Here is a 41,581-nt window from a genome sequence, read left to right as displayed (position 1 = left end):
ATGTACGTCACCGGCGGTGTCCTGCTGCCGTTCTTCTCCTTCATGACGTTCCTCATCGCCGTCCCGACCGGTGTGAAGTTCTTCAACTGGATCGGCACCATGTGGCGCGGAAGCCTCTCGTTCGAGACGCCGATGCTCTGGGCGACCGGCTTCCTGATCACGTTCGTCTTCGGCGGGCTCACCGGTGTGCTGCTGGCCTCGCCGCCCCTCGACTTCCACCTCTCCGACTCGTACTTCGTGGTCGCGCACTTCCACTACGTCGTCTTCGGGACGGTCGTGTTCGCGATGTTCTCCGGCTTCCACTTCTGGTGGCCCAAGTTCACCGGCAAGATGCTCGACGAGCGTCTCGGCAAGATCACCTTCTGGACGCTGTTCACCGGCTTCCACGGCACGTTCCTGGTCCAGCACTGGCTGGGCGCCGAGGGCATGCAGCGGCGGATCCCCGACTACCTGGCGGTGGAGGGTCTGACGACGCTCAACACGGTGTCGAGTGTCTTCTCGTTCCTGCTCGGCATGTCGATGCTGCCGTTCTTCTACAACGTGTGGAAGACGGCGAAGTACGGTGAGAAGGTCACGGCCGACGACCCGTGGGGCTACGGGCGTTCCCTGGAGTGGGCGACCTCCTGCCCACCGCCGCGGCACAACTTCGTCGCCCTGCCGAAGATACGCAGCGAGTCCCCGGCGTTCGACCTGCACCACGAAGCCGTCGCGGCGGCCGAGCGGGAGCTGACGCACCGATGACCGCCATGGAGGGGTTCCCCGTGGATCTGCGGGCGTTCCACAACGAGGTCGAGGGCCATCTCCTGGCCGCCGCAGCCCGCGAGGAGGCGCGTGCGGCCGCCGACCGCTTCGCCGCGGGGCTGGACCGGCTGCCGGAGGTGGAACGGGCGGAGGTGGCCCGGCGGTTCGCGGCGGAGCATCTCGTCCTCTCCCAGGCCTCGTGGCAGCGCACGGCCAGACGCGCCGAGGAACTACGGCGCGAGTACGAGGCGGTGTACCGCAGGCTCCGGGCGCGGCTGCTGGCCGGAGTGCTGCTGGCAGTCGCGCTGCTGGTGACGGTGGATCTCGGGGTGCTGTCGTCGGTCTAGCCGGTCAGGACCGGTGTGGGCGGTGGTCTTCCGCTCGGGCGGCAGCCGACCGGTCCGGGAACCGCGGCGCCGGCCCTCTCGGAGGCGACCCTGCGGGCAGCGCGGACTCGGATCACGCGCTCCCCGCCTCCGGCTTCCATCCCGGCGGCCACAGGATCCCCAGCAGCTGCCGGACCAGTTCGTCGACGGCCTCGTCGAGCGTGGCGTCGACCCAGCCGGCGCTCCAGTCGTGCAGCAGGCCGTTGACGCTGCCGATGAAGGCCGTCGCGGGGAGGCGGTAGTCGCGGGGGGCGGCCTCTCCCCGCGCGGCGGCCGCGTCGGCCTCGGCGCGGATGAGGTCCACCCAGCCGGCCCTGCGGGCGAGCCGCTGCTCCTCCAGGCGCGGGCTGACGCCGATGATCTCGACGAAGGTGATGCGGATCCGGCGCGGATCGGCGGTGACGTTCCCGGCGTAGGCGCGGAAGATGGCCGTGGCGCGCTCCACGAGGGGCAGGTCCGCCGCGCCCGCGGCCGCCTCCAGAACCGCGGTCTCGGCCCAGCCGTTGACCTGGAGGTGCAGTGCGGCGAGCACGTCCTCGAGGGTGCGGAACTCCTCGTAGAACTGCCGGGTGGACAGCCCGGCCGTCTCACTGAGGGCCGCGACGGTGGTGGAGCGGAAGCCGGGGGTGTCGCCGAACAGCTGGAGCGCGGCGTCGAGGAACCGCCGGCGGCGCTCGGCCTGCCGCTCCTCGGCTGTCTTGCCGCCGTAGCGGCCGGTCGGCGCTCTGAGTCTGCCCGGCACCGGCTCTCCCTTCCTCGCTCGAACACTGATTTTGTCGTGCACGCGGTCTTGTGGAGAAGGCAGCCCCTTCCTTACTTTGCAGTAAGTTGACTCTGAAAGCACGCGTGTTCACTTTCCACACGTCGCCCGCTTTGGCATGTCCCACTCACAATGCTCACCCCGCAGCGACCCCACAGCAGAGAGGGGAGCCGTCATGCCCGTCTTCCGACGCCGGCACCTGTGCTCCGTAGCCGCAGCCCTGGCCCTGACCGTCACCGCTCCCGCGACCGCCGCCACCGCGGCCGCTCCGGGCTCCTCCGCCGCGCTGCGCGAGGTGCTGTTCGTGGGCAACAACTGGGACGGCACCGCCGACGTCATCCGGTCCGGCGGTGACTTCGGGAAGATCGGGCGGATCAACGTCATTCCCGACAAGGACGAGCGGATGGCGGCGATCAACGCCGACCCGATCAAGTGGATCTACTTCATGGCGATCCGCAACAGCGTCGGCGAGGGCCACGACCAGTTCGTCGACGACATGTACTCGACGCCGGACGGGAGGTCGGTGGTGGTCTCCCGGCCGAGCTTCGCCGACGTCGTCTCGATCGACCTCGCCTCCGGGAAGCTCAACTGGCGTTTCCCGGTGTCCGGTTACCGCTCCGACCACATGGCGGTCTCCCCGGACGGCAAGCGGGTGGCGGTGTCGGCGTCGACCTCGAACACCGTGCATGTGCTGGACATCGTCTCCGGCAAGGAGCTGGGCAAGTTCGGCACCGGCGACAAGCCGCACGAGAACATCTTCACCCAGGACGGCAAGTTCATCTACAACATGGCGATCGGCGACGTGAACACGCAGACCGACGCCCCGTGGCTGGACTGGACGAAGGGCGACCGACGCATCACCGTCGTCGACGCCACGACGTTCGAGCAGGTCAAGGTCATCGACATGCGCCCGCAGCTGGACGCGCTCGGGCTCAAGGACTACTCGGACGCGGTCCGCCCGGCCGTCTTCTCGCCGGACGAGTCGAAGCTGTACTTCCAGGTCTCCTTCTTCAACGGCTTCTTCGAGTACGACATCGCCGGCGAGAAGATCACCCGGACCAAGACCCTGCCGAAGAACCCGGCGACCAGCGACGACCGCACGACCTTCGTCAACGACTCGCGCCACCACGGCATCTCGATGAGCCCGGACGGCAAGAAGCTGTGCGTGGCGGGCACGATGGACGACTACGCCACCGTCGTCGACCGCGCCACCCTCCAGGAGGGCCCGCTCGTCACCGCCGCCAAGCCCTACTGGGCCACGGTCAGCGGTGACGGCAAGTCCTGCGTGGTCTCCGAGAGCGGCACCGACCAGGTCACGGCCATCGACTTCGCCACCGGGAAGAAGGTCGTGTCCGTGCCGGTCGGTGACCACCCGCAGCGCGTCCGGCTCGGCCATGTCTCGGCCGACTGGACGAGCCCGTCGTCTAGGTGACCTCCCTCGCCGCCCACGCCGCCAGTTCGGAACGGGCCGTGGCGAGCAGATCCGCCGAGGGAGCCGTCGCCCCGTTGGTCACCAGCGCGTAGTGCAGGACGCCCGAGTCCGGCGCGGTGAGCAGCAGGCGGCGGCTTCCCGTGCCGCCGGGCTCCTGCGCCACGCCGACCGGGGTCGTCGAGGTGTAGGCCGGTGGGGCGTGGACCGTTCCCAGGTCGGAGACGACCGTGGTGGACGCGGTCGGGAAGCTCGCCGGCAGGTGCATCTCGGTGGGCGCCTGGCCGCCGTTCGAGCGCCACAGCAGCAGCCCGTACTGCCCGGACCCCACCAGCCGCTGTACGTTCGGCAGTGAGTCCGGCACCGGGTTCCAGGTCAGGGTGGTCGAGCCGTCCCGGGAGCGGTCCTCGTAGGTGAAGCCGACGGTCTCACCCGCCGTGGCGCTCGGGTAGAGACGGTCCAGGAGCCGGGCGTCCTGGCGCAGCACGGGCTTGCCCGTGTCGTCGAGACGTACGGCGGACAGGTCCTCGTCGTTCCAGGCGTCGCCGGCGGTGAGCACCTTGTCGGGGTTGCCGTTCATCAGCTCGCGGTGACGGCCGTTGTAGATGTCCCACTGCCACTGGGAGCCGGAGAGCACGGGCCCCGAGGCCGCCGGGTCGGACCACCAGTCGGCGCCCTTCAGCGTCGAGTCGAGTGCCTGGTACATCGCCTTGAGGACGGTCGGTGCCTTGTCGGAGACGTTGCCCGCGAGCGGGTGCCCGAACTCGCTGACCACGGCGGCCGTGCGCGCGGCGGCGGCCCGGTCGCGGACGGCGCGGAAGTCACCTGTGTACTGGCCGTCGGCCGCCTTGCCCCACATGAAGACGCCGGAGATGGCCTTCTGGTCGTAGAAGTGGGTGTTGAAGACGTAGCGCGGTCCGAGGGCGCCGGCGTCGAGCAGGCCGCCCTCCTGCTTCTGGAAGTCGAGGTTGGCGTTCCAGAAGAGGTTCGGCTCGACGAACGCGGGCTTGTCACGCCACCCGGCCGTGTCCATGCGGGCCCGGAACTTCTCGTAGAACGGCCAGAGCACGTCCTTCTCCCAGGCACGGCTGGTCTGCCCTGAGTCGTAGACGCCCGCGTGCGGTTCGTTGTAGGGGTCGAAGCCGGCGATGCCCTTGAACTGGTCCGCGCTCAGGTGCTGCTGCACGTACCGCATGGTCTTCTCGGCGGTGGCGAGGAAGGCGTCCTGCACGCCGTGCGCGTTGTGCCAGAAGTCGTACGAGGCACGCTTCACGGCCTCGTTCTGGGTGATGTTCTGCCCCCAGAAGAGGCAGATCCCGCAGGACTCGTCCGGGTAGTTCCCGGCGTCCACGGCCCACTTGGGGGCGCCGTCGCCGGTGTACCAGCTGTCGGTGTCGAAGAGGTGCCGGGAGTAGAGGTCCTGGTGGAAGTCGGGGTAGACCCGGATGCCGGCGTCGAGGAAGGCCTTCATCTGGTCGGTGGCGGCGGCCAGGTAGGCGGTGTCCACCTGGCCGCGTTCGGGCTCGGCGTAGGCCCAGGACAGCAGGAAGCGGACGGTGTTGCCGCCGCCGAGGGCGCGCAGCGCGGTCGCCGACTTACGGGCGTCGGCGACCGAGGCGAAGGGCAGGCCCTTGTTCTCCGCGAGCTTGGTCTCGCCGGAGACGTTGTAGCCGCGCAGCACGATCTCGCGGCCGTGGGCGTCGGTGAAGCGGCCGTCCCGCACGGTGACGGTGGGGTCGTCGAACCAGAGGGAGCCGGAAGGGGGCGCGGCGGTGGCCGGCGGTACGCCCGCCACCGACACGGAGCCGAAGAGGACAGCCAGGACGACCAGCAGACGCGCTCGGATAGTCGGCATGTCCACTACAGTCCGGCGATATCAGGACACCGTCAACACCTCTGACTCCAGAGTAAGTTCCCGCTCGCGCAACCCTCACACGTCAACCACCCACCCTCCGTGTCACGTTCAGCAAGTACTCCTTCCTGTTCAGCGGGTTGTGGTCGGTGCGCGGGCGCTCGGGGATCGTGCCGTGCGTGACCGGCGCGTAGTGGGCGAAGGAGCTCTCCAGCTCGCCCTCGCCCCGGGTGAGCCCCGGCAGAACCTGCTGGAGCGCGTGCACCCGGGCGGCCGGCACGGTGCCTTCGAGGACGCAGAGGTCGTCGCGGTTCCGCGTCGTCTCGGGTACGGCCGCGAGCCGGGCGAGCACCGGCAGCAGGGCGCCGAGGGTGTCGGCGGGCGCCTCGACGCGGAAGCGGTGCATCGGCTCGTGGACCCGCGTCCCGGCCCGCCGCAGCGCCTCGAGGAGCACCAGCGGGGTCACCCCGCGAAAGTCGGCGCCCGTGCTCGACATGCTCTTGTCGAAGCCCTGGTGGGCGTGGCTCTGGCGGGGCGAGTAGCCGCTGTGGGTCATGGTGACCACGCAGTCGGTGACCTGCCAGCCGTGCAGACCCTGGTCGAGGGTCTCGCGCACGGTGTCCTCGACGGCCTTGAAAAAGGCGTACGGCATCGAACCGAGCTCCACCTCCAGCCGGAAGCCGACGCCCGAGCCGACGGGTGCGGGCTCGACGCGCAGACCGACCGTCGCGAGGAACGGGTTGGGGTCCTTCTTGTTGAACTCCACGGCCTGCCCGGTGCCGACGAGCCGTTCGACGCACAGGGGCGTCGTCTCACGGAAGGTGACGTCCAGGCCGTACTCCTCGTCGAGGGTGGCCTGGATGACCTCCTTCTGCACTTCGCCGTACAGGGAGACGGAGGTCTCCTTGCGGCGTTCGTCACGGCGCAGGCCGATCAGCGGGTCCTGCTCGGCGAGCTGGGTGAGCGCCAGGTGGAGCGCTCCCCGGTCGACGTCCGGGCCGGGAACGACGACCGTCTCCAGCGTCGGCGGGGCGAAGAAGTGCTCGTACGCCGTACGGGGTTCGCCGATCGCGTCGCCGATGCGGATGTCACCGAGCCCGGTGAGGCGGGCGATCCGGCCGGCGGCGACGGACTCCTCGCGGATGTCCGTACCGTCGCCGAAGACGCTGATGCCGGTGATCCGGCCTTCGGCGCCATCCGTCCCGAAGGGGATCCGGTCGCGGGTGCGCAGGGTTCCGGAGAACATCCGGGCGTAGGCGACCTTCTCCCCCGCCGGGCCCCGGTCGACCTTGAACACGGTGGCGGAGAGCGGCCCGTCCGCGTCCCCGTCGGCCACCGGCAGCAGGGTCTCGATGCCGGACAGCAGCGCCTCCACTCCCGCGCCCGTGGCGGCGGAGCCGAAGTACACCGGGTGGACGAGCGCCTCCCGGGTCTGTGCGGCGAGGGAGCGGTGCAGCAGCTCGTCCGTGACCGTGTTCTCGACGTACGCCGACAGCAGCGCGTCGTCGTGCCCGGTCAGGACGTCGAGGGCGCCGGCCGGTCCGGGGCCGGGGACGAAACGGGCCGCGCGGGTGCCGAGGCCGGTGGCGGCCCCCATCGGGACGATCGCGGGCGTCAGCCGCGCCGAGATCTCCCGCAGCACCGCCTCGTGGCGTGCCCCGCTCCGGTCGATCTTGTTGACGAAGAGCAGCGTCGGGATGCGCAGCCGCTGGAGCGTCCGCATCAGCACCCGTGTCTGTGCCTGCACGCCCTCCACGGCGGAGATCACGAGGACGACGCCGTCCAGCACGCCGAGGACGCGCTCCACCTCGGCGATGAAGTCCGGGTGGCCGGGGGTGTCGATGAGGTTGACGGTCACGCCGTCGAGCGGGAACGAGACGACGGCGGACTTGATGGTGATGCCGCGCTGCCGTTCCAGGGCGAGGGTGTCCGTCCGGGTGTTCCCGTCGTCGACGCGGCCGATCTCGTCGATCACCCCGGCCGAATGGAGCAGCCGCTCGGTCAGGCTGGTCTTACCGGCGTCGACATGGGCGAGAATTCCAAGATTGAGCAGGTGCACGAAGCGTCATGTCCTTCGGAGAGAGGTCCGTTCCTGGCTGGGGGGACATGCACGCAGTGCGCATTCGGAACTCCTCGGGACTCGTCGACGTCGCTGTCCCGTGCAGTGCAGCAGACCGGCGCGGGGGGCCACAACGGAATTAACCGCCGCCGAGGTACCCGGCGGGGTGCCCGACGGAGAGGAGTGGCTCGTGCGTGACGTTCTGCCGGTGCTCGGCCACTGGTACGCGGCCGGGGTCCCGTTCGGCCTCGCCACGGTCGTCGCGGTCAGCCGCAGCGCGCCGCGCGACCCGGGCGCGGCGATGGCGGTGGGTCCGGACGAGGAGGTCGTGGGCAGCGTGTCCGGCGGTTGTGTCGAGGGCGCGGTGTTCGAGCTGGCGCAGGCCGTGGCCGCGGACGGCGAGGCCCGTCTCGAGACCTTCGGCTACAGCGACGACGACGCCTTCGCGGTGGGCCTGACCTGCGGCGGCGAGATCACGCTGCTCGTGCGTGCCGTCACACCCGAGCGCGAACCAGGCTTCGGCGCGGTCGCGGACTCGGTGGCGGCGGGCGAGCCGGTCGCCGTGGCGACCGTGACCGACGGACCGGCACCGCGCGGGGCCGCCCTCGCCGTGTGGCCGGACCGGACTCTCGGCACCCTCGGCACCGGTGGCCTGGACGCGGCCGTGACCGCCGACGCCCGCGGCGAACTCGCCCTCGGCGCGACCGGCATGCGGCACTACGGGCCCGAGGGCCAGCGCCGTGAGGACGCCGTCAGCGTGTTCCTGCAGTCCTTCGCGCCGCCGCCGCGGATGCTGGTGTTCGGCGCGATCGACTACGCCGCGGCCGTGGCCCGTATCGGCGGCTTCCTCGGCTACCGGGTCACCGTCTGCGACGCCCGCCCCGTCTTCGCCACGCCCCAACGCTTCCCCGAGGGCGTCGAGGTGGTCGCCCAGTGGCCACACCGCTATCTGCGCGAGACCGACACCGACGAGCGCACGGTGATCTGCGTTCTCACGCACGACCCGAAGTTCGACGTGCCGCTGCTGACGGAGGCACTGCGCCGCCCGGCCGCCTACATCGGGGCGATGGGCAGCCGCCGCACCCACGCCGAGCGGGCCGCACGGCTGGCCGAGGCCGGAATCACGGAACGCGAGCTGTCCCGGCTGCGGTCACCGGTCGGCCTCGACCTGGGCGCCCGTACACCCGAGGAGGTGGCGGTGTCCGTGGCCGCCGAGATCGTGGCGCTGCGCTGGGGCGGCACCGGAGCGCCGCTCACCGCGACGGAGGGGGCGGTACATCCGCACCGGTCCTCCTGACACAGTGATCACACCAGCGCACCAACGCACCAACGCACCAGTGAAGGGAATCCCATGATCTTCATCACCGCGAAGTTCCGCGTCCGCCCCGAGCACGCCGACCGCTGGCCCGAGATCGCCGCCGATTTCACCCGGGCGACGCGCGCGGAGCCCGGTTGCCTGTGGTTCGACTGGTCGCGCAGCGTGGACGAGCCGTCGGAGTACGTCCTCGTCGAGGCCTTCCGCGACGACGAGGCCGGAGCCGCGCACGTGCAGTCCGCGCACTTCAAGGCCGCGCAGCAGACGCTGCCTCCCCATCTGGCCGAGACGCCGCGCATCGTGAACGCGAACATCCCGCAGGACGACTGGTCGCTCCTCGGAGAGATGGCGGTGCCGGGACAGGGTTAGCCCGCTGCCCCCTGCCCCCGCGTGAGCCGTAAGTCGTAGCGGACCGGCTCTTGCCTCGGACGGCGGGCGCCCGTACGCTCACGGCCGTACCGACTGGGCGGTATGTAGCCGAGGAGAGTCGCCGCTGATGAGCATGATCAACCGCCAGATACGCCTGGCCGCACGTCCCGTGGGAGAGCCGCGCCCCACCGACTGGGAGCATGCCGAGGAACCGGCGGGGCAGCCTGGCGACGGGGAGTTCCTGGTACAGGTGCTCTGTCTGTCGATCGACCCGGCGATGCGCGGCTGGATGAACGCGGGCAGGTCCTACATCCGCCCGGTGGAGATCGGCGAGGTGATGCGCGCCGGCGCGGTGGGGAGGGTGGTCGCCTCCCGGCATTCCGGGTTCGCGGTCGGCGACCATGTGTCGGGCACGTTCGGAGTGCAGGAGTACTGCGTGTCGGACGGACGCGGCGTGACCAGGGTCGACCCCGCGGCCGCTCCCCTGCCGACCTATCTCGGCACGCTCGGCATGTCGGGGCTGACGGCCTACTTCGGCCTGATCGAGGTCGGGCGTCCCGAGCCCGGGCAGACCGTCGTGGTCTCCGGAGCGGCCGGGGCCGTCGGCAGCGTCGTCGGGCAGATCGCCAAGATCCTCGGGTGCCGGGTGATCGGCATCGCCGGCGGCGAGGCCAAGTGCCGAATGGTGGTGGACGAGTTCGGGTTCGACGCCGCGATCGACTACCAGAGCGAGGACGTCCGCAAGGCCCTGCGCGAACACGCCCCCGACGGCGTCGACGTGTACTTCGACAACGTCGGCGGCGATGTTCTGGACGCCGTGCTGCTGCGGCTGGCGCGCGGCGCCCGCGTCGTGGTCTGCGGCGCGATCTCCCAGTACAACAGCACCAAGCCGCAGGGCCCCGCCAACTACCTGTCGCTGCTGGTGAACCGCGCCTCCATGACGGGCATCGTGGTCTTCGACTACGCCGACCGGTACGCGGAGGGCATCGCGCAGATGGCCGCGTGGCGGGCGGAGGGCCGGCTGAAGTCCCTGGAGGACGTGGTGTCCGGCCCGGTCGCGGCGTTCCCCGAGACCCTGATGCGCCTGTTCCGTGGTGACAACCGCGGCAAGCTGGTGCTGAAGATCGCGGACTGACCGGGCCGGGAAGGGAGAGATCCGATGAAGGCACTGACCTATCACGGCCGTCACGACATCCGCTACGGGGACGTCCCCGACCCGGCCGTCACCAGCCCCGGCGACGCGCTGGTGCGGGTGACCGCGGCCGGCATCTGCGGCAGCGACCTGCACATCTACGGCGGCAACGCGTTCAGCCCCGAACTGGGCTACACACCGGGACACGAGTGCGTCGGCGTGGTCGTCGACACCGGCGGCCAGGTCACCCGCTTCAAGCCCGGCGACCGGGTGCTGGTGCCCGCCTCGGTCGGCTGTGCTCAGTGCGGGCAGTGTGCGGCCGGGTTCACCGCCCGCTGCGAACGCGCCACGTCGAGCACGGAGCTCTGCTACGGAGTCGGCCCGAAGCTTCCCGGCAGCCAGGCCCAGACCCTGGCCGTGCCCTGCGCCGACGTCAATCTGGTGCACCTGCCCGAGGACATCTCCGACGAGGCGGCCGTCGTCCTCACGGACAACGCCCCCACCGCCTGGTACGGCTGCCGCCGTGCCCGCATCCAGCCCGGTGAGACCGTCCTGGTCGTCGGCCTCGGCCCGGTCGGCCTCATGGCCGCCCAGTCCGCCTTCGCGATGGGCGCGGCCCGGGTGCTGGGCGTGGACCTGGTCGCGGAGCGCCGTGCCTTCGCCGCCGGCCTGGGCGTCGAGCCGGTCGAGGGTGACGATGTGCGGTCGGCCATCCGGGACATGACCGCCGGCCGCGGCCCGGACGCCGTGGTGGAGGCGGTGGGGTCCGATGCCACCATCCAACTCGCCGTCAAGGCCGTCCGGCAGGCAGGCCGGGTCAGTGTCATCGGGGTCAGCCAGAACAAGGCGTTCCCGTTCCACATGTACCTGGCGCAGGTCAAGGAACTCGAGTTCGCCATCGGGCTGTGCTCGGTGCACTACGAACTCCCTCCCCTGATCGCCCTCACCCGTGCCGGACGGCTCAAGCCCGAGGTCGTGGTCTCCCATCACTTCGCCCTCTCCGAAGGGCCGGCGGCGTACGAACTGTTCGCGGGCCGCTCCGACGGCGTCCGCAAGATCGTTCTCGACCCGACGGGCTGACCGCTTCCGGCCCTTCACTGCGAGGCGTTCAGCCGGTCTCCTAGGGTGAGTCCCTCGGAGACCGGAGGCCGCCATGTCACAGCGCGACGAAGCCGCCCGACCCAACCGCCCGCGGCTGACGCCGCTCCCCGAAGAGCAGTGGGACCCGCGGACCCGGGAACTGCTGGCGCTCGCTCCTCACGACCCTGAGGGCGGGATCCCGAACATCTTCCCCACGCTCGTGCGCCACCCCGATCTGTACGAGCAGTTCCTGCCGTTCGGCGGCCAGTTGCTCGGCAGTGGCCGACTGCCCGGAGAAGTGCGCGAGTTGCTGATCCTGCGCACGGCGTGGAACACCGGCGCGCGGTACGAGTGGGGGCGGCACCTCCCTCTCGCCAGGGCCGCGGGCGTCACGGACGCGGACATCCACCGCGTCGGCGAAGGACCGGAGGCACCCGGCTGGGCGGACCTCCAGAGGCACCTGATCCGCGCGGCGGACGAGCTGCACGGCGATGCCACGATGTCCGACGCGACCTGGGAGTGTCTGGCCGAGCACTTCGGCGACGCCGAACTGATCGAGATCGTCATGCTGGTGGGGCAGTACCAGATGGTGGCCTTCTTCCTGAACGCCACCGGTGTGGAACTGGAGCCCGGCTTCCCCGCCACCGGCTTCCCGGAGGGGGAGGGGGAGCGCGGGTGAGGGTCTCCCGGACCGACCGGACCGTCATCCGGCCGTGCGCAAGGTACGCCCTCGATGCCGTCGGCAACGGGCACGGCAGACCGGCTGGATTCCGGCGCCGGCCGACTGGCCTCGCAGGTCGGACACGTCTTCGTCACTGAGGCTGAGATCGTTCGCCGCGAGGTTCCCCTCCAGGTGTTCGAGAGAACCGGCACCCTGCCGCGACGGGCGCGATCGCCCGGGCCTCGGCGAGGCGGGCGGCGTCGACGTTGCTGACGCCCAAGTGCCGGATCAGCCCCTCACTCCGGAGGCCGCACCGACGAATCGGCGGCCGAACGGCTCGGCGTCCCACTGCGCGCCTACCGGCGGCGGGTGGCCGAGCTGACGGCCGAACTCGAGGCCGACTCCCGCTTCCAGGCCGGGCTCCCCGCAGGCGAGCCGGGGCCACCCCGCTGAACCCTGGGGATCGCGGCCCTTCAGCGGTCTGCCCGCCTGGGCATCCCGGAGCGCATGACCGGCCGTCACGTCAACCCCCGAAGAGCTCCCGCCGGCGACCACTTGGGCTCGGCCGGTCCGGCCTGGCCGGTGCGGCTTCGGGCCCGCTGGTCCATGCCTGTCCGGGCTGGGTCCGAGCACGTCGATGCCGGCTTCTCCCCCGCCGCCCGCAAGAGCTCCGGCGGTAGGCCTCTCTCCGCTCGTCAGGCCTGGTCGCCAGACGTGCGGCCGCCTCGGTCGGTCCGCTCGTCGGACCAGCGGCATGCCATCGCCGATACGCCCCCGATGGCGGCGGCATCCCCATTCGGCCATTTCCGAGTGCGGCGATGGACACGAGGCACTCTGAATGGAACGCTCCCTCCAGAGCGCGAGGCGATACCCGGAAGGTGCACCTCCGGACGCCCACATGGCCGTTCCCTCGACGAACCGCGCATCGCTCACCAGCACGGAGTGCTCACCAAGTCCTCGCAGAAGCCGAGTCCTGGTACGCCCGGATTGCCTCACCTAGAGGGGTTCCAGATGAAACGCACAGCCGTCACGGCCGCCATCACCGCCGCCCTCCTCGTCACCGCCGCGCCCCCCGTGATCGCCCATTCCGCCGCTCCCGTGGACTCCGGTCCCGCGGCGTACACCGTGGACACCACGTCCGACGCGGTCGACGCCGACGGGGCGGACGGCCGGTGTCTCACCGCCTCGGGCCGGTGCAGCCTGCGTGCCGCGGTGATGGCCGCCAACGCCCGGCCGGGCAGTACGATCACGCTGCCTCCCGGCCACTACCGGCTGACGATCCCGCCCGACCCGCGGCTGATCGTCGGCGACCACCCCGACCCCACCACGGGCGACCTCAACGTCGCCGCCCCTGTCACGATCAAGGGCGGCGGCGCACGGACCACCGTCATCGACGCCAACCGCCTGGACCGGGCCTTCCGCATGCAGGCGGACTCCCGGCTGTCCGATCTGACGATCACCGGCGGGGTGACCGCGCAACGCGAGCTCCCCATCACCGACACCGGTGGTGGCGCGATCGCCAACGGACATCACATGACACTGCGACGGGTCACCGTGACCGGGAACTCCGCCGGCTACGGCGGCGGAATCTTCAACGTCCCGGACTCCCACCTCGATCTGATCGACAGCACCGTCAGCGGGAACACCGCGGGGGAGGCCGGGGGCATCAGATTCGACGACACCGGTACCGTGACCAACTCGACGATCGCGGACAACCGGGTGACGAACCCCGGCGACCGCCCCGGCAGCCTCGCCGGATACGGCGGAGGCGTCGACATCCGGGGGACCGGAGCGGTGGAGATCCTCAACTCCACCATCACCGGGAACCGTTCGAGCGACGGCGGGGGCGGGATCAACATCGCCCCCGCCTACCTCGACAGCCTGCCCGCGCCGATCCCCGACATCGTCGATCTCCCCCTCGGGCGCCTGACACTGCGCAACTCCGTCATCGCGAACAACACGGTCGACGGGGCGCCCGCCGACTGCAAGAAGGCCTTCGCGACCATCACGTCGCAGGGCCGCAACCTCGACGGCGACGGCAGCTGCCGACTGACCGCAGCGGGTGACCTGCCCAGCCGCACGCCCCTGATCGGACCGCTGACGGACAACGGCGGCCCCACCGACACCATCGCGCTGCTCCCCGGCAGCCCCGCGCTGGACGCGGCCGAGGGCTGCCCGGCCACCGACCAGCGCGGCGTCGCGCGCCCCCAGGGCGCGGCCTGTGACATCGGCGCCTACGAGGCCGTGTCGTGATGCCGCGCCACAGCCTCTGCTGACGCCGGCGCTCGAGGCGGTCGGGCCGGACCGGAGCCACCACCGCGTTCGCGGCCGACCGCCGCAGCCCGTTCCGGCAGCCCGCTCCCGTCCCCCGCGCAGCGGTGCGACGACCTCACCGAGCCGGCCTGGTCGTGACGGCGCCGGAGGGACCGCCCTCACCCGAGACGCCCCGCACGGGAACGCCGTGGTGGGTGGCCAGCGCCAGCAGGGCCACGCGCAGCGGTTCGGTCTCCAGGACCGCGTCCGGCTCGAACCAACGGGCCACCGCGGTTCCGCTCGTCATTCTGAGGATGAAGCGCGCCAGCTCGTCCGCCACCTCGGGGCGGTCATGCAGTGTGAAGACACAACGGACGGAATCCCGGGCCCAGGTCACCAGCGCATCGCGGTAGTGACGCACCTCGGCCACGGCCGCCGCGCTGGCGTCCTTCTGCACCATGCCCAGCCCCAACAGCAGCTTCACCCCTCGCGGGTGGTGCCGGAAGGCGCCCGCCAGCTCCGTGAGAAACGTGTCCAGACGCTGCGTGACGTCGACGCCCGGTACCTCGACCGGGGGCAAGGCGGCCAGCAGCGCGGTCCTCGCACGCTCCAGCACGGCGACGTAGATCCCGTCCTTGCTGCCGAAGTGCCAGTAGATCGAACTCGCCGGCAGACCGCATGCGGTGGAGATCATCGAAATGGACGTGGCGGCGTAGCCGTGGCGCGACATCAGCTCACCGGCGGTGTCCAGGATCGCGTCGCGGGACCGCGCGCCGCGGTCCAGAGCCGGTGCCTCCGTCATGGGGGCGACTCTAGACGAGGAGCTGCGAGTCGTCGCCTGCCGGTTTACGGCCCCGGGCCGAGATCATCGGCGAGGTGGCGAGGTCCAGGCGTCCCGCCTCCACGGCGGCGAGATGTCCGTCGATCTCCTCGTCCGTGGCGAGGCCCGCCGCGACGAGCCGGCCCCTGACCTGCCGGACTGTGGCCGCCTCCAGGACGTCGCAGGCGGGCGAGGTGATCGGGAAGTAGGCGTCGGCCTCGACGTCCACGAGGCCCGCCGCGCGCAGCAGCCTCGGCAGTCGGCGCCCGTAGGAGAGGTCTGCACCGCGCTGCCGCAGCAGTTCCCGGAAGCCGGTGCGGAGCCGGTTGGCCCGCTGTTGCTCGGGACCGTGCTCGTCGGGGCAGATCAGCGGCTGCAGTGCGGGATCGGCGTCCTCGACCAGCAGCACTCCCCCGGGCCGCAGGGCCTGCACCATGGAACGCAGCGCGGCGTCGCGCTCGGTGACGTGGACCAGGACGAGACGGGCGTGGACCAGGTCGAAGGGACCGGGCGGAGGGTCGTCGCGGCCGACGTCGTGCCGGAGGACCTCGACCCCCTCGGTGGCCGCCGTACCGGTCCAGGACACGTCGATGTCGGTGGCGAGCACCCGTCCGGCCGGTCCGACGCGCTCGCGCAGCCATGCGGCCACGCTCGGCCCGCCGGCCCCGACCTCCCAGCACCGCCAGCCCTCGGTGATCCCGGCCGTCTCGAAGTGCCGGAACGTCGAGGCGTCGAAGAGGGCCGCCAGCGCGTCGAAGCGCGTGCCGGCCTCGGCCTGCCGGTTGTCCAGGAGGTACCCCTCGTCCTGACCCATGCGTCGATCATGCCACGGGCGCGGCGGGGCGGTTTCAGCGCGGTGTGCGGGGCGGCAGCCGGTGCAGTTCCACGTCCGTGAGCCGCCCGTCGGCGACCGTGGCGGTCATGTACGTGCAGTAGGGCTGGCGGCGGCGGTCCGTCGGGGAGCCGGGGTTCAGCAGGCGCAGGCCGGTGGATGCCGTGGTGTCCCAGGGGATGTGGCTGTGGCCGAAGACCAGCACGTCCAGGCCGGGGAAGCGGACGGCGCACCGCTGCTCCCGGCCCTGCTTGGCGCCCGTCTCGTGGATCACGCCGAAGCGCACCCCGCCCAGCTCCGCGTACGCCACCTCCGGCAACCGGGCGCGCAGCTCCGGCCCGTCGTTGTTTCCATAGACGGCGACGAGCCTGCGGCAGCGTGCCTCCAGCAGATCGAGGGTGCCGGTGTCGACCCAGTCCCCGGCGTGAAACACGACGTCGGCGTGCGGGAGTTCGGCGAGCAGCGGGGCGGGCAGTTCCCTGGCCCGCTTGGGCAGGTGGGTGTCCGACATGAGAAGCAGGCGCACGTCCTCAGCCTAGGTGCTGCCGGCCGCTGCGGCCTGCAACCCGTTTGACCGCGAACAGACAGACCCCGCAGCTCAGTTACCGCACCGGCGTGATGATCACGGCGAGACCTCGAAAGGTGAGACGACCTCGCCGACCGGGTTAGCATCGGGCGACACGCAGTACAACAGGACGTCTACGGCAAGCGACCCGAAGGGGCCCGGAAACCCGATGCCGGTCAAGGTCAGCGTCATCGTCCCCGTGTACAACCCGGGGATCTACATCGAGGACTGCATCTCCTCGCTGCAGCGGCAGTCGCTGCCTCCCGACGAGTTCGAGGTGATCTTCGTCGACGACGGCTCGACCGACGAGACCCCGGCACGGCTCGACGCGCTCGCGGCCGAGGACCCCCGGATGAAGGTCATCCACCAGGAGAACTCCGGCTGGTCGGGCAAGCCCCGCAACGTCGGCATCGAGGCCTCCCGGGGCGAGTTCGTGATGTTCGTCGACAACGACGACTACCTCGGCGACGAAGCCCTGGAGCGGATGTACGACTACGGCGTGGCCAACGGCGCCGATGTCGTCGTGGGCAAGATGGCCGGCAAGAACCGCGCGGTGCCGGTGGAGCTGTTCCGCCGCAACCACCCGCGTGCCACGGTCGCGAACGCCCCGCTCATCGACAGTCTCACCCCGCACAAGATGCTCCGCCGGGCCTTCCTGGACCGCATCGGCCTGCGCTTTCCCGAGGGCCGAAGGCGCCTGGAGGACCACGTCTTCATCGCCGAGGCGTTCCTGCGCGCGGAGAACGTCTCGGTGCTCAGCGACTACGTCTGCTACTACCACATCCGCCGGGACGACGGCTCCAACGCCGGCTTCGAACGCTTCGACCCCGTCGGCTACTTCAAGAACCTCCGCGAGGCCCTCGACGTCGTCGAGCGGTACACCGAACCCGGTCCGGTGCGCGACCGGCTGTTCCGGCGCTGGCTGCGCGTGGAGATGGTGGAGCGGCTGCGGTCGCGGCGCCTGCTGAACCTGCCGGACGACTACCGCAGGGAGCTGTTCGGGGAGATCCACGAGGTCGTGGTCGAGCGCTTCGGGCCCGGTGTCGCGGCCGGACTGCAGCCGACGCAGCAGGTCATCGCCGCGCTGACGGCGGCCGACCGCTACGACGACGTGGTGGCCTTCGCGGAGTGGGAGGCGGGCGTCGCCCCCGCGGCGGCCCCCGGGGACATCGAGTGGCGTGACGACCGGCTCCGTATCGGTTTCACGGCCGAGTACCTGTCCGGCGACGAGCCGATGCTGTTCCCCGCCGACGCCGAGGCCACGCCGCTCAGCGACGTGCCGAAGGACGTGACCGAGGCGGTGCGGTGGGTGGCCTCGGAGACCGCGGCGCGGTTCGGGCAGGCGACGGCCGATCTGCTGCTGCGCGAGCGCTCCAGCGCCGCACAGTACTTCCAGCCGGTGGAGTTCACGCGCGAGACCGTGCCGGCCGGGGACGGCGAGGAGGTCCGGCTGGTGCTGCGGGCGACCGCCACCGTCGACCCGGCCGCCCTGCCCCGCGACGGCGTATGGGACGCGCTCGTCCGCGTGAAGTCGGGCGGTTGGACCAAGGAGTGCCGGCTGGGCCCGGCGCCGCGCGAGGACCGGCCCGTGCCCCACGCGGGAGTCGTCGGCGACCGCCCGGTGCTGCCGTACTGGACCGAACCGCACGGCAACCTCTCCCTTGAGCTCGGCGCGCGCGGCAAGCGGCTCGGGCTGGGCCGTGTGCAGCTGGGCGACGTCACCGTCTCCGACGGGCGATTGCGTGTCGTGCTCCCCGTGTACGTCACGGGTGACAGGGAGGTACGACTGAGGTTCGTCTCCTCCAGCCGGATCCTGGAGACACCCGGCACCCTCTCCCCCGACGCGGACCGGCCCGCCTCGGTGCTGGCGGCGAACCTGCCCGCCGAGGACCTCCCGGGCGACGTCTGGCGGGTGGCCGTGTGCCTGAACCCCGGCGCCGAGGGGGCTCGCTTCGCCGGCCTGCCGTTCGCGCTGCGAGCCGGCGGCGGGAGCGTGCTGGTGACGCCGGCTCCGGGGCCCGGAGTCGCGCTGCGGCTGGCCCGGCGTGCGCGCCGCGTGCTCGGCGCCGCACGCCGGACGGTGAATTCCCGTATCAGGACCCGAGGACGGTGACGGTATGCGACCGCTGGGGATAGAGGGCGCCTGGGTCCTGGAAACCAAGATCTTCCCGGACAACCGCGGCAGCTTCCACGAGTGGTACCGCGGTGCGGAGTTCCGCGAGGCGACGGGGCACGACCTGTCCCTGGCCCAGGCCAACTGCTCGGTCTCGCGGCGGGGCGTGCTGCGGGGTGTGCACTTCGCCGACGTGCCGCCAGGCCAGGCCAAGTACGTCACGTGTGTACGCGGTGCCGTCCTGGACGTGGTGATCGACATCCGCGTGGGCTCCCCCACCTACGGCGCATGGGAGGCCGTACGGCTCGACGACGACACGCGCCACGCGATGTTTCTCGCGGAGGGCCTCGGCCACGCCTTCATGGCCCTCACGGACGACGCGACGGCGGTCTACCTGTGCTCGGAGGGCTACGCCCCGGGCCGCGAACACGGCATCCATCCGCTCGACCCGGCCCTGGGCATCGAATGGCCCGAGGGCATCACCCCGCTCCTGTCCCCCAAGGACGAGCAGGCCCCGACCCTGGCCGAGGCGGAGCGACGGGGGCTGCTGCCGTCGTACGAGGCCTGCCAGGCGTATTACGCGCGACTGAGGGGCGAACCGGGTACGCCGGCCGACGGCTGAGGCAGCCGGAGCACCGGCACACCGCAGGCCCGGACGCATGCGGCGTCCGGGCCTGTCGCATGCTCCGGGCCGGTGTTCACCGCGTCGGGGCCGGTGTCCCGTCAGGCCGGGAAGGTGATTCCCGTATCCGGGCCTGTGTCCCACCACCCGGGGAAGGCCGTCGGCGCCGGCCGCACCCGGGTGGTGGCCGGCGCCGTCGTCTCAGCGGCTGACGCCGACCTGCTGCAGGGCCTTGCGCAGGGGCTCCCAGCCGACGGAGCGGGGCAGGCCCCGGTTACGGGCCTGGGTGAGGGGGCGCCAGAAGCCCGCCTCCAGGAGGGTCTCGGGGCGGACCGCCCCGGCCCGTTCCAGGATCGCCTCGGGGACCTTCTGCGGGTCGGGGATCTTGTACTCGGCCATGATCTCGTCGTACTTGTCGTGCAGAACCCGGTTGTTCGGGTCGGCGCCGAAGACGACCAGCTGGCCGGTGGGTGCGGTGTCCACCTGCACGGTGACCAGGTCGGGACGGTAGCGCGCCAGAACCTCGGTGATCTTGAAGACGTCGCCGGTCCAGGCGTTGGTGTGCCGGTCCCGGGCCGCCTCGTCCACGCTGCGCGGCAGCATGTCGTCGAGGACGATCACACTGCCCCAGTCCGAGTACTTCTCGACGTTCATGAAGTCGCGCAGCGCGAACTCGAACAGGTGCATGCCGTCGATGAACGACAGGTCCAGCGTCGTGCGGCGCCAGTAGCCGATCGGGCTGCGGCCGCGGCGCAGGTTGCGCAGCGGGTGACGGCCGCCCTTGAGGTGCTGGAGCGGGTTCTCACGCGCGAAGAAGTCGTCGCTGGTGGCCTTCACCAGGTGGACGTCGCACCGCAGCTCCGAGACCACCTTGAAGGCGGGGTCGATCGCGATGCTGGGGACGCGGGACAGCGTCAGGCTGCGCCCGTCGTTGACGCCGATCTCCAGGTAGTTGCGATTGGCGCTGACCTTGTGCAGTTCCCGGAGGAACTCATGGCGTTTCACGAGGAAGACCTTCCTTGCGGATGCGGGGCAGTGCTTCGTGCAGGGCGGAGCGCCAGTCGCGTGGCAGGGGCAGGCCGATCTCCTGCCACCTCCGGTGCGCGAGGGCGCTGTACGCCGGGCGGGGCGCCGGCCGGGGGAAGGCCGCGCTGCTGGTGGGGCGCACCCGGTGCGGGTCGGCGCCGATGAGGGAGAACACCTCGCGGGCGAGGTCGTGCCAGGTGGCCTCGCCGGAGCTGGTCGCGTGGAAGATCCCGTGCGCGTCGGGGCCGAGCCGGGGGCCGAGCTCGGCGATCCGTGCGGCGACGTCCGCGCTCCAGGTGGGCTGCCCGCGCTGGTCGTCGACGACGTCGAGGGTGTCCCGGCGGGCCTCCAGTCCGATCATGGTCCGGACGAAGTTGGCGCCGTGGACGCCGTACAGCCACGCCGTGCGCACGATCGCGCTCGCGCCGGGGAGCTCTTCCAGGACCGCCCGTTCCCCGGCCAGCTTGGTGCGGCCGTAGGCGGTGCGCGGGCCGGTCGGGTGATCCTCCGGGTAGGGGGCGGTGCGGTCCTCGCCGGAGAAGACGTAGTCCGTGGAGACGTGGATCAGGCGGGCGCCGTGCGCGGCGCAGGAGCGGGCCAGCAGGCGCGGGCCGTCGCCGTTGATCTCCAGGGCGCGGGCCTCGTCGGTCTGCGCGTCGTCGACGGCCGTGTAGGCGGCGCAGTTCACGACCAGGTCGGGGCGGTGCTGCCGTACGGCTGAGCCGACGGCCGAGGGGTCGGTGATGTCCAGGGCGGCGCGGTCGAGGCCGACGACGCTCTCGCCGCGGTGCGTCAGTTCCTCGACGACGTCACGGCCGAGCATCCCGCCCGCGCCGGTGATCAGCCACCTCATGCCCGCTCCTGGGCGACGCGCTGCTTCAGGGGCTCCCACCAGGCGCGGTTGTCGCGATACCAGGCGACGGTCTCGGCGAGTCCGGTGGTGAAGTCGTGGCGGGGGCGGTAGCCGAGTTCGTCGCGGGCCTTGGTGCAGTCGACGGAGTAGCGCAGGTCGTGGCCCTTGCGGTCCTCGACGTGACGGACCCGGTCCCAGCCCGCTCCGCAGGCGTCCAGGAGCAGGCCGGTGAGCTCCTTGTTGGTGAGTTCGGTGCCGCCGCCGATGTTGTAGACCTCGCCGGGCCGGCCCTTCGTGCGGGCGAGGTCGACGCCCTGGCAGTGGTCGTCCACGTGCAGCCAGTCGCGAATGTTGCGGCCCTCGCCGTACAGCGGCACGGTGTGGCCGTCGAGGAGGTTGGTGACGAACAGCGGGATGACCTTCTCGGGGAACTGGTGCGGGCCGTAGTTGTTGGAGCAGCGCGTGACGCGCACGTCCAGGCCGTGGGTGCGGTGGTAGGCGAGCGCGAGCAGGTCGGAGGAGGCCTTGGAGGCGGAGTACGGCGAGTTGGGCCGGAGCGGGTGGTCCTCGGGCCAGGAGCCGGACTCGATGGAGCCGTAGACCTCGTCGGTGGAGACGTGCACGAAGGGGCCCACCCCGTGGCGCAGCGCGGCGTCCAGCAGGGTCTGGGTGCCGAGGACGTTGGTGCGGACGAAGTCGGCGGCGCCGCTGATGGAGCGGTCCACATGGGACTCGGCGGCGAAGTGCACGACCTGGTCCGCGCCGGCCGTCAGCTTGTCGACGAGTTCGGCGTCGCAGATGTCGCCCTGGACGAACTCCAGCCGGGGGTGGGTCAGTTCGAGGTTGTCGAGGGTGCCGGCGTAGGTGAGCTTGTCCAGCACGGTGATGCGCGGCGCGTCGGGTGCGTCCGAGGCGAGCAGGGCGCGGACGTAGCGGGAGCCGATGAACCCGGCGGCGCCGGTGACGAGGAGGTTCATGAAGTGATCTGCACCTTGCTGTGGTCTCCGAGGACGAGGCGGTGGGCGCTGGGGACGCTGGGGGCGGGGGTCACCTCGACGTGCCGGCCGATCAACGAGGACTCGATCCGGCCGACGCCCTGGATCGAGGAGTCCCGCAGCACGATCGAGAACTCCAGCTCGCTGTCGGTGATCCGGCAGTTCTCGGCGACGGAGGTGAAGGGACCGATGTAGGAGTTGCTGACGACGGTGCCCGAGCCGATGACGACCGGCCCGACGACACGGGAGCCCACGATCCGGGCGCCCTCCTCCAGGACGACGCGCCCGATGGTCTCCGAGCCGTCGTCCACGTCGCCGTCGATGCGGCGCTCCACGGCTTCGAGGACCGTGCGGTTCACCTCGAGCATGTCGCCGACGTTGCCGGTGTCCTTCCAGTAGCCCTTGATGACCGTGGAGCGCACGTCGGCGCGGGTGTCGATCAGGTGCTGGATGGCGTGGGTGATCTCCAGTTCGCCGCGCCAGGACGGTTCGACGGCGCGGACCGCCTCGTGGATGAGGGGCGTGAACATGTAGACGCCGACCAGCGCGAGATCGCTCTTGGGCTGGTCGGGTTTCTCCTCCAGGCCGATGACCTGCCCGGACGGGTCGAGTTCGGCGACTCCGAAGGCGCGCGGATCGGCGACGCGGGTGAGCAGGATCTGGGCGTCGGGCCGGTTCCCGCGGAACTCGTCGACGAGGCCGGTGATGCCGCCGACGATGAAGTTGTCGCCGAGGTACATCACGAAGTCGTCGTCACCGAGGTAGTCCCGGGCGATCAGCACCGCGTGCGCCAGCCCGAGGGGCCGCTCCTGGGGGATGTAGGTGACGTCCAGACCGAACTTCGACCCGTCCCCGACCGCTTCCTGGATCTCCGCGGCCGTCTCCCCGACGACCATGCCCACTTCGGTGATGCCGGCCTCGGCGATCGACTCCAACCCGTAGAACAGGACGGGCTTGTTGGCCACGGGCACGAGTTGTTTGGCCGACGTGTGCGTGATCGGCCTCAGTCTTGTTCCTGCGCCGCCGGACAGCACGAGAGCCTTCATTCGGTTCACCTTAGTCGTGAACCGGCGGATGTGAACATCACTTCTTTTGGTTACCGATGCGCGGAGTTACTCGGATCGTCACCGCGCGGTCCCGCGGAACGGGATCAGGGGATCAGTCCTCACCGCGGACGATGTTCCACTCCGGCCCGGAGCGCACCGTCCCGGGGGTGCCCCGGTCCCCGACGGCGGGGAGGCAGGTCCGCAGCGCGGCCTTTCCGCGCAGGCGGCGTGCCTTCGACCAGCCGGTCTCGTACTGACGGACGACGGGCTTCTCACTGGTGTCCATGGACTCCACGACTCATCATCTTCCTTCTTGTTCCGCTCTTGTTCGAGTGCCCGGCGAAAAACCGAACAAACCCGGCGCGGAACACCTGCACGGCTGCATCGAACTCCCTTTCGCCCACCCGGCGTTCGGCGCAAACAGAGGTCCCGGGCCCCATACGGGCCCGGGACCGTCCGACGAGATGCCCATTCAGGCATTGGGGCGCGCGGCGCTGATGTCGCCGAGCGCCGACTCGGGGTCGCGCTCCATGGCCATGTCTCCCAGGGAGACGATGCCGACGGGGTGCCCGTGGTCGACGACCGGGATGCGGCGCACGGAGTGCTCGCGCATCAGCTCCACCGCTTGGACCAGGTCCTCGTCGGGACCGACGGTGACCAGCTCGTCGCTGCACGCGCCGGCCACGCTGATCCGCTCCGGGTCGCCGCCCTTGCTGACCGACCGCACCACGAGGTCGCGGTCGGTGACCAGGCCCCGAAGATGGTCGCCGTCCGTCACCAGGACGGCCCCGAGGTCCTCGTCGCGCATGATGCGCGCCACCTCGGCAACGGAGGTCTGCGGCTCGACGGTGACCGGGTCGCCGGTCATGATGTCGCGGACATGCTGAGCCATGACGCTTCTCTTCCTTTTCCTTCGGCTCGGGGCGGTTTTCCGTCCTGCGTCACGCCGGGTACCCGTTCGCCGGGCGGCATCACCAGGTGCGGCCGGCCTCCAGCAGCCGGTCGCGGACGAGGGCGACGTGCGGGTTCTCCGAGGTGCCCGGCCGCCGGACCAGCCAACCGGTGTTGATCGGCGCGTCCTCGGGGGCGTCGAGGAGGACCAGGGCGCCGGACGCCAGTTCCCCGGCGCACAGGTAGCGCGGCAGCACGCTGAATCCGGCACCGGCCGTGACCAGGGCCAGGACGGCCCTCAGGTCCGGCACCGAGACGGCGGCGCGGCAGTTCAGGCGGCGGCCGAAGACGTGCCGCCAGTAGCGGCGCACGATGGGCAGGTCCTCGGCGTACGTGATCAGCGGGATGTCGTGCAACGCGGCGGGCCCGTCGGCGGCCCCGCGCTCCGCGGCACGGTCGGCCCAGACGGGTGCGGCGACCAGGACGAACTCCTCGTCCGTCAGCGGCACCGCGGACAGGGTGCGGCCGCGGGGCCGGGTGGTGGCGATCACCAGGTCGTGGCGGCCGGCGCGCAGTTCGTCGAGCAGGGGATCGGTCAGTCCCGTCGCCACGCGCAGCCGTACACCCTCGGTGACCAGCGGGGCGAGGGCGGGCAGGGCCCGCGTGGAGAGCAGCTCGGCGGGCCCGGCCAAGTGGACCGGCTCGGCGTGCGACTCCTCCCGGGGGCCGTGACCGGTGGCTGCCGCGAGGGCGTCGAGGGGGGCCGCGACCCGGGTGGCGAGTTCGTGGGCCACGGCGGTGGGGGCGACGCCGCGCGGCAGCCGTTCGAACAGCTCCCGGTGGGTCTGCCGCTCCAGCGAGCGGATCTGCGTGGTGACGGTCGGCTGGGACAGGCCCAGCAGCTGGGCCGCGGCCGTGAAGGAGCCGGACCGGTAGACGGCCAGGAAGGTGCGCAGCAGGTTGAGGTCGGGCTGTGCGGGGGTGCCGGTCGTGCCGAGCGGGTCGATGGGCCTCACGCAACCCGACCCTAGCGCGCTGCGCCATCGGAAAAGCTATGGCTGCCATTGGTTCGGACATTGGAAAACTTGGGGCCCGCGGGTCTACGGTCGTCACCGTCCGAGTCATCGATCATCGCCGCACTGCCCGACCGCGGCCCGTCTCTTGGAGATGCACCACCATGTCGAAGATCCTCTTCGTCGTCACCGGCGCCGACACCTGGACCCTGGCCGATGGCACCGGCCACCCCACCGGCTTCTGGGCCGAGGAGGCCGTCGCCCCGTACGAGGCGTTCCGGGCCGCCGGCCACGAGGTCGTCGTGGCCACGCCCGGCGGTGTCGAGCCCCCCGTCGACCGGGCGTCCCTGGCTCCCGAGGTCAACGGCGGGCAGGAGAACGCCGACCGGATCGCGAAGGCCCTGGAGTCCTTCACCGAGCTGCGGCATCCCGTGCGGCTCGAGGACGTCCGGTTGGAGGACTACGCGGCCGTCTTCTACCCCGGTGGCCACGGCCCGATGGAGGACCTCGCCGTGAACACCGACTCCGGCCGGCTGCTCGCCCGGGCCCTGGAGTCGGGCAGGCCGCTCGGTGTCGTCTGCCACGGGCCGGCCGCGCTGCTGGCCGCCGTCGGGGCCGACGGCCGCAACGTCTTCGCCGGTTACGAGGTCGCGGCGTTCACCAACGCCGAGGAGATCCAGGGCGGTCTCGCCGACCGTGCCGCCTGGCTGCTCCAGGACCGTCTCACCGAGGCCGGGGTGACCGTGCGGGCCGGTGAGCCGTGGGCCCCGCACGTGGTCACCGACCGGAATCTGGTCACGGGCCAGAACCCCGCGTCGTCGGCCCCGCTGGCGGAGGAGATGCTGAAGCGGCTGGGCTGAGCCGCCGCACCCCGCCCGGGCCGGAGGTGCTCAGCGCCCCAGCGGCAGCTCCGCCCACACCTGCTTGCCGCCGCTGACCGGCAGGGTGCCCCAGGTCGCGGCGAGAGCCTCGACGAGGAGGATGCCCCGGCCGCCGGTGGCCTCCCAGCCGATGCTGGTCGGTCTGACCGGTGAGCGGGGGGAGGCGTCGGCGACGGCGACGCGCAGACGGCTGCCGATGACGGTGAGGTCCATGCGGACCTTGCCGTCGGTGTGCACCAGGGCGTTGGTGACGAGTTCGGAGACGACGAGCAGGACGGCGTCGTACTCGGCGGTGACGCCCCAGGAACGCAGGGTGCGCCGGGCGAAGCGGCGGGCGTGCCCGACGGCCTGCGGCACCCGCCAGACCGTCCAGCTCTCCCGCAGCGGGCGCAGGGCCATGCCGTCGTAGCGCAACAGGAGCAGGGCGACGTCGTCGCTGCGCGGGGCATCGCCCAGCAGGGTGTCGGCGATCAGCCCCAGGTCGGCGGGTGCGGCGTCCGCCAGTCGCGCGGCGAGGTGGTCCATGCCTTCGTCGATGTCGGAGTCGGGCGTCTCCACGAGCCCGTCCGTGGCCAGGGTGATCAGGGTGCCGGGCGGGAGCCGCAGCGGGCTCATGGGGAAGTCGGCCCGGGTGACCACCCCGAGAGGCGGACCGCCCTCGGCCTCCGCGATCTCGGTCCGGCCGTCCGGGTAGCGCAGCACCGGCGGCAGATGCCCGGCCCGCACGCACCAGGCGGCGCCCTCCTCCAGGTCGACGTCGACGTAGCAGCAGGTGGCGAAGAGGTCGCTCTCCATGTCCGTCAGCAGTCGGTTGGCGTGCGCGACGACCACGTCCGGGGGGTGCCCCTCGACGGCGTAGGCGCGAAGGGCCGTGCGCATCTGGCCCATGAGGGTGGCGGCCCCGGCGCTGTGGCCCTGGACGTCGCCGATGACGAGGGCGACGTGGTGATCGGGCAGCGGGATGACGTCGTACCAGTCGCCGCCGAGTTCGAGCCCGGCCGTGCTGGGCAGGTAGCGGGCGACGGCCACCGCGCCCGGCAGCCGGGGCAGGCTGCGCGGCAGCAGCTGGCGCTGGAGCATGCCGACGAGTTCGTGCTCGGCGTCGAAGGCCCGGGCCCGGACGAGGGCCTGTCCGGCGAGGCCGGCGCAGGCGGTGAGCAGGGCGCGTTCGTCGGTGCCGAAGTCGTGCGGGGTGTCCCAGCCGATCAGACAGGCGCCGGCCATGCGGTTCCCGGCGGGCAGCGGCAGGACGGCGAGGCCGCCGGGGCCCACCTCGGCCAGGGCGCGTTCCAGGGGACTGCCGGCGGGCCAGATGCGGGCCCGGCCCGCGCGCAGTGCCGCGGCGAGCGTGGGCATCGCGCGCACGGGCGCGTCGGGCCACTCGGTGCGCCACTCCGACCGCCACAGCTCGGGCCAGGCCTCGGGTTCGGGCGGGTCGAGCACGGTGACGACGAGCCGCTCGCTCTCCAGCTCGGCGAGGGCGATCCGGTCGGCCCGCAGGGGCCCGCGCAGCGCGGCGACCACGGCCTTGCCCACGTCGCGGACGGTGACGGCGGTGGCCAGCGCGGCGGCCAGGCGCTGGACCCGGGCCACGTCGGTGACGTCGGAGCGCAGCGTGGAGACGTCGACGACCGTGCCCACGAGCCGTGCCGGGCGGCCCTCGCCGCCGGGCAGCAGGCGCCCCCGCAGCCGGAGCCACTTCGGGGGACCGGCGGGCTGGAGCACCCGGAACTCCAGCTCGCGGTCGCCGATCGACATGTGGTCCGCCTCCACCACGGACATCAGCGACGGCAGGTCATCGGGGACGGTCAGGCTGAGCAGTGTCTCGACCCGGCCGTCGAACTCCACCGGGTCCAGGCCGAACAGGTCCAGCAGGTCGTCGCCGACCCGGACGCGGCCGGTGTCCATGGCGAGTGTGAAAGCGCTCGGTGGCAGCTCGCCGGCCTCCGCGGGCGCGGCCGGGGCGGTGAAGGCGACCGCGTCGGAGACGAGCTCCAGGCACCTGAGGTCGTCGGCGGCGAACCCGTCGGGGCGCTCGCTCACCGCCAGCAGGCAGCCGCCGTCCCCCTGCACGGGCAGGGCCGTCAGGAAGAAGTCCGGGGAGGGCACGCGCCGTGCCTGGGCGTGCTCGGCGAGCTCCGCCGGGCCCAGCGACACCGGCCGTCCGCGGCGATGGGCCTCGGCGACGGGGGACCGCCCGCCGCGCGGGTAGCTGTCGCGCAGTCCGTACAGGGTCCGGGGCACTCCGGCCGACTCCATCAGGCACAGCAGCTCGCCGTCCTCGCTGGGCGCGTAGACGGCGGCGAGTGCCGCACCGGCGAACACCAGTGCCTGTTCGAGGACGCGGCGCAGCCGTTCGGGCGACTCCTGATCGATCGCGATCGCCCTGAGGGCACCTTCGGCACGCAGCGTTCGCGTTCCGCGCTCCTGGGCGCCCTGACTGACCACGTTGGCCATTACAGCGCTTATAGGACACCTGCGCAGCCCCTGTGGGCGTTCCGTGGAGGAGCGCCCGGCGAGCGCACTCGAAAGGAACCGAACATGTCTTTACGCATGCGTTCCGCACGGTGTTCTCGTGACAGGCGTGACTGTGCGTGCCCGTCTGGTGGCTGGAAAGCTCGGTGCTCGTCAGGAGGGGGACGCATGGACAAGCGGTACGAGGTGTACGCGCTGGCAGACCGGCACTTCTACGAGACGCCGGACCGGCTGGCGCGGGGCGCGCAAGGGACGGCCGCCCACCTCTACGAGACGGCCCGCCGGCCGCTGCCCGAGGGCTGGGAGTCGGCCCGGATCGGCGACTGGCAGACGATGACGCCGCTCGGCCCGGACGGCGAACCGCTGCAGGGCCCGGCCCAGGGGTGGAAGATCCACGCCTCGGCGACCCGGGCCAACGCGGAGGACGTCGCCCGGATCGTGTGGGACTACTGCGTCGAGCGGCGCGTCGCCTTCAAGTTCGTGCCGGGTCCGCACCTGCTCCACCTGCGCAACACCAAGTACGCGCCGCGCGACGGCAGCGGCAAGTTCGTCACGGTCTACCCGGCCGACGAGGAGCAGCTGCACCAGGTGCTGAGCGAGCTGGGCGCCCTGCTGGAGGGGTTCGAGGGGCCGTACATCCTGACCGATCTGCGCTGGGGCGAAGGTCCCCTGTACGTGCGCTACGGCGCCTTCGCACGGGCGTTCGTCGTGGACGAGCGGGGCTCGCTGGTGCCGGCGGTGCGCGACGGCGAGGGGCGGCTGGTGCCGGACCGGCGGTCGCCGTCCTTCCAGGTGCCCGAGTGGGTGACGCTGCCGGCATTCCTCAAGCCGCACCTCGACGCGCGCAACAACACGACGACGGGCGAGCTGCCCTATCGCATCGAGAAGGCACTGCACTTCTCCAACGGCGGCGGAGTGTACGCGGGCACCGATACCCGTGACGGGCGCAAGGTCGTCCTCAAGGAAGGCCGGCCGCACGCGGGTCTCGCCTCGGACGGCGCCGACGCGATCGCCCGGCTGGAGCGGGAGAAGCGGGCACTGGAGCAGGTGGCGGGCACGGGCGTGGTCCCGGAGGTGCGCGACTGGTTCGAGCTCGGCGGGCACCGCTTCCTGGTGATGGACTTCCTCGAAGGCCGCCCCCTCAACTCCTTCTTCGCCGAGCGGCACCCGCTGCTCACCCAGGACCCCGACGCGGAGGCCGTCGCCTCCTACACGGCGTGGGCGCTGCGCATCCACCGCAAGGTGGAGGAGGCCGTGGCGGCGGTGCACGCCCGGGGCATCGTCTTCAACGACCTGCACGTCTTCAACATCATGGTCGCCCCGGACGAGGAGACGGTGTCCCTCCTCGACTTCGAGGCCGCGGCCCCGGCCGAGGAGAACGGCCGTCAGGTCGTCGCCCACCCCGGGTTCTTCGCGCCGCCGGACCGCCGGGGCGCCGACATCGACCGCTACGCACTGGCCTGTCTGCGGCTGGCCCTGTTCCTGCCGGTGACCACGTTGTTCGTGGTCGACCGCGGCAAGGCGGCGCATCTGGCCGAGGTGATATCGCAGCAGTTCCCCGACGTACCGAAGGAGTTCCTCGACCAGGCGGTCGCCGAGATCACGCGGGAGGTGTCCGGCCGTACGGTGGCCGCTCCCTCCGCGCCGGTGGATCCGGGCGACTGGCCCTACAGCCGCGACTCGATGGTCAAGGCCATCCTCGCCTCGGCCACCCCGGAGCGCGACGACCGGCTCTTCCCCGGAGACGTCGCCCAGTTCTCCGACGGCGGCGGGCTCGGACTCGCGCACGGCGCCGCGGGGGTGCTGTTCGCACTGGACGCGGCCGGCGCCGAGCGGTACGAGGAGGGCGAGCGCTGGCTGCTGGACCGGACGGCACCGGCCCCGGTCGGTACCCCGCTCGGCCTGTACGACGGGCTCGCGGGCGTCGCCCTGGTCCTCGACCGGCTCGGGCACCGGCAACGGGCGCTGGACCTGGTCGAGGGCATCCTCGCCGAGCGGTGGCAGAACCTCTCCTCCGACCTGCACGGCGGACTGGCCGGGCTGGGCCTCGTCCTCGGGCAACTGGCCCGTACGACCGGCGAGGCGGAGCTGGGCGAGCGGGCCCACGAGGCCGCGCGGATCCTCGTCCAGCGGCTCACCGAGCCGGTCCCGGCGACGTCCCGGCCGCGCGCCGGACTGCTGCGCGGCGCGAGCGGTGCCGCCCTGCTCATGCTGCGGCAGTACGAGTGGACCGGCGAGGAGGCCTGGCTCGAGGCGGCGGCCGTGGCCCTGCGCAGGGACCTGGCGTCCTGCGTGACACGCGAGAACGGGTCGCTGGAGGTCGACGAGGGCTGGCGGACCCTGCCCTACCTCGGCGACGGCAGCGCGGGCCTCGGCATGGTCCTCGACGACCTCGTGGCCCACTCCCCCGCTCTCGCCGGGGAGTTCGAGGCGGCCCGTTCCGGTGTGCTCACCGCGGCCACCTCCCGCTTCTACGCGCAGCCCGGGCTCTTCCAGGGCCGCGCCGGAATGATCCTGCACCTCAGCCGCACGACGACGCCGGGCGCGACCGAGGACCGGCTGGCCGCGCAGATCGCCGGGCTCGGCTGGTTCGCGATGGCCTACCAGGGCCAGCTGGCCTTCCCCGGCCACCAGATGATGCGGCTCTCCATGGACCTCTCCACCGGAACGGCAGGGTGCCTGCTGGCGCTCGGCGCGGCCCTCGACCCGGCGACCGACGCCCACCTGCCGTTCCTCCCGCCGCCGAACAGGCGGCCCCACTGACGCGGTTCCGCGATCCCGCGGAGTCGTGACACCACCCCGTCCCCACGGATGACCACGGACGGACACCCAATGGAAGGACACACCATGGCACTTCTCGACCTGCAGACCATCGAGTCCGACGAGCGCATGACCGGCGGCGGCAACAGCACGGTGAGCCTGCTCTCCTGCATCAGCGCCGCGAGCGTTCTGCTCTGTCTCTGATCTACGGTCTGCCGGCTCCGGGCGGCTCTCTCCCTTCGGGGAGGGGCCGCCCGGGGTCCTTCCCGTTCCAGGAAAGGCCCGTATGACCTCGCGCGGCGACGACGACCCTGCGGCCGGACACGCGCGCACGCTGCTGCGCACGGCGACCCGGTACAGCGGGTCCCGCTGTGTGGCGCTGTGCCTGGTGAGCATCGCCGCGACGGGTGGCGAACTGCTGCTTCCGGCCGCACTCGGCCGGGCCCTCGATCTTCTGCTGGCGCAGGCCCCGGCGACCCGCTGGGTGCTCTGCTGTGCCGGCCTCGTCCTGCTGCTCGGGCTGCTCGACGCGGCCCAGACCGTCCTCACCGGCACCGTCGACGCCCGTACCACGGCGTGGCTGCGCCACCGGCTGACCGGGCACGTCCTGGGCGTGGGCCCGCGTGCCGCGGACCGCTTCGGCTCGGGTGACCTCGTCGCGCGCCTGGTGGGCAACGCCGCCGAGGCGGGCACCACTCCGGCGGCCCGCGCCGCGCTGCTGGCCGCGCTCGCCGGTCCCGCCGGCGGGGTCGTCGCGCTGGCGGTGATCGACTGGTGGCTCGCGGCGGTGTTCCTCGCCGGAGCCCCCGTGCTGGCCCTTCTCCTGCGCGCCGTCTCGCGGGACACCTCCGAGAGCGCGGCGCGCTATCAGCAGGCGCAGGGCCGGATCGCGGCCGCGCTGGCGGAGGCCGTCGAAGGGGTCCGCACCGTCCGGGCGGCGGGCACGGAGCGCCGGGAGACGGCCCGTGTGCTGCGGCCGCTGCCCGAGCTGTCCCGGGCCGGGCACCGCATGTGGCGGGTGCAGGGGCGGGCCGCGGCCCGGGCGGTCGCCGTGGCGCCACTGCTGCAACTCGCGGTCGTCGCCGTGGCCGGGGTCCTGGTCAGCCGGGACCGGCTCTCGGTGGGCGAGGTGCTCGCGGCATCCCGCTACGCGGTGCTCGCGACGGGCGTCGGTGTGCTGGTCGGCCGGCTCGCGGGCCTGGCCCGGGCCCGGGCCGCGGCCCGGCGCCTCGGCGAGGTCGAGACCGAAACCGCCACCGCGTACGGCGCCCGCAGGCTGCCCGATGGTCCCGGGCGGCTGGAGCTGCGCGGGGTGACGGCCCGGCGCGGCGGACGCACCGTGCTCGAGGGGGTGGACCTCGACGTGCCGGGCGGCACGACGCTGGCGGTGGTCGGCCGGTCCGGCTCCGGCAAGTCGCTGCTGGCCGCGCTCGCCGGACGGCTGGCCGACCCGGACGGCGGCGAGGTGCTCCTCGACGGTGTGCCGCTGCGCGAGCTGCCGCACGACGATCTGCGCGGCGCCGTCGGCTACGCCTTCGCCCGTCCCGCCCTGCTCGGCGGCACGATCGAGCAGGCGATCGGCCTCGGCCTGCCGTCCCCCTCCCCCGGCCGGATCCGGGAGGCGGCCCGCACGGCCCTCGCCGACGACTTCGTGCGCCGCCTCCCCGACGGGTACGGCACGGCGGTCGCCGACGCCCCGCGCTCCGGCGGTGAGTCCCAACGGCTGGGGCTGGCTCGGGCGTTCGCACACGGTGGGCGCCTGCTGATCCTCGACGACGCCCTCTCCAGCCTCGACACGGTGACGGAGCGCCACATCACCGACGCCCTCTTCGGCGACGGCCCGGGCAGCACCCGGCTCCTGGTCGCCCACCGTGGCGCGACGGCCGCGTGCGCCGATGCCGTGGCGTGGCTGGACGACGGTCGGGTGCGGGCGGTGGGGCGGCACGAGGAGTTGTGGCGGCTGGCGGAGTACCGGGCGGTGTTCGCCGAGGGGGCGGACACCGCCGGCTCCCCCACGGGCGACGGTGGCTCCCCCGCGGACGACGGCGGTTCACAGCCGGTTCCGGACACCCGGGGCGGGACGAGGGGGAAGAAGGACGTGACGGCATGAGCGGCCGGACGTGTACGGGAGCGGCTGCCGGGGGCGGGGTGTACGCATGACGTCCTCCACCGGCCTCCCGGCCCTGGGCCTGCGCTTCCTGCTGGCCCGTCGGCGGGTCCTGCTGCGGCTGACCGCCTGGTCCGTGCTGGAGACCGGGCAGACCTTCCTCATCGGATACGGGCCCGCCCGGGCGCTGGACGAGGGGTTCCTGCGCGGCCGGGCGGACCTCGGACTGATCTGGCTGGCCGTGACCGGCCTGGGCGTCCTGCTCGGCGCGTACGGCACCGCCCGGGTCTACGCCGCCGTCGCCGACCTGGTCGAACCGCTCCGGGACCGGCTCGTGGAACGGGTGGTCTCGCGCGGGGTGCGCAGCGGTGACGCGGGGGCGCTGTCCGGGCTCACCCAGCAGGTGGAGATCGCCCGGGACACCTTCGCCGGACTGGTCATGGTCTCCCGCTCCTTCGTGTTCACCTCCGCCGGCGCCCTGGCAGGCCTGCTCGCTCTCGCCCCGCCGCTCCTGCTGGTCGTGGGACCGCCGCTGGCCCTCGGCATGGCGTTGTTCGCCGCGACGCTGCGGCCCCTCGCCCGGCGGCAGGAGGCGTTCCTGGTCGCCGACGAGGCCCTCGCCGGTGATCTCGGCACCGTCTGCCCGGGCCTGCGCGACATCAGGGCGACCGGTGCCGAGGCGCAGGTCGCCGCGGGCACCGGGGAGCGTGTCGAGGCGGAACTGCGGGCGGCGCGCGCGCTCGCCCGTTGGGGCGTGCTGCGGGTGGCGTCCCTGACGATCGGCGGCCAGCTGCCGATCGTGCTGCTGCTCGCCGCCGCCCCCTGGCTCCTGGCCCACGGCGTCACCACGGGCGCCCTGGTCGGTGCCCTCGCCTACGTCACCCAGTCCCTGCTCCCGGCCCTGCGCAACCTGATCCACGGCCTGGGCACGAGCGGCTCCCGCCTGACCGTTGTACTGCGCAGACTGGCCAGGCCGGACACCGCAGACGACGACACCACCCCACCTCCCCCGGCCTCGAGCTTCCGCCCCACGCACACCGCCATCGACGGCAGGCCTCAGCCGGCCGACGGGCCCGCCGCGGAGCCGCCCCCGGCCGTCTCCCTCGCCTCCGTCACCTTCGCCTACGGTCCCGCCAGTGCGCCTGTCGTCCACGACCTCGACCTCGTCCTCCCGCCCGGCGCCCACGTGGCCGTCGTGGGGCCCAGCGGCACCGGCAAGTCAACGCTCACCGCGCTCGTGGCAGGGCTGCTCACGCCCTCGCGCGGCACCGTCCGGGTCGGCGGGCACCCCGTGCCCGGCCCCGAGGCGGCCGCCGCTCGCGTGCTCATCCCGCAGGAGGCGTATGTCTTCGGCGGCACGCTGGCCGAGAACCTCGCCTACCTGCGTCCGGACCCGGTGCCCGAGGAGGAGATGCTGGCCGCGGCCGAGGCGGTCGGTCTCGCCCCCCTGGCCGACCGGCTCGGGGGGCTCGGCGCCCGGGTCGATCCCCCGGCGCTGTCGGCCGGCGAACGGCAGCTGGTCGCGCTGACCCGCGCGTATCTGTCGTACGCCCCGCTCGCCCTGCTGGACGAGGCGACCTGCCATCTGGACCCGGAGACGGAGGAGCGCGCGGAGCGGGCGTTCGCCGCGCGGCCGGGCGGGACCCTGGTGGTGGTGGCCCACCGCATCAGCTCGGCCCGCCGCGCCGGCCGGGTCCTGGTGATGGACGGCCGGAGCACGGCGTACGGCGACCATGAGGAGCTGCTGCGGTCCTCCGCGCTGTACCGGGACCTCGTCGGAAGCTGGACTCCCGCACTGGCCCGGTAGGGGTCAGAGCCAGCCCTGGCCCTGCGATATGCGTATCGCGTCGATGCGGTTGCGGGCCCCGGTCTTGCGGGTGATGGCGGCCATGTAGTTGCGCACCGTCCCGTGGGACAGGTGCAGGCTCCCGGCGATCTCCGCGATGGAGGCTCCCTCGGCCGCGAGGGTCAGCACGCTCAGCTCTCTGCGGGTCAGCGGCATCTCGGCGGCCTTGAGGAACCCGAAGCCCAGCGAGTCGTTGACGAAACGTTCCCCCTCAGCGACGCGACGGATCCCGCGCAGCAGATTCTGCGGGGACCCCTCCTTGTCGACGTACCCGAGCGCCCCCGCCTCGACGGCCCGTTTCAGCAGGCCGGGCCGGCTCGCGGTGGCGAGCACGAGTAATCGGGGGCGCACACGGTCCGGCCCCGGCCGGCACAGCTCACCCAGCGGGGGGATGCCGTAGGAATCCGCGCACTCCAGGTCCGCCGCGCACACGTCCGGCCGAACCGACCGCACCATGCCCGGCGCGCCGCGCCACGACGTGTCGTGCACCGCCAGGTCGGACTCCTGCCGCAGCCACTCCGCCAGCACCGACCGCACCAGACACTCGTCGTGGACCAGAAGCACCCGGATCACTGCCACCCCCTCCGCTCGCCGTACGCCCCCTCGTCCTGGTGAGCGCGTGCCCCATTGTTCGCGACCGTGACCCTGCGTGTACGTGAGAAACCGGCCATCAGGAGGCGCGGGGGCGCACGCCCGGCGCCCATACGCCCGACCACGCTTCGACTACGGGGGCATGGGTCGGGACGCTCGGGGTACGAGAGTGCCCCCTGTGGGTCCGGCACCGGTGTGACCGACGGTAACCGAAACGGTTCCGGAGCCGCTCGTCGTGCGGGACGGGCCGCCAGGGGGGAGATTTGTTCCTGGACCCGGTCGCGCGGCCGTGCGAGGAGGTGGTCGGCGTGTCCGACGGGCAGTCGTCCGCGCAGGCGCCGGCAGCCGCCAGGACGCCGGTCGGCCGTCCCCTGCTCTCGCTGGCGCTGGCCTCGATGATGGACGAGGTGCACGCCCACTCCGGAGCGGTGTACCTGATGGCACCGGACCAGCCCGTGCTGGAGATGGCGGTGATGGCCGGTCTGCCCCGGGCGTTCGCGGCGCCCTGGGAGCGGGTGGGCCTGAGCTCCCCGATCCCGGTCGCCGACGCGGCGCGCGAACGGCGGCTGGTGTGGGTCGGCGGCGAGGAGCAGATGGCCCGCCTCTACCCGCGGATCGCCGTGGTGCTGCCCTACCCGTTCGCCCTGGCCGCGGTGCCGGTCGCCACCGAGTCGACCGTCTACGGCGCGGTCTTCGTCACGTGGCCGGGCGCGCATCCGGCGGAGATGTCCGACCACGAGCGGGAGCATCTGACCGCGGCCTGCGGCCGGCTGGCGGTCCGGCTGGAGCGGGCCGCGGAGCACAGCATCCCGCCGCACCCCGAGACCGACCTGCTCGCCTCGCCCCTGGTGGGCGGTATGGCCGGCACGCTCGGCACGGTCGAGGCGGCCCGAATGGTGAGCCGGCTGCCCTACGGGCTGGTCTCGCTGGACCTGCACGGACGGGTCGGTTTCGTGAACGCGGCCGCGGCCGAGCTGCTGAACGTCCCGGTCAGCCGACTGCTCGGCACCCAGCTGTGGGCGTCGGTGCCCTGGCTCAACGACCCGGTGTACGAGGACCGCTACCGGGCGGCGCTGCTGAGCCAGCACGTCACCTCGTTCGTGGCGCTGCGGCCGCCCGGTGAATGGCTGTCGTTCCGGCTGTACCCGAGCACGACGGGCCTGAGCGTCCGCATCACCAGGTCCCGGGCCGTGTCCCGGATGAACCGCACCGCACCGCCGTCCGACGGGGCACCTTCCCGGCTGGTCACCATCTCGCAGGTGCTGGACCTGGCCGGCGCCCTCACCGAGGCGGTGGGGGTGCAGGACGTGGTGCAGCTGGTCGCGGACGAGATCGCCCCGGCGGTGGGCAGCCAGGCCCTGGTGATGCTGGGCTCGCGGGCCAAGCGGCTGCGGGTGCTCGGGCACCGCGGGTACCGGGACCCGCATGTGGTGGAGCGGTTCGACGGGATGCCCCTGACCGAGCCGACACCGGGCACCCAGGTGCTGCGGACGGGCGTACCCGCGTTCTTCGAATCGCAGGAAGAGCTGGAGCGCCTGTACCCGGCCCGGCTCGCGACCCCCGACGGGTTCGCCGCCTGGGCCTTCCTGCCGCTGATCGCCCAGGGCCGCCCGGTGGGGACGTGCGTGCTCTCCTACGCCGAGCCTCACCCGTTCCCGACGGAGGAGCGGGCGGTGATGACGAGCATGGCCGGGCTGATCGCCCAGGCACTGGAGCGTGCGCTGCTCTACGACGCCAAGCACCGGCTCGCGCACGGCCTGCAGGAGGCACTGCTGCCGCACTCCCTGCCGTCGCTGCCCGGCATCGAGGCGGTCGGCCGCTATGTGCCGGCCACTCAGGGCATGGACATCGGCGGCGACTTCTACGACCTGGTGGGCACCCAGGGGCGTGCGGCGGCGGTGATCGGGGACGTGCAGGGCCACAACGTCACGGCGGCCGGGCTGATGGGGCAGGTCCGCACGGCGGTGCGGGCCTACACGACCGTGGGGCAGGCGCCCGAGGAGGTCATGCGCAGCACCAACCGGCTGCTGCTGGACCTCGGGTCCGACCTGTTCGCCAGTTGCCTGTACCTGCGGCTCGACCCGGAGCACGGGCGGGCCGTGATGTCCCGGGCGGGACACCCCCCGCCGCTGCTCAGACGGCCGGACGGGCGGGTGCGGGTGCTCGATCTGGCGGGCGGCCCGCTGCTGGGCATCGACGCCTCGGCGGTGTACCCGACGACGGAGGTCGCCCTGCCCCCCGGTTCGCTGCTCGTCCTCTACACCGACGGGCTGGTGGAGTCCCCCGGTACGGACTTCGAGGAGGCCCTCGCGGATCTGGGCCGGCGGCTGGGGGACGCCGGGGACCAGCCGCTGGACGAACTGGCCGACAGCCTCGTCCATCAGGAGCGGCACCGCGCGGACGGGGAGGAACGGCTCGATGACATCGCCCTGTTGCTGATCAGGGCCCTCGGGTAGGGCCGGTGGGCATCGGCGACCGGGCCGGAACGCAGAGGAGCCGGCCCGGTTCCGCCAGGAAGGGGGCGGAACCGGGCCGGCTGCGTCGGACCGGCTGCCGACGGATCTGCTGGGGTCAGCGGGACTCGGTCAGACCGGAGTTGTCCTCGACACCCTGACCCGCGTCCTGACCGGCACCCGCGTCCTGACCGGCTCCGGCGCCCGCTTCGTCGCCGCCGGCCTGCTCACCGGCACCAGCGCCCGCCTCTTCACCGGCTCCGGCACCCGCACCGGCTTCCTCACCGGCACCGGCCTCTTCACCGGCACCCGCTTCGTCGCCCGCGCCGGCCTCCTGGCCCGCGCCGGCTTCCTCGCCCGCACCGGCCTCGTCACCGGCACCGCCGCCCGCGGCACCGCCCGCGCCGAGGGTCGCGCCGACCGCCTCCAGGGCGGTGGTCACCGGCTGGAAGAACGTCTCGCCGCCGGCCGTGCAGTCACCGCTGCCGCCGGAGGTCAGGCCGATGGCGAGACCGTCCTGGGTGAACAGCGAGCCGCCGCTGTCGCCGGGCTCTGCGCAGACGTCGGTCTGGATGAGGCCGGTGACAGTGCCCTCCGGGTAGTTCACCGTGGCGTCGAGGCCGAGGACCTGGCCGTCGTTGAGCCCGGTGGTGCTGCCCATCCGGAAGACCTGCTGCCCGACGGTCGCCTCCGCGGCCTCCGTGATCGGGACGGTCTGGTCGCCGGTGTTGACCTCGCTGGGCGCCTCGGTCGCCGGGTCGTCGTACTTCACGAGTGCGAAGTCGCCGTTGCCGGGGAAGGTCGACTGGTCGACCGTGGCGATCGGCTGGCCGCCCTGGGTGTCGGACCACTCGTTGCCGCCGAGGGTGCAGTGACCGGCCGTCAGGAAGGCCGGGGAGCCGTCGCCCGCGGTGACGTTGAAGCCGAGGGAGCAGCGCGAGCCGCCCGCGAAGATGGCGTCGCCTCCGGAGACGAACGGCTTGAAGGTGCCGGAGGACTTCTTGAGCGTGGCCATGCCGGAGCCGAGCTCCTGCACGGTGCTCTCCAGTCTGTCCCACTTGGCACCGGTCACGGTGCTGTCCGCGGTCACCAGGAGCTTGTTGGTGCGCGGGTCGATCGACCACGAGGTGCCCGCGATGGTCGCCTCGGACTTCAGCGTCGACGCGCCGTCCTGGAGCTCCGACCAGCTGTTGTCGACCTCGCGGACCTTCGCGCCGGCCGCCTTCGCCTGCACGATCACATTGTTGTTGTCGCCCGGTACGACGTTGACGACGAGCTGCTTGTTGTCGCCGTCGTAGTAGGAGCCGCCGAACGCCTCACCGAGGAGCCCGGAGAGCTGCGAGGCGAGATCCGAGGCGTCGCCCGCCTTCAGGGTCTTCGGCGCGGCAGCCGCGTCGCCGGACGAACCGTCCTGCGAGGCGTTGGCGTTGGGGAGCAGGATCGCGGCCGCGCCGAGCGCCACCACGCCGCCCGCCGCTATCGCGGCCTTGCGCTTCGGAATTCGCTTGTGACTCAAACTTCTCTCCTCCTGGGGAACGGAGTAGGTGCCGCCGTCCGGCAGCTTCTGGGGGGCGCCTGGATGGCTGTTGGTACGCACGTGCCGCACGGGGCGTTCAATTCCGATTGCAAGTGATCCCTTCGCATCGCGGAATCAGCCAACTCCCGCCGCAGGCAAGCCGACCGCTGATCCCGGGACCGCCCTGTTCACAGGGGCCGGTCCAGCAGGGCGGGCCCGGCCGGACCGCGGCGAGCCATGGCCGGATGACGGCCTTTCAGCACCGGGCACCGTCCCGGCATGGCGGAACGAAACGCTCCGTATCCGGCCGGGAACGATCTGTTGCCATCGCGGAGCCAAACCCCGGCTTCAGCGAATCTGCACACCGACTGCTCAACCCGGTCACCGAAATGAGGGTTATCCACAGCCCGGCCGGGTCGGTCATGCCTTTGGGGCGGGAGTGCCGGATTCGCCGCCCGGCGACTCAAGGGCCGGGATGCGCCGATGCGGTGGCGCATGTGAAGAACTCGCCCCCAAGCGGTGCGCAGACCTCCACGGATCGATGCCGCTGGGGCGCAAGTTGCCTGGTGAGAGGGGTGGTTGATTGGAAGCGCGGAGCAGCGGCGTGCTTTGATCCATCGCACCGCGGGGGCCGCTCAGGGCACTCGGAAACGGATGTCCGGCGCTCGCGGTCGCGGCCGTCATCTGTCCCCAGAGGGGGCCGCTCCCCCCTTGTGAGATATCCATATGAAGGGAAGTTCCACCATGAACTCCACCCCCCAGGTTGAGACCGTCGAGATCGCCGACGCCCAGCTCGACGCCATCTCCGGCGGCCTGTCCGTGAACGCCGTGAACACCGTCACCGACACCGTCGACGGCATTGCCCCGGTCTCCGGCCTGGTCGACACCGCCGTTGGCACCGTCGAGGGCGTCACCGGCCTGAACACGGCCCCGGTCACCGGCCTGGTCTCCGGCCTCTGATCGAGCCTTTGTGCCGTTGATTCCCGGAACCGCAGCCGGCGGTTCCGGGTTCTTCGGGTTCCGTAACCACCTCTTCCACGGGTGAGGGATGTTCCTTGCAGTTCCGCCAACAGGCCCTCGCCAAGCTCCAGTCACCGGAGGAACTCGACCTCCCGGTGCGTTTCGCCCGTCCGCAGGGCTGGCTCGTGCTCTCGGTGACGGTGGTCGCGATGGCGGCCGCCTCGGTGTGGGCGGTGACCGGATCGGTGACCTCCACCGTCAGCGCGCCCGCCATCATCACGCACGGGCAGGGCAGTTACCTCCTGCAGAGCCCCGTCGCGGGCCAGGTCACGGCCGTGCTCGCCAAGCAGGGCCAGCAGGTGCCCGCGGACTCCCCCGTGCTCAAGGTCCGTACGGCCAAGGGTGAAGCGGTCGTGCGCACGCTCGCCGCGGGCCGGGTCTCCGCGCTCGCCGCGACCGTCGGGCAGATCATCCAGACCGGCGCGAACGTCGCCGCCGTGGAGAAGGTCGCCCACACGACGGACCCCCTCTACGCCACCGTGTACGTCCCCGCCGAGAACGCCGCCTCGATCCCCGACGACGCCGCCGTGGACCTGACGGTGCAGTCGGTGCCGACACAGGAGTACGGCGTGCTGCGCGGCCATGTGAAGGCGGTGGACCGCTCGGCCCAGTCCCCGCAGACGATCGCCGCGTTCCTCGGGGACAGCCAGCTGGGTGAGCAGTTCACCGAGCAGGGCAGGCCGGTGGCCGTGACGGTACGGCTGGACAAGTCCTCCGCCACGAAGAGCGGTTACCGGTGGTCTTCGGCGGACGGGCCGCCCTACAAGCTGACCTCCATGACGCTGGCCTCCGGTTCGATCCGGCTGGCCGACGAGCGCCCCGTCGACTGGCTGCTGCCATGAGCGCGACCGCACAGGAGCCGCGGAGCAGGCGCCGCGCCGCCCCGCCCAAGCGCAAGGTTCCCAAGGCCCGGGCGAAGACCGTCCGCACCCCCACCGTGCTCCAGATGGAAGCCGTCGAGTGCGGCGCCGCCTCCCTGGCGATGGTGCTCGGCCACTACGGCAAGCACGTCCCGCTGGAGGAGCTGCGCATCGCCTGCGGTGTCTCCCGTGACGGCTCGCGCGCCAGCAACCTCCTCAAGGCGGCCCGCTCCTACGGCCTGACGGCCAAGGGCATGCA

General features: G+C 72.2%; 36 protein-coding genes and 1 pseudogene (1 of these 37 only partly in view). 20 read left to right on the top strand and 17 right to left on the bottom strand.

The features are described 5' to 3' along the window. Nucleotides 1-741, top strand: a 741-nt coding sequence (locus ABTX60_RS34770; protein ID WP_352101011.1) for a cytochrome c oxidase subunit I, incomplete at its 5' end; no start/stop codon positions are given. Continuing rightward, nucleotides 738-1,088 carry a hypothetical protein gene (locus ABTX60_RS34765; RefSeq protein ID WP_352101010.1) on the top strand — a complete coding sequence of 117 codons (351 nt, stop codon included), beginning with the start codon at nt 738-740 and terminating at the stop codon, nt 1,086-1,088. The genes ABTX60_RS34770 and ABTX60_RS34765, both read left to right, overlap by 4 nt. 112 nt (nt 1,089-1,200) lie before the next feature. Here the strand turns inward: ABTX60_RS34765 and ABTX60_RS34760 are convergent, their stop codons facing one another. Beyond that, nucleotides 1,201-1,869, bottom strand: a complete 669-nt coding sequence (locus tag ABTX60_RS34760; RefSeq protein ID WP_352101009.1) for a TetR/AcrR family transcriptional regulator — start codon at nt 1,867-1,869, stop codon at nt 1,201-1,203. 193 nt (nt 1,870-2,062) lie between these two features. On the opposite strand from ABTX60_RS34760, the gene ABTX60_RS34755 reads away from it, so the two are divergent. Continuing rightward, nucleotides 2,063-3,319 (top strand): YncE family protein, encoded by a 1,257-nt coding sequence (locus ABTX60_RS34755; RefSeq protein WP_352101008.1) that lies wholly within the window; start codon nt 2,063-2,065, stop codon nt 3,317-3,319. On the opposite strand, the gene ABTX60_RS34750 is transcribed toward ABTX60_RS34755, so the two are convergent. Together ABTX60_RS34750 and ABTX60_RS34745 are read right to left on the bottom strand one after the other, a co-directional pair. Continuing rightward, complete coding sequence (locus tag ABTX60_RS34750) at nt 3,312-5,171, bottom strand: cellulase family glycosylhydrolase (RefSeq protein ID WP_352101007.1); 1,860 nt, start codon at nt 5,169-5,171, stop codon at nt 3,312-3,314. The genes ABTX60_RS34755 and ABTX60_RS34750 overlap by 8 nt on opposite strands. 82 nt (nt 5,172-5,253) lie before the next feature. Beyond that, the gene (locus ABTX60_RS34745) at nt 5,254-7,227 is read right to left on the bottom strand and encodes a GTP-binding protein (RefSeq protein ID WP_352101006.1); all 1,974 of its coding nucleotides are present in this window, start codon (nt 7,225-7,227) and stop codon (nt 5,254-5,256) included. 190 nt (nt 7,228-7,417) lie between these two features. Between ABTX60_RS34745 and ABTX60_RS34740 the strand changes: the two genes are divergently transcribed. From ABTX60_RS34740 to ABTX60_RS34720, 5 genes are all read left to right on the top strand, one after another. Then, a complete protein-coding gene (locus ABTX60_RS34740; RefSeq protein ID WP_352101005.1) occupies nt 7,418-8,524 on the top strand; it encodes an XdhC family protein in 1,107 nt (368 codons plus the stop codon). A gap of 54 nt (nt 8,525-8,578) precedes the next feature. After that, a complete protein-coding gene (locus tag ABTX60_RS34735) occupies nt 8,579-8,911 on the top strand; it encodes a putative quinol monooxygenase (RefSeq protein WP_352101004.1) in 333 nt (110 codons plus the stop codon). Nucleotides 8,912-9,038: 127 nt separating this feature from the next. Beyond that, complete coding sequence (locus tag ABTX60_RS34730) at nt 9,039-10,046, top strand: NADP-dependent oxidoreductase (protein WP_352101003.1); 1,008 nt, start codon at nt 9,039-9,041, stop codon at nt 10,044-10,046. A gap of 24 nt (nt 10,047-10,070) precedes the next feature. Further along, a complete protein-coding gene (locus tag ABTX60_RS34725) occupies nt 10,071-11,123 on the top strand; it encodes an alcohol dehydrogenase catalytic domain-containing protein (RefSeq protein ID WP_352101002.1) in 1,053 nt (350 codons plus the stop codon). A 73-nt stretch (nt 11,124-11,196) separates the two neighbouring features. Beyond that, nucleotides 11,197-11,802, top strand: coding sequence for a carboxymuconolactone decarboxylase family protein (locus tag ABTX60_RS34720; protein WP_352101001.1), 606 nt, complete (start codon nt 11,197-11,199; stop codon nt 11,800-11,802). Between the two features lie 196 nt (nt 11,803-11,998). Here the strand turns inward: ABTX60_RS34720 and ABTX60_RS43345 are convergent. Beyond that, nucleotides 11,999-12,091 (bottom strand): annotated as a pseudogene (locus tag ABTX60_RS43345) (aldo/keto reductase); the annotation flags it as partial. Between the two features lie 704 nt (nt 12,092-12,795). Here ABTX60_RS43345 and ABTX60_RS34705 point away from each other — a divergent pair. Continuing rightward, entirely contained in the window at nt 12,796-14,037 is a 1,242-nt protein-coding gene (locus ABTX60_RS34705) for a choice-of-anchor Q domain-containing protein (RefSeq protein ID WP_352101000.1), read from the top strand. Between the two features lie 136 nt (nt 14,038-14,173). Here the strand turns inward: ABTX60_RS34705 and ABTX60_RS34700 are convergent, their stop codons facing one another. The 3 genes from ABTX60_RS34700 to ABTX60_RS34690 are packed head-to-tail and all read right to left on the bottom strand — an operon-like array spanning nt 14,174 to nt 16,215. Further along, entirely contained in the window at nt 14,174-14,839 is a 666-nt protein-coding gene (locus ABTX60_RS34700; protein WP_352100999.1) for a TetR/AcrR family transcriptional regulator, read from the bottom strand. Between the two features lie 10 nt (nt 14,840-14,849). Further along, nucleotides 14,850-15,671 (bottom strand): class I SAM-dependent methyltransferase, encoded by an 822-nt coding sequence (locus ABTX60_RS34695; protein WP_352100998.1) that lies wholly within the window; start codon nt 15,669-15,671, stop codon nt 14,850-14,852. Between the two features lie 34 nt (nt 15,672-15,705). Next, complete coding sequence (locus ABTX60_RS34690) at nt 15,706-16,215, bottom strand: metallophosphoesterase family protein (protein WP_352100997.1); 510 nt, start codon at nt 16,213-16,215, stop codon at nt 15,706-15,708. A 208-nt stretch (nt 16,216-16,423) separates the two neighbouring features. Between ABTX60_RS34690 and ABTX60_RS34685 the strand changes: the two genes are divergently transcribed. Then, nucleotides 16,424-18,367: a glycosyltransferase family 2 protein gene (locus ABTX60_RS34685; protein ID WP_352100996.1), complete on the top strand. Its 1,944-nt coding sequence runs from the start codon at nt 16,424-16,426 to the stop codon at nt 18,365-18,367. Nucleotides 18,368-18,371: 4 nt separating this feature from the next. Further along, nucleotides 18,372-18,989 (top strand): dTDP-4-dehydrorhamnose 3,5-epimerase, encoded by a 618-nt coding sequence (rfbC, locus tag ABTX60_RS34680; protein WP_352100995.1) that lies wholly within the window; start codon nt 18,372-18,374, stop codon nt 18,987-18,989. A 201-nt stretch (nt 18,990-19,190) separates the two neighbouring features. On the opposite strand, the gene ABTX60_RS34675 is transcribed toward rfbC, so the two are convergent. The 7 genes from ABTX60_RS34675 to ABTX60_RS34645 form a co-directional block, all read right to left on the bottom strand. Further along, entirely contained in the window at nt 19,191-19,994 is an 804-nt protein-coding gene (locus ABTX60_RS34675; protein WP_352100994.1) for a class I SAM-dependent methyltransferase, read from the bottom strand. Next, nucleotides 19,981-20,868, bottom strand: a complete 888-nt coding sequence (gene rfbD / locus ABTX60_RS34670; protein ID WP_352100993.1) for a dTDP-4-dehydrorhamnose reductase — start codon at nt 20,866-20,868, stop codon at nt 19,981-19,983. The genes ABTX60_RS34675 and rfbD overlap by 14 nt, the downstream gene beginning before the upstream one ends. Then, nucleotides 20,865-21,845: a dTDP-glucose 4,6-dehydratase gene (gene rfbB, locus ABTX60_RS34665; protein ID WP_352100992.1), complete on the bottom strand. Its 981-nt coding sequence runs from the start codon at nt 21,843-21,845 to the stop codon at nt 20,865-20,867. The genes rfbD and rfbB overlap by 4 nt, the downstream gene beginning before the upstream one ends. Next, nucleotides 21,842-22,909, bottom strand: a complete 1,068-nt coding sequence (locus tag ABTX60_RS34660) for a glucose-1-phosphate thymidylyltransferase (RefSeq protein ID WP_352100991.1) — start codon at nt 22,907-22,909, stop codon at nt 21,842-21,844. Before ABTX60_RS34660 ends, rfbB begins: the two co-directional genes overlap by 4 nt. Nucleotides 22,910-23,021: 112 nt before the next feature. Continuing rightward, nucleotides 23,022-23,204, bottom strand: coding sequence for a hypothetical protein (locus ABTX60_RS34655; RefSeq protein ID WP_352101016.1), 183 nt, complete (start codon nt 23,202-23,204; stop codon nt 23,022-23,024). Between the two features lie 177 nt (nt 23,205-23,381). Beyond that, nucleotides 23,382-23,801, bottom strand: coding sequence for a CBS domain-containing protein (locus tag ABTX60_RS34650; protein ID WP_352100990.1), 420 nt, complete (start codon nt 23,799-23,801; stop codon nt 23,382-23,384). Between the two features lie 79 nt (nt 23,802-23,880). After that, a complete protein-coding gene (locus ABTX60_RS34645) occupies nt 23,881-24,816 on the bottom strand; it encodes a LysR family transcriptional regulator (RefSeq protein ID WP_352100989.1) in 936 nt (311 codons plus the stop codon). 161 nt (nt 24,817-24,977) lie between these two features. Between ABTX60_RS34645 and ABTX60_RS34640 the strand changes: the two genes are divergently transcribed. Further along, a complete protein-coding gene (locus ABTX60_RS34640) occupies nt 24,978-25,673 on the top strand; it encodes a type 1 glutamine amidotransferase domain-containing protein (RefSeq protein WP_352100988.1) in 696 nt (231 codons plus the stop codon). 30 nt (nt 25,674-25,703) lie between these two features. On the opposite strand, the gene ABTX60_RS34635 is transcribed toward ABTX60_RS34640, so the two are convergent. Then, the gene (locus ABTX60_RS34635; RefSeq protein ID WP_352100987.1) at nt 25,704-28,151 is read right to left on the bottom strand and encodes a SpoIIE family protein phosphatase; all 2,448 of its coding nucleotides are present in this window, start codon (nt 28,149-28,151) and stop codon (nt 25,704-25,706) included. Nucleotides 28,152-28,337: 186 nt separating this feature from the next. Here ABTX60_RS34635 and lanKC point away from each other — a divergent pair, with 186 nt between their 5' ends. The 4 genes from lanKC (at nt 28,338) to ABTX60_RS34615 (ending at nt 34,843) form a co-directional block, all read left to right on the top strand. Continuing rightward, nucleotides 28,338-30,932, top strand: coding sequence for a class III lanthionine synthetase LanKC (gene lanKC, locus ABTX60_RS34630; RefSeq protein ID WP_352100986.1), 2,595 nt, complete (start codon nt 28,338-28,340; stop codon nt 30,930-30,932). A gap of 84 nt (nt 30,933-31,016) precedes the next feature. Further along, the gene (locus tag ABTX60_RS34625) at nt 31,017-31,133 is read left to right on the top strand and encodes a SapB/AmfS family lanthipeptide (RefSeq protein WP_053673473.1); all 117 of its coding nucleotides are present in this window, start codon (nt 31,017-31,019) and stop codon (nt 31,131-31,133) included. Nucleotides 31,134-31,215: 82 nt separating this feature from the next. Beyond that, nucleotides 31,216-33,039, top strand: coding sequence for an ABC transporter ATP-binding protein (locus ABTX60_RS34620; protein WP_352100985.1), 1,824 nt, complete (start codon nt 31,216-31,218; stop codon nt 33,037-33,039). Nucleotides 33,040-33,085: 46 nt separating this feature from the next. Beyond that, nucleotides 33,086-34,843 carry an ATP-binding cassette domain-containing protein gene (locus tag ABTX60_RS34615; RefSeq protein ID WP_352100984.1) on the top strand — a complete coding sequence of 586 codons (1,758 nt, stop codon included), beginning with the start codon at nt 33,086-33,088 and terminating at the stop codon, nt 34,841-34,843. 3 nt (nt 34,844-34,846) lie between these two features. On the opposite strand, the gene ABTX60_RS34610 is transcribed toward ABTX60_RS34615, so the two are convergent. Next, the gene (locus ABTX60_RS34610) at nt 34,847-35,455 is read right to left on the bottom strand and encodes a LuxR C-terminal-related transcriptional regulator (protein ID WP_352100983.1); all 609 of its coding nucleotides are present in this window, start codon (nt 35,453-35,455) and stop codon (nt 34,847-34,849) included. A 317-nt stretch (nt 35,456-35,772) separates the two neighbouring features. Between ABTX60_RS34610 and ABTX60_RS34605 the strand changes: the two genes are divergently transcribed. Beyond that, a complete protein-coding gene (locus tag ABTX60_RS34605) occupies nt 35,773-37,929 on the top strand; it encodes a PP2C family protein-serine/threonine phosphatase (RefSeq protein WP_352101015.1) in 2,157 nt (718 codons plus the stop codon). Between the two features lie 115 nt (nt 37,930-38,044). Here the strand turns inward: ABTX60_RS34605 and ABTX60_RS34600 are convergent, their stop codons facing one another. Further along, the gene (locus ABTX60_RS34600) at nt 38,045-39,442 is read right to left on the bottom strand and encodes a S1 family peptidase (RefSeq protein ID WP_352100982.1); all 1,398 of its coding nucleotides are present in this window, start codon (nt 39,440-39,442) and stop codon (nt 38,045-38,047) included. A 744-nt stretch (nt 39,443-40,186) separates the two neighbouring features. On the opposite strand from ABTX60_RS34600, the gene ABTX60_RS34595 reads away from it, so the two are divergent. The 3 genes from ABTX60_RS34595 to ABTX60_RS34585 form a co-directional block, all read left to right on the top strand. Then, a complete protein-coding gene (locus ABTX60_RS34595; protein WP_003994898.1) occupies nt 40,187-40,402 on the top strand; it encodes a hypothetical protein in 216 nt (71 codons plus the stop codon). A 95-nt stretch (nt 40,403-40,497) separates the two neighbouring features. Continuing rightward, nucleotides 40,498-41,304 carry a biotin/lipoyl-containing protein gene (locus tag ABTX60_RS34590; protein WP_352100981.1) on the top strand — a complete coding sequence of 269 codons (807 nt, stop codon included), beginning with the start codon at nt 40,498-40,500 and terminating at the stop codon, nt 41,302-41,304. Further along, on the top strand, nt 41,301-41,581 hold the 5' end (the start) of the coding sequence (locus ABTX60_RS34585; protein WP_352100980.1) for an NHLP family bacteriocin export ABC transporter peptidase/permease/ATPase subunit. It continues 1,945 nt past the right edge of the window; 281 of the gene's 2,226 nt are visible here — the first part of the coding sequence; it begins with the start codon at nt 41,301-41,303; its stop codon lies off the right edge, out of view. The genes ABTX60_RS34590 and ABTX60_RS34585 overlap by 4 nt, the downstream gene beginning before the upstream one ends.

This window comes from Streptomyces sp. NPDC126510 (assembly GCF_040302345.1).
GTDB lineage: Bacteria > Actinomycetota > Actinomycetes > Streptomycetales > Streptomycetaceae > Streptomyces.
This window is presented reverse-complemented; position numbering and strand designations above follow the sequence as displayed.

Excerpts from the sequence above, each read along its gene's own strand:
- ABTX60_RS34765 (WP_352101010.1), top strand. The coding sequence starts at position 738 with ATGACCGCCATGGAGGGGTTCCCCGTGGATCTGCGGGCGTTCCACAAC.
- ABTX60_RS34755 (WP_352101008.1), top strand. The coding sequence starts at position 2,063 with ATGCCCGTCTTCCGACGCCGGCACCTGTGCTCCGTAGCCGCAGCCCTG.
- ABTX60_RS34750 (WP_352101007.1), bottom strand. The coding sequence starts at position 5,171 with ATGCCGACTATCCGAGCGCGTCTGCTGGTCGTCCTGGCTGTCCTCTTC.
- ABTX60_RS34735 (WP_352101004.1), top strand. The coding sequence starts at position 8,579 with ATGATCTTCATCACCGCGAAGTTCCGCGTCCGCCCCGAGCACGCCGAC.
- ABTX60_RS34730 (WP_352101003.1), top strand. The coding sequence starts at position 9,039 with ATGAGCATGATCAACCGCCAGATACGCCTGGCCGCACGTCCCGTGGGA.
- ABTX60_RS34725 (WP_352101002.1), top strand. The coding sequence starts at position 10,071 with ATGAAGGCACTGACCTATCACGGCCGTCACGACATCCGCTACGGGGAC.
- ABTX60_RS34720 (WP_352101001.1), top strand. The coding sequence starts at position 11,197 with ATGTCACAGCGCGACGAAGCCGCCCGACCCAACCGCCCGCGGCTGACG.
- ABTX60_RS34705 (WP_352101000.1), top strand. The coding sequence starts at position 12,796 with ATGAAACGCACAGCCGTCACGGCCGCCATCACCGCCGCCCTCCTCGTC.
- ABTX60_RS34700 (WP_352100999.1), bottom strand. The coding sequence starts at position 14,839 with ATGACGGAGGCACCGGCTCTGGACCGCGGCGCGCGGTCCCGCGACGCG.
- ABTX60_RS34695 (WP_352100998.1), bottom strand. The coding sequence starts at position 15,671 with ATGGGTCAGGACGAGGGGTACCTCCTGGACAACCGGCAGGCCGAGGCC.
- ABTX60_RS34685 (WP_352100996.1), top strand. The coding sequence starts at position 16,424 with ATGCCGGTCAAGGTCAGCGTCATCGTCCCCGTGTACAACCCGGGGATC.
- rfbC (WP_352100995.1), top strand. The coding sequence starts at position 18,372 with ATGCGACCGCTGGGGATAGAGGGCGCCTGGGTCCTGGAAACCAAGATC.
- rfbD (WP_352100993.1), bottom strand. The coding sequence starts at position 20,868 with ATGAGGTGGCTGATCACCGGCGCGGGCGGGATGCTCGGCCGTGACGTC.
- rfbB (WP_352100992.1), bottom strand. The coding sequence starts at position 21,845 with ATGAACCTCCTCGTCACCGGCGCCGCCGGGTTCATCGGCTCCCGCTAC.
- ABTX60_RS34660 (WP_352100991.1), bottom strand. The coding sequence starts at position 22,909 with ATGAAGGCTCTCGTGCTGTCCGGCGGCGCAGGAACAAGACTGAGGCCG.
- ABTX60_RS34650 (WP_352100990.1), bottom strand. The coding sequence starts at position 23,801 with ATGGCTCAGCATGTCCGCGACATCATGACCGGCGACCCGGTCACCGTC.
- ABTX60_RS34640 (WP_352100988.1), top strand. The coding sequence starts at position 24,978 with ATGTCGAAGATCCTCTTCGTCGTCACCGGCGCCGACACCTGGACCCTG.
- ABTX60_RS34635 (WP_352100987.1), bottom strand. The coding sequence starts at position 28,151 with ATGGCCAACGTGGTCAGTCAGGGCGCCCAGGAGCGCGGAACGCGAACG.
- lanKC (WP_352100986.1), top strand. The coding sequence starts at position 28,338 with ATGGACAAGCGGTACGAGGTGTACGCGCTGGCAGACCGGCACTTCTAC.
- ABTX60_RS34625 (WP_053673473.1), top strand. The coding sequence starts at position 31,017 with ATGGCACTTCTCGACCTGCAGACCATCGAGTCCGACGAGCGCATGACC.
- ABTX60_RS34620 (WP_352100985.1), top strand. The coding sequence starts at position 31,216 with ATGACCTCGCGCGGCGACGACGACCCTGCGGCCGGACACGCGCGCACG.
- ABTX60_RS34615 (WP_352100984.1), top strand. The coding sequence starts at position 33,086 with ATGACGTCCTCCACCGGCCTCCCGGCCCTGGGCCTGCGCTTCCTGCTG.
- ABTX60_RS34595 (WP_003994898.1), top strand. The coding sequence starts at position 40,187 with ATGAACTCCACCCCCCAGGTTGAGACCGTCGAGATCGCCGACGCCCAG.